Source organism: Thetidibacter halocola, from assembly GCF_018224955.1.
In the GTDB taxonomy this organism is placed as follows: domain Bacteria; phylum Pseudomonadota; class Alphaproteobacteria; order Rhodobacterales; family Rhodobacteraceae; genus Thetidibacter; species Thetidibacter halocola.
This window is the reverse complement of record NZ_JAGTUU010000008.1, coordinates 55235-109629: the sequence shown is the minus strand read 5'-3', so window position 1 is coordinate 109629 and position 54395 is coordinate 55235. Positions and strand designations below refer to the sequence as shown.

Below are 54395 nucleotides of genomic sequence, written 5' to 3'. Positions count from 1 at the left end.
CCGTCCTCGGGTCTGTTGCCCGCGTCGATGGATGACATTCCGCTGGATTTCGACACGCTGCAACCGCATGGCTCCTTCATCGGGTCGGCGGCGGTGGTCGTGTTGTCGGACCAGGACAGTGCACGAGATGCGGCGCTCAACATGCTGAAATTCTTTGAGGATGAAAGCTGTGGTCAATGCACGCCCTGCCGCGCGGGTTGCGAGAAGGCGGTCAAGCTGATGCAGGCGGACAGCTGGGATCAGCCCTTGCTGGAAGACCTGTGTACGGTCATGGCCGATGCATCGATCTGCGGGCTGGGCCAGGCGGCGCCGAACCCGATCCGGCTGGTGATGAAGCACTTTTCCGACGAGATTGGTGGTTGAGCCATAATTGTCCTGATCGGACAACAAATACGGCCGTTATCGCACATTTTCTGGCATTGGATGCAGGTTTGTCGAAGGTTTAGACTCTGCGGATTCCGGTGAGTGATGCCGGGTTGCGGGGGGCACGCCTGCCTTGTTTGACTTTCCGAAGTCTGTGGAAAAACCTGTGGACAGGTCATCTATTGGATAGCGGCGCCCGATCTGGGGTAGCGGATCGGGCGATCCTGTCGATTTTGGACAACCATGCCTGCGGGCGACCCCTCGCTCACACGCGGTCTTTTCTTCACGCGCGGCAGGGTTTAGGTGAAGGAAACCCTCAGGACGGGATGGCGCCATGTCCTTTTTCGGCAAACTCAAGAACCGACTGTTCAAATCCTCCTCGAAACTCGAAGAGGGTCTCGACGCCATCGTGCAGGACGGCGGCACCGAAGAGCCGCCCGAACGGCCCGAGATTGCGCCACCAATCGATCCGGTTCCGACGCCGCCCGTCGAAACGCCATCGGCCCCTATCGAGACACCCGAACCACCGGTCGAGATCCCGCCTGCCCCGGAACCCGAGGCACCGCCGCCGGTCCAGCCGCCAACCCCCGCCACGCCAGAGGCGCCACCGCCCGCCGATCCGCGCACGACGCCGACCCGCGAGGTGCCGCCGCCCCCGCGCGAGGCGCCGCGCCCCGCCCCGATGGAGATGCCCGAACCCGCGGCCCCTGCGGAAATCCCCGACACACCCTACGAGGGCAAGGTGGGCTTTCTTGGCCGGATGCTGGGCCGAAAGCAGGCGCAGCCCGAGATCCGCCGCACGCTGGACGACGACATGCTGGAGCAGTTGGAAGAGCTGCTGATCGCGTCCGACATGGGCGTCGATACCGCGTTGCGCGTGACCGCCAACATCGCCGAGGGGCGGTTCGGCAAGAAGCTGTCGGTGCGCGAGATCAAGGAACTGCTGGCGCAGGAAATCGCCCGGATCATGGAGCCTGTCGCGCGTCCTCTGCCGCTCTATCCGACGAAACCGCAGGTCGTGCTGGTGGTCGGCGTAAACGGTTCTGGCAAGACGACGACGATCGGCAAGCTGGCCAGCCAGTTTCGTGCCGCCGGCAAGAAGGTGGTGATCGCGGCCGGCGACACGTTCCGCGCCGCCGCCGTCGAGCAACTCCAGGTCTGGGGTGAGCGGGCGGGCGTTCCGGTGATGACCGCCGCGCAGGGCTCGGACCCCGCCAGCCTCGCCTTCGACGCGATGACCCGCGCGCAGGCCGAGGGCGCCGACCTGCTGATGATCGATACGGCCGGGCGGTTGCAGAACCGCGCCGACCTGATGGAGGAACTGGCCAAGATCGTCCGAGTGATCCGCAAGAAGGATCCGAACGCGCCGCACAACACGCTCCTGGTTCTGGACGCCACCACGGGGCAGAACGCGCTGAACCAGGTGGAAATCTTCCGCAAGCTGGCGGACGTCTCGGGTTTGGTGATGACCAAGCTCGACGGCACGGCCAAGGGTGGCGTGCTGGTCGCGCTGGCCGACAAGTTCGGCCTGCCGATCCATGCCATCGGCGTGGGTGAACAGATCGACGACCTGGCCCCCTTCGATCCCGAGGAATTCGCGGCAGCCCTGACCGGGCTCGACGCCGGATGATCCGACCCAACCGCCCGGCATGAGCGCCTGGCTGATCTCGCTCGAAGGGACGGAGGCGGGGGCGCGGCTGGCCCTTGCGCTGGCGTTGCTGGCGGCCTTCCTGCACGCGGCTTTCGGTGCATTGCAGAAGGGGCGGCACGATCCCTGGCTCAGCCGAGGCGCGATCGACCTGTGTTACGGGTTGATGGCCGCGCCTTTCGCGCTCTTCGTAGTGCCCTGGCCGGAACCGCACATGTGGCCCATCCTCGTGGGCGCCTTCTTCATCCACACGGCCTACAAGATGCTCCAGGCGCTGGCCTATACGCAGGGGGCCTACACCGTCGTCTACCCGGTGGTGCGCGGCACCGGGCCGCTCTTCGCGATCCTCGGCGCGATGGTGATATTCGGAGAGACCTTCACGAGCTGGCAATGGCTGGGCGTGGGTGTGCTGCTGTCGGGCATATTCGGCCTTGCGATCTACAACCTGATGTTCCTTGAGGTCGCGCGGGACACGTTGCCGCGCGCGCTGACGTTCGCGGTGGCCACGGGGTTCTTCGTGGCGATCTACACCACATGGGACGCTTATGGCATCCGCGCGACGGCCGATCCCTTTACCTTCCTCGCCTGGCTGTTCTTCATCGACGGCTGGGTGATGCCCGCCTACGCGGCTCTGCGGTTGAGGGTTATGGTGCACCGGCCAGAACCCGGCCCGCTGATCCTGCGCGGGGTGGTGGGGGCCTTCGTGGCCTTCTTCAGCTTCGGCTCGATCATGCTGGCGACACGGCTGGACAGCGTGGGCGAGGCCGCCGTCCTGCGCGAGACCTCGACCGTCTTTGCCGCGCTGATCGGCTGGCTGGTGCTGCGCGAAACCGTCGGGCCGCGGCGCATCGCCTTGATGGCACTGATCGCGCTGGGTGCGGTGATCGTTGAGTTCGGCGGCTAGAGCGCCTATGTCGCCGGAAAAGGAGACGTCCATGACCGAACCGTCCGTCGAGACCCGCAAGGTGAACCCGACTCTGAAATCGCTGCTCGAACTGGGGCCGGTGATCGGCTTTCTGGTCGCCTATTTCTGGTTCAAGGACGACGTGTTCACGGTCGGCGGGCAGGAATACGGCGCCTTCATCGCGGTGACGGGCATCTTCGTGCCGGTCTTTCTGCTGTCGATGGGCATCCTGTGGTGGATGACCGGCGTCATCAGCCGGATGCAGGTCTTTACCGGTGTCCTGCTGGTGGTCATGGGCGGCCTGACCGTCTGGTTCAACGATGACCGTTTCGTCAAGCTGAAGCCGACGCTGATCTATGGCGCCTTCGGGGCGATCCTTGGCTTCGGTCTGCTGTTCGGCCGGTCCTACCTTCGCTACGTGATGGAAGAACTGATGCCGCTACAGCCGGAGGGCTGGATGCTGCTGACGCAACGCGCCACGATGTTCTTCTTCGGGATGGCGCTGGCGAATGTGGCGATCTGGCAACTGTTGTCGGAACAGATCTTCGTGCTTTGGGACACGGTGGGCCAGATTGGCGCGACCTTTGCCTTCTTCATGGGACAGGTCGGGTTGTTCAGCCGCTACGGCATCGACAAGGACGACGAGACCCCCGCCGAGTAAGAAAGTCTATCCCGCGCGGTCGATCCGCGTGCTGAGATGGATCAGGCTTTCGGATGACCGCACCCCGCGCACCGCGCCGATCCGGTCGAGCGTTTCGTCCAGCTGTTCGGTCGTGTCGGCCGACAGCGTCACGATCAGATCGACCCGGCCGGACGTGGTGTGCACGCTTTCCACCATCGGCATCGCCTTGAGCCGCGCCAGCACCTCGGGGCCCGAGCGCGGCTCGATCGAGATCAGCACCGTCGCGCGCAGGGCCGGGCGCAGGCCTGGGCCGCGTTTCAGCGTGTAGCCCGCGATATGGCCACGCGCCTCCAGCCGTTCCAGCCGCGCCTGCACGGTGCTGCGCGCGATGCCCAGCCTGCGGGCAAGGTCCGCCACGGGCAGTCGGGCGTTTTCCGCAAGGCAGGCGATCAGGGCGCGGTCGGTGTCGTCGATCTGCATGATGGCTCCGGCGATTTGCCGGAAGTTTAGCAACAGATCGTCCGCTCTGGCACGTGTTTTCGGTGGCCTGTGCCGGCATGCTGGAAAAAACACGAGGTGACGAGCATGGCTTTCGATCTGGCGCAGCCGCGCGACGCAGCCGACTGGCTGATCCGTAACCCGGCCCACGGACCGGTCTTCCTGTTCTGCCCGCAGACGCTGGCGGCGACGGCACGGACCTTCCTGACCGGGTTTCCGGGGCTTGTGAGCTACGCGGTCAAGGCCAACCCCGACGCGCGCATCTTGCAAGGGCTGCATGATGCGGGCCTGCGCGCCTTCGATGTGGCTTCGCCCGACGAGATGGCGCGGGTGCGCGCCGTGGCGCCGGGTGCCGTGCTGCATTACCACAACCCGATCCGGTCGCGGGCCGAGATCGATCAGGCGCGGCACTTCGGCGTCGCCAGCTGGTCGGTCGACCGGATGAGCGAACTGGACAAGCTGGGCGCGCTGGACGGAGCCGAGGTCGCGGTGCGGCTGAAACTGCCCGTGGCGGGCGCGGCGTATGATTTCGGGTCGAAATTCGGCGCGCCGCCAGAACTGGCCGAGGCGCTGCTGCGCGCGGTCGCGGACCGCGGCGGACGCCCCTCGATGACCTTCCATCCAGGCACGCAGTGCCCGTCGCCCGCGGCCTGGCAGCGCTACATCGCTGCCTGCGCCGAGATCGCCGGCGCGGCGGGGCTGCGCCTGCATCGTCTGAACGTGGGCGGCGGGTTTCCGGCCCATCGCGGCGGTGCTGCTCCCGACATGCAAGCGATCTTCGACGCCATCGCAGATGCCGCACGCGACGCCTTTGACGGCACACCACCGCCGCTGGTCTGCGAACCGGGTCGCGCCATGGTGGCCGAATGCATGGCGCTGTCCGTGACGGTCAAGGCGGTGGACGATGGCGCGGTCTTTCTGGATGACGGCATCTATGGCGGGCTTTCGGAATGGCGCGACATCGCACCGGGCGACCGGGTGCGGGTGGTGACGGCCGACGGCCTGACACGCCAGGGCGACGCCGAGCCGCGCATCGTCTTCGGCCCGACCTGCGACAGTCTCGACCGGCTGCCACATCCCTTGCCGCTTCCCGCCACGATCGCCGAGGGCGACCGCCTCATCTTTGCCGGAATGGGTGCCTATTCTGCCTGCCTGGTCACCGGGTTCAACGGTTACGGGACACGGCGCATCGAGCTGCTGCAAGGCGCCTGATCCGCAAGGCGTCCACTGGACTCCGGGGCCATGCGGTCTAATGTCCGCGCGTGAGGCAGCGCGAGAGGGAACGCCATGGACAAGTTCGGAAAAAGCCAGCCGGTGACGCGGGTCGAGGACGTGCGTTTCCTGACCGGTCAGGGGCGTTACATCGACGACATCGCCCCCGAAGGCGCGCTGCATGCCTTTGTCTTCCGTTCGCCGGTGGCCCATGCCGCGATCACAGGGCTGGACGTGGCCGAGGCGCGCGCCGCCGAGGGCGTGCACCTTGTCCTGACCGCCGACGACATCGCTGCCCAGGGCGTGACCGAGGGTATGTCCTTTACCACCATGAAGAACCGCGACGGCACGCAGGGCGCATCACCCCGCCGTCCCTTCCTGGCCGAAGGCCGCGTGCGTTTTGTCGGTGAACCGATTGCCCTTGTCGTGGCCGAGACGCTGACGCAGGCGCGCGACGCGGCAGAGCTGATCGGCTTCGACTATGACGAATTGCCGGTCAAGCTGGACCTCGCGCCGGGCGGAGAGCCGCTGTTCGACAGCGTGCCCGACAACCGCGCCTTCGATTTCGGCATCGGCGACGAGGAAGCGACAGCCACTGCGTTGCAAGCCTCGCACCGCGTCGTGCGGCTGGAGGTGGGCGACAACCGGATCATCGTCAACTCGATGGAGCCGCGCGGCTGTTTCGCGGAATGGGACGGTGGCAAGGTCCATCTTGCCTTCAACGGGCAGGGCGTCTGGGGGATGAAGGACCAGCTGATCCGCGTCTTCGGTCTGACCGCCGAACAGGTCCGCGTGACCAATCCCGACGTGGGCGGCGGTTTCGGCATGAAGGGCATGCCATACCCCGAGTATTTCTCGACCGTGCTGGCCTCTCGGATGCTGGGTCGCCCGGTGCGCTGGATGTCCGACCGGACCGAGGCAATGCTGACCGACAATGCCGGTCGCGACCTGGTGACGATGGCCGAACTGGGCTTCGACAAGGACAATCGCATCACCGCCTACCGGGTGCACAACCTGTCGAACCTGGGCGCGTATTGCTCGAACTTCGCGCAGGCGATCCAGTCGAACCTGTTCGCGCGTGTGCTGACCGGCACCTACGACATCAAGACGGCCTGGCTGCGCTGCGAGGGGATTTTCACCAACACCACGCAGGTCGACGCCTATCGCGGCGCCGGCCGCCCCGAGGCGATCTACGTGCTGGAACGCGTCATGGACCGCGCCGCGCGCGAGCTGGGCATCGACCCGCAAGAGCTGCGGCGCATCAACTTCGTCAAGTCCTTCCCCTACAAGACCGTGACGGGCGAGACCTATGACGTGGGCGATTTCCCCCGCGTGCTGTCCCGCGCCGCCCGCACCGCCGACCTGGACGGGTTCGCGGCGCGCAAAGCGGCTTCACAAGCACGTGGCAGGCTGCGCGGCATGGGATTGTGTTACTATATCGAAAGCATTCTGGGCGATCCTTCCGAAGGCGTGAAGGTCGAGTTCACAGAGGATGGCGGTGCGGTGATCTATGTCGGCACACAGTCGAACGGGCAGGGGCACGAAACCGTGTTCGCGCAGTTCCTGTCCGACCAGACCGGCATTCCCGCCGACCGGATCGCCGTGATCCAGGGCGACAGCGACCTGATCGCCAAGGGTGGCGGCACCGGCGGTTCGCGCTCTGTCACGACGCAGACCAATGTCACGCTGAAGGCGGTGGCAGAGATGGTGACTGGCTTCTCCGAATTCCTCGCCGACCAGATGGGTGTCGAGCCCGGGGATGTGCGGTTCGACGACGAACGTTTTCGCGCCGAGGGGTCGAACCTGACGCCGACCATGCTGGATGTCGCGCAGATGGCGCGCGAGGCCGGGCGCGCCGACCTGCTGCTGTGGGAGGCGCGCGACGCCCTGCCGGGCCGTTCTTATCCCAATGGCTGCCACGTGGCCGAGGTCGAGGTCGACCCGGAAACCGGCCATGTGGTCTGCGACCGCTACAACGTGGTCGACGATTTCGGCAATCTCATCAACCCCATGCTGGCCGAAGGGCAGGTGCATGGCGGGGTCGCGCAGGGGATCGGCCAGGCGCTGGTGGAACATGTCGTCTATGACGACCAGGGCCAGTTGCTGACCGCGACCTTCATGGATTACGCCATGCCGCGCGCCGGGGACATGCCGCTGATCGGCTTCGAGACCGAGCCGGTGCCCTCCACGGCGAACCCGATGGGGATGAAGGGCTGTGGCGAGGCCGGGACGGTCGGCGCGCTGGCGGCGATCAGCAACGCAATGCAGGACGCGCTGTGGGAGCGCGGTGTAAAACAGGTGGACATGCCCTTTACGCCACAAAGGGTATGGGAAATGGTGAAGGATGTCCCAATCGCGGCTGAATGACACGCTTCTTGGCTGGGTCCGGCGGCGGTTCGCCTCGGGCCATTCGGCGCTGTCGCAGCGCCGGGGGCCGCGGGATCATGTCATCATCCTCGACGGGACCATGTCCTCGCTTGCACCGGGATGGGAAACCAATGCGGGCCTCGCCTGGCGCCTCCTGAAGGAGGCGGGCGAGGCCTCGGTGTATTACGAGGCCGGAATCCAGTGGCAGGACTGGTCCTCGACCACGGACGTGATGGTAGGGCGCGGCATCAACCGGCAGATCCGCCGCGCCTATGGCTATCTCGCCTCGCGTTACCGGCCCGGGGACCGGATCTTCCTGATGGGCTATTCGCGCGGCGCCTACGCGGTGCGCTCGCTGGCGGGGATCATCGACCGTGTCGGCCTGCTGCGCCCCGACGCCGCGACCGAACGCAACATCCTGCAGGTCTATCGCCTGTACCAGTATGATCCGGACGGCGCGGCGGCGCGGGCCTTTGCGCAGGCTTTCTGCCACGAGGCGGCGCCGGTCGAGATGATCGGGGTCTGGGACACGGTCAAGGCGCTGGGCCTGCGCCTGCCGCTGCTCTGGCGGCTGACCGAGCAGCGCCACGCCTTTCACAACCATCACCTGGGCCACACGATCCGCGCGGGCTATCATGCTCTGGCCCATGACGAGACGCGTCTGGCCTATGCGCCGGTGCTCTGGACCTGCCCGGATGGCTGGTGCGGCCGGATCGAGCAGGTCTGGTTCCGCGGCACGCATGGCGATGTCGGTGGCCAGCTGGGCGAGTTCGCGGCCGCCCGGCCGCTGGCCAACATCCCGCTGGTCTGGTTGCTGGACCGGGCCGAAAACCATGGGCTTATCCTGCCGTCCGGCTGGCGCGCGCGCTTTCCCTGCGATCCCGAGGCGCCCTCGATCGGCAGCTGGCAGGGGGCGGGCAAGCTGTTCCTGCTGCGGGCGCCACGCATGCGCGGGCTGGACCCTTCGGAACGCCTGCACGAGACGCTGGCGGCGCAGCTGCCGCCGCAGGCCGTGGCGCAAGCCACATGATCGGCGCTGCCGTCAAGCCCTTTTGTTCACAACTTCTTTACAGGCCTACAAACTGTGGCATTCGTGCCCATCTATTGAACAGGATCGCAAGGCCGGAACCCTTGTGAGACCTTCACTGTCCCTCGTTCCGTGACTGGCGTCCGGGGCCCCGCGCCTCGGACGCTTTTTCTTTGCCGCGAAACGGGTAGAGTGTCGTCATGCGCTATTCCGACCAACACCTGAAGGACATCCTGACCCGCACGCGCCAGATCGCGGTGGTGGGCGTGTCGATGAACCCCGTGCGGCCCAGCTACTATGTTGCGCGCTATCTCAGCCTCAAGGGCTTCACCGTCTACCCGGTGAACCCGGGCCATGCCGGCGAACGCCTGTTCGGCCAGGAGGTGCGGGCGCATCTGGACGATTGTCCTGACACGGTGGACATGGTCGACATCTTTCGCCGCTCCGAGCACGTGACGCCGATCGTCGAGGCGGCGCTTGCGGCCTTTCCGAAGCTGCGCACCGTGTGGATGCAGATCGGCGTCGAGAATGCCGAGGCCGCGGCGCTGGCCGAGGCGTGCGGCGTCGACGTGGTGATGGATCGCTGCCCCAAGATCGAATACCAGCGCCTGTTCGGAGAGCTGCGCATGGGTGGGTTCAACACCGGCATCATCTCGTCCAAGCTCTAGGGCCGCCGAGCGCCGCTCGCGCCTTGCGGCGCATCGCCCCGCCCGCCGTCCCACGCGGGCGCTGCCCGCGCATCGGTGCTTTCCAAAGCCCGCGAAAACATGTATGGCCCGGACCTATCTGAGACGTGACGCTGTGACTCCGGCGCATGGGATGATGAAGGGGTCGGCGGCAATGGGGCCGCCATGCAATCGGAGGACCCGGCAGGGGCCGGGAGTGCCTCCAAGAGGATACCAGATGTTCAAAGAAGTTAAGAAGTCGATGCAGTGGGGCGAAGAGACGCTCACACTGGAAACGGGCAAGATTGCCCGTCAGGCCGACGGCACCGTGATCGCCACGCTGGGCGAGACGAGCGTGATGGCCAACGTCACCTTCGCCAAGGAGGCGAAGGAAGGGCAGGATTTCTTCCCGCTCACCGTCCACTACCAGGAAAAGTATTATGCCGCGGGCAAGGTGCCTGGCGGCTTCTTCAAGCGTGAGGCGCGTCCGACCGAGAAAGAGACGCTGACCGCCCGCCTGATCGACCGCCCGATCCGCCCGCTGTTCGTGCCGGGCTTCAAGAACGAAGTGCTGGTGATGTGCACCGTGCTGTCGCACGATCTGGTCAATGACCCGGACATCGTCGCGATGATCGCCGCCTCGGCCGCGCTGACCATCTCGGGCGCGCCCTTCCGCGGCCCGATCGCGGGTTGCCGCGTCGGCTTCGAGGATGGCGAATACGTCCTGAACCCGACCGTCGACGACATGAACCAGCTGCGCAACAATCCCGACCAGCGTCTGGATCTCGTCGTGGCCGGCACCAAGGATGCCGTCATGATGGTGGAGTCCGAGGCATACGAACTGACCGAGGAAGAGATGCTGGGCGCCGTGCTGTTCGCGCATGAGCAGATGCAGCCGGTCGTCGACCTGATCATCGGCCTGGCCGAAGAGGCCGCCAAGGAACCCTTCGACTTCTCCCCGCCGGATTACTCGGCGCTGTATGACGCCGTGAAGGCCGCGGGCGAAGACCAGATGAAGGCCGCCTACGCGATCCTCGACAAGCAGCAGCGCGTTGCCGCTGTCGCCGCCGCCAAGACCGCGATCAAGGCCAGCCTGAGCGAAGAACAGCTGGCCGACGCCAACCTGGGCTCGGCGCTGAAGAAGCTGGAATCGACTATTCTGCGCTCGTCGGTGGTCAAGGAAGGCAAGCGGATCGACGGCCGCGCGCTGGACGCCGTCCGCCCGATCGTCTGCGAAACCGGCCTGCTGCCGCGGACGCATGGCTCGGCCCTGTTCACCCGGGGCGAGACGCAGGCGCTGGTCGTGACCACGCTGGGCACCGGCGATGACGAACAGATCATCGACGCGCTGCATGGAAACTTCCGCTCCAACTTCCTGCTGCACTACAACTTCCCCCCTTACTCGGTGGGCGAGGTTGGCCGCGTCAGCGGACCTGGCCGTCGCGAGATCGGCCATGGCAAGCTGGCCTGGCGCGCGCTGCAGGCAGTCCTGCCGGCACCGACCGACTTCCCCTACACGCTGCGCCTCGTTTCCGAGATCACCGAGTCGAACGGCTCGTCCTCGATGGCGTCGGTCTGCGGCGGATCGCTGTCGATGATGGATGCGGGTGTGCCGCTCAAGGCCCCCGTGGCCGGCGTGGCGATGGGCCTGGTGCTGGAAGAGGACGGATCCTATGCCGTTCTGAGCGACATCCTGGGCGACGAGGATCACCTCGGCGACATGGACTTCAAGGTGGCCGGCACCGACAAGGGCATCACCAGCCTGCAGATGGACATCAAGGTTGCGGGCATCACGCCCGAGATCATGCGCAAGGCCCTGGCCCAGGCCAAGGACGGCCGTCTGCACATCCTGGGCGAGATGTCCAAGGCGCTGTCGACCGCGGGCGAGTTCAGCGTCCACGCGCCGCGCATCGAGACGATGCAGATCCCGACCGACAAGATCCGCGAAGTGATCGGCTCGGGCGGCAAGGTGATCCGCGAGATCGTCGAGGTCTCGGGCGCCAAGGTCGACATCAACGACGATGGCGTGATCAAGATCGCCAGCCCGAACGGCGAAGCCATCCAGAAGGCCTATGACATGATCTATTCGATCGTGGCAGAGCCGGAAGAGGGCAAGGTCTACAAGGGCAAGGTCGTGAAGATCGTCGATTTCGGCGCCTTCGTGAACTTCTTCGGCAAGCGCGACGGCCTGGTGCATGTCAGCCAGATCGAGAACCGCCGCCTGAACCATCCTTCGGACGTTCTGAAGGAAGGCCAGGAGGTCTATGTCAAGCTGCTGGGCTTCGACGATCGTGGCAAGGTGCGCCTGGCGATGAAGATGGTCGATCAGGAAACCGGCGAGGAACTGGCCAAGGAAAGCCGCGAGGAAGAAGTGGCGGATTGATCTGCCCGTCTTCCGGAATGCGAAAGGGCGCCCCGCGGGGCGCCCTTTTTTTCTGATCGGCCCGGTATGGTCAGGCGATCTCGGTCTCGACCTCGATGTTGCCCTTGGTCGCGTTCGAGTAGGGGCAGATGAAATGGCCGCGCTCGGCGATCTTTTCCGCCGTCGCACGATCGACGCCGGGCATTGTCACGACCAGCCTGACCTTCAACCCAAAGCCACCGTCGCTGCGCGGACCGATGCCCACATGCGCCTCGACCTTGGCGTCATCGGGAACCGTGCCCAGCTTTTCCGAGTTGGCCGCGAAACGCATCGCGCCCAGGTAGCAGGCGGCATAGCCGGTCGCGAAAAGCTCTTCGGGGTTGTGGCCCTTGCCCGAGCCACCCAGTTCCTTGGGGCTGGTCATTGTCACCGTCAGTTTGCCATCTGCCAGTCCAGCGGTGCCGTTGCGGCCGCCGCCGGTAGCGAAGGCCTCGGTCCAGTATTTCGTGTCGACGCTCATGGAGAATCCTTTCGTTCGCACGTGAATGTATCGTGTGCGATCAATTAACGTCTTTGGGATCACGGGTCAATCGCTTGCGAGATGATCGTGCGCGATGTATCACGAGGCATGACCCCACTTCATCCTTCGGACATGCTCTGTTTCGCGCTTTACGACGCTGCGCATGCGATGCAGCAGGCCTACAAGCCGCTGCTCGACCCGTTGGGGCTGACCTATCCGCAATACCTGCTGATGAGCGCGCTCTGGGTCCGGGACGACCAGACGTTGACCGAACTGGGTCGACAGCTGCACCTGGAAAGCAACACGCTGACACCGCTGGTGAAACGCCTGGAAGCCAAGGGGCTGATCGCGCGCGAGCGCGACCGCGCGGACGAACGCCAGCTGCGCGTCCGACTGACCAGGGAGGGGCAGGCGCTGCATGCCGAGGCCGTGCGCGTGCCGCGCTGCATCCGGGCTGAAACGGGTCTGTCCGACGCTGCGTTGACAGAGTTGCGGGCGACGTTGCAGGCCTTGCAGGCGCGGCTGCGTGCAGCGGGGATGGACGAGGCGGTGGGATGACCGCACCGGACGGCACAGTGTCCATGATGGTGCTCGAGAACCTGATTTCCGACCGTGGATCGCGCTATGCCGTCTCGGGCGGGCCCTGCCGGGACGTCGATGCGGCTGCAGCCTTTCTCAAGGACCTCAAGCGGCGCAAGAAATTCGCCAAGGCCACGCATAACAGCTGGGCCTGCCTGACGGCGGATGGGCCGCTCAAGAACGACGATGGCGAGGCTGGCGCGGGCATGGTCATCCTGCGCATGCTGGAGCGTGAGGGCGTGACCGACCACATCATCGTCGTCACCCGCTGGTTCGGGGGCAAGCATCTGGGCGGCGACCGGTTCCGCCACGTGGCGGATGCGGTCCGGGCCTATCTTGCGGCAATGGATGGGGCCCGCCCCTGACGGGGCAGGCCCTGCCCGTCAAAGCAGGAAGTCGTCGGCATCCAGCGACCATTTCCAAACGCCGATCAGCGAGACCTGCGTGTCGCCAAGGTCGAGCCTGGTGCTGAACCAGCCCCACTCCAGGTGATCCGCGACGGCGTCGAAATTCTCGAAGCCATAGGCCGTCAGGTCGATCTTGTCGGTGCCGCTGCGGAAGCCGATGATCGCGTCATGGCCCGCGTCCTCTGGACCAAAGGCGAACACATCCTCGCCCCACCCGCCGAACAGTCGGTCATTGCCTGCCCCGCCGATGATGGTGTCATTACCGCTGCCGCCAAAGATGAAGTCGTCGCCGTCGCCACCCTCGATCACGTCGTGGCCGCGGTCGCCATGCAGCAGGTCGTTGTCCGCGCCGCCATCGATGGAATCGCTGCCGCTGCCGCCCTTAACGATGTCGCGGCCGTTCTCGCCCAGAAGCGTATCCGCGCCACGGCCGCCGTAAACGAAATCGCCGCCGTCGCCGCCGAGGATCAGGTCGTTGCCCGCGCCGCCGCCAAGCACGTCGCTGCCACCCTTGCCGTCGATCAGGTCATTGTCGGCGCCGGTCCACACCTTGTCCCGTCCATCGTCGCCGATGACGAAGTCCACGTCGTTCGATCCGTCGGATTGCAGCAGGTCCGCTGGCAACAGGACACCGTCGATGACATGCACCACGCCATTCGCCGCCTGGATATCGGTGGCGACAAGGCCCGGATCGCGCAGATCCGGCTCCGCATCCACCAGCGACAGCCCGTCAAGCGTGAGGGTCCCCCCCTGAAGCGTGGTGACCGCACCAGCCGCGATCACCTGGCTCGCTTGCAGGCTCTGCCCGGCGACATGATAGGTCAGGACCTCGGTCAGCAGCGGGATCGGATCGCCGCCGCCGGACAGAAGCCGCAAGGCATCGACGAGGTAGGCGAAGGCATCTGCCTCGGTGCTGCCGTCGAAACCCAAAGCCGTCGCAAGGTCCATGAAGGCCGCATCGGTCGGGGCGAAGACGGTGAAGTCGGCGTTCGGGTCATCCAGCACGCCGGCCAGGCCAGCGGTGACGACCGCTTCGCGCAGGATGTCGAAATCGCCGCCATTGTCGTCAAAGCCTGGACCGCTCGCCACGGCGATTGCCGTGATGGTGGGGGCATCGTTGCCCGGCAGGTCGATCGGCAGCAGGACGCGGTCGATCACGTGGATCACGCCGTTGTCGGCGGGAATGTCCGTTGCCACAAGAGACGGGTCGATCAGGTCCGGCTCGGCATCGCCCAGCGTCGGCAATTCGGTCGCGTCGATCACGCCGCCCTGAAGCGTCGTGACGCTGCCCGCACTGGCGATATCGACGGTGAACTGCGCACCGGCAGAGACATGATAGGTGACGACCGTTTCCAGCAGGTCGGCACCGAGGCCCAGAAGAAACGCGCCGACTGCGTCGATATCGTCGGGATCGCCCGCGAAACCCAGGTCGACGGCAAGGCTGACAAAAGCGCCATTGGTCGGCGCAAACACCGTCAGATCGCTGGACGCGTCACCCAGGATGCCGAGGTAATCGGTGCCATTCTCGTTGTCGATGAAGCCGATGGCGGCAACGAGGATGCTGAACCGCGGATCGCCCGCGGCAATGGATGCAATGGTTGTCATGAGAGCCTCCCTGATTTCTTCAGGCGCGTAAGCTGCGCGAAATCACACTGTTTCATATGGTGGGGATACGCCTGTGCGGGCGAACCGGATCACAAAACCACCGGTCTTTCGGCGCCAAGGGGCCGCGCGCCGTTGATCTCGCAAGAAAAAAACGCCGGGCGCAAGGCCCGGCGCAGTCCAACAGGGAGGTGCCCATGATGACCCGCACAGGCGACGGGAAGGAATGGTTCACGATTAAAGGTGTCAGGCCGATGCGACTTTGATCTGCATCAAGTCCCGGATGCGACCAAGGTCGGAGGTCACGAGACCAGCCGGTAACCGCCGGATTCCGTCACCAGCAGCCGCGCGTTCGAGGGATCGGGCTCGATCTTCTGGCGCAGACGGTAGATATGGGTTTCCAGCGTGTGCGTCGTGACGCCCGCATTGTAGCCCCAGACTTCGTGCAGCAGTACGTCGCGCGGCACCACGCCCTCGGGCGACCGATAGAGGAACTTGAGGATGTTTGTTTCCTTCTCGGTCAGCCGGATCTTCTTGTCGTCCTCGGTCACCAGCATCTTCATCGCGGGCCGGAACGTGTAGGGACCGACGGCAAAGACCGCATCCTCGGACTGTTCATGCTGCCGCAGCTGGGCGCGGATCCGGGCCAGCAGGACCGGGAACTTGAACGGCTTGGTCACGTAGTCGTTCGCGCCCGCATCGAGACCAAGGATCGTGTCGGCATCCGAATCGTGCCCGGTCAGCATGATGATCGGTGACTTGACGCCCTGCTTGCGCATCAGCTTGCACAGCTCTCGCCCGTCGGTGTCGGGCAGGCCCACGTCAAGGATGATCAGGTCGTAGATCTGTTCCTTGGCCCGGGCCATGGCGCCACTTCCGTTCTCGGCCTCGAACACCTCGAAATCCTCGGTCATGATCAGCTGTTCGGCCAGCGCCTCGCGCAGGTCGTCGTCGTCATCGACCAGCAGTATGTTCTTCAGCTGCGCCATGGGCGTTGCTCCTTCGTGCCGTTTCAGGGCAGATGGAGTCCTGTCGCATTCGTGACAAGTTTTGTGGCATTCCGTTCACGGGCTCGTGTCCCGAGGGCGGCTTTGTTACAGGTTTTGACAGGATACTATCCCGCAACCCGGTTTTAGGAGCCAAGGTGCCTGACTCGATCGCCCCCGATCTGACAGAGTTGGTCGCCCGCGCGCGCGGCGACCTGCGCATGGGCGTGCCCGTGGTGCTGACCGCTGCGCAGGGCACGGCGGTCTGCGCCGCCGCCGAGACCGTGAACGCCGCGCGGCTGGCGGCGCTGCGGGCGCTGGGCCCGGCGGACCTGGCGCTGACGGGACGGCGGGCCGAGACGTTGAAGGCGCGTGCCTATGACGGCGACATCGCGCGCGTCCTCCTGCCATCCGATGCGGATGCCAACTGGATCCGCGCGCTGGCCGATCCGGCGGATGATCTGGGGCATCCGATGAAGGGCCCGCTGAAGACGCGGCGCGAGGGCGACGCCGCGCTGCACCGGCTGGCCGTCGACCTGTGCAAGGCCGCGCGCCTGCTGCCGGCCGCGTTGGTGGTGCCCCTGTCCGGACCTGTGCCCGAGGGGCTGACCGTGCTGCCCGCCGAGGGCGTCGCGCCGCTGCTGGCCGCTGCCCCTGTCCTGCATCGGGTCGTGTCGGCGAAGGTTCCGCTGCGCGCTGCACGCGATGCCCGGCTGCATGTCTTTCGCCCCGAAGACGGCTCGGACGAGCATTACGCCATCGAGATCGGCCGCCCCGACCGCGCCGCGCCGGTCCTCAGTCGCCTGCATTCGGCCTGTTTCACCGGCGACCTGCTGGGCAGCCTGAAATGCGATTGCGGCCCGCAGCTGAACGCCGCGCTGGCGCAGATGGGGCAGGAAGGGTCGGGCGTGCTGCTGTATCTCAATCAGGAGGGGCGGGGGATCGGCCTTGCCAACAAGATGCGCGCCTATGCATTGCAGGACCAGGGTTTCGACACGGTCGAGGCGAACCACCGGCTGGGCTTCGAAGATGACGAGCGCGATTTTCGACTGGGCGCGGCGATGCTGCGCGAGATGGGTTTCGGCGCGGTGCGGCTGCTGACCAACAACCCGGCCAAGATCGCGATGATGGAGCGTTGTGGCGTGATCGTTACCGAGCGGGTGCCGCTGAAGGTGGGCGAGACGCCGCAGAACGCGCGCTATCTTGCCGTGAAGGCAGAGAAATCGGGTCACCTGCTGTAGGTCGGCTTGCGGCCTGTTTCCGCGTGCCGCGGAAAGGCGCCCGCCCGCCGACCCGCTTGCGCCGCCCTGCGGTTGCGGTAGCCTTTGACGAAACGGAGGATCAGCATGCGGTATTCCATTCTCGATCTGGCGCCGGTGCCCGAGGGGTTCGAGGCAGCGGACGCGCTGCGCAACACGGGCGATCTGGCGCGCCAAGCCGAGGGCTGGGGTTATCACCGCTATTGGCTGGCCGAGCACCACAACATGCCGGGCATCGCCTCTGCCGCGACGGCGGTTCTGGTCGGGCATGTGGCAGGGCTGACACAGCGGATCCGCGTGGGGTCGGGCGGGATCATGCTGCCCAACCATGCGCCGCTGGCGGTGGCCGAGGCCTTTGGCACGCTGGCGACGCTCTATCCCGGGCGGATCGACCTGGGCCTGGGGCGGGCGCCGGGGGGCGATGCGGCGGTGATGCAGGCGCTGGGCGTGCAGCATGCCCGCGCCGAGCGGTTCCACGAAGAGGTCGCCGAGTTGCGCGACTTGTTGGGGCCCGTTGACGAGGGCCGGGCGGTTCGAGCGTTACCGGGCGAGGGAACGGCGGTGCCGCTGTGGATCCTCGGCTCGTCGCTTCACGGCGCGCAGGTGGCGGCGATGCTGGGCCTGCCCTACGCCTTTGCCTCGCATTTCGCGCCAGCCGCGCTGGAACAGGCGCTGGAGGTCTATCGGCGGTATTTCCGCCCGTCGGAGGCACTGGCCGCGCCGCACGCGATGATCGCCATCAATGTCTGTGCCGCCGCGACCGAGGCCGAGGCACGCCGGCTGCGCACCAGTCACCAGCTGGGCTTCTACCGGCTGCGCACGGGGTGCCCGGGCAAGCTGCCCGCGCCGGTCGGCGATCTTGCCGCGCATGTGCCCGCCGAGGCGATGCCGATGTTGGACGCCGCGATGCGCGTGAGCGCGGTGGGCGATGCGGCGCAGGTCGAGGCACAACTGCGCGACCTGATCGCGCGTTACCGGCCGGACGAGGTGATCCTGACCGGGCAGATCCACGACCATGCGGCGCGGCTGGAGAGTTTCAGGATCGCGGCGGAGGCGATGCGGCGGATCGGTCGCGCCGAGGCAGCCTGATGCCGCAGCCCTTCACCTACCGCCATGCCAGCCGAGAGTATCGCGCGTTTCTGGACGATCTCAAGGGGCGGACAGGGCTGGACAGTGACAACATGGCCTATACCGCGCTGGACGGCGTCTTTCGCGTCTTTCGCCGCCGGGTGACGGCGGCTCAGGGGCTTGCCTTTGCCACGGAACTGCCGGCTGTGCCCCGGGCGATCTTCGTCGCCGGATGGCAGCCGGGTGAGCCGCCGGAGCCCTGGGCCGACCGCGCGGCACTGGTGGACGAGGCGCGCGCGTTGCGGCCCGATCACAACCTGACGCCCGACACCTGCATCGAGGATGTTGCCTGGGCGCTGCGCCGGTCGATCCGGCCACCCGACTGGGCGCGTGCGCTGCATGCGCTGCCGCCCGAGGCGCAGGCCTTCTGGACGGTGGAGATGACGGCGGATGAACGGGAGGCGGGGATTCGATGACGTGCTGGGACATGGTGTTGACGCCGATGGGGCTGCGCTTTGCCGGGCGGATCTGGCCCTGCACGATCGGGCGGGGCAGTGTGCGGATCGACAAGCGTGAGGGCGATGGCGCGACGCCGGCGGGCGAACACCGGATCGTCGGCATGCTCTATCGCCCCGACCGAATAGCGCGCCCCGCCGACTGGGCCCTGCCGATCCGGCCAGGCGACCTGTGGTCGGATGATCCGGGCTGCGAGGACTACAACCTGATGGTTCGGGCGCCCTATACCGGCAGTCACGAGCGGCTGCGGCGCGGGGATCGCCTGTATGACATCGTGATCCTGACGGACTGGAACTGGCCGTTTGCCGAGAGAGGGCGGGGATCGGCGATTTTCCTGCATCGCTGGCGGCGGCCGGGATATGCGACGGAGGGCTGCGTGGCGTTCCGACCGGACCATTTATCGCGGATCGCCGCGCTGATCCGCTATGAGACTCGACTGATCGTGCCGGAGGGGCTTGTGGGGAGGTAGGACCGGGGGCTTTGCCCCGCCCCGGAGCAGGTCCGGGGCTCCTGCGGAGTATTTGGGACAAGAAGAAGCCTCAGGCCCGTTGCAAGCGCGCGAAGCTCATCGAGATATGGGCGCGGCGGATCAGGGCGGCGGCCTGGGTGTCACCCGCGCGCAGCGCATCGCCCGCCTGGGCGATCTCGTCGCGAAAGGCGGTGCATTCGGCGGCAAGATCCATCCGGGGGATCGATTTCAGCCAGATGCGCGCGGTGCTGTAGTAGAGCCGTTCGGCGGTGTCCGTGAGCGCGGCGTTGCCGCAGAGCGAGAGGCCGAAGGCGTGATACTCCATGTTGAGCCGGGCGAAGGCGCGGGGGCAGGGGTCTTGGGTCAGCGCGTCGGCGTCGACGAGGAAGCGGTCGAGCCGGTCGAGATGCGCCTGCGTGACCGGCAATGGCGAGAGTGTGCCTAGAAGCTGCGTCAGTTCCAGGCGCAGCGCGTAGGTGTCAGTGAGTTCGGCCATGCCGACATCGGTGACCAGCGTGCCGACGCCGTGGCGGCTTTCGACCAGGCCTTCGTCCTCGAGTCGGGCGAGGACGCGACGCAGCGGCGTGCGCGAAGTGCCGAATTCGGAGGCCAGCGCCTCTTCGGAGAGGCGGTGACCGGGCGGGTAGTCCAGCAGGCAGATGCGTTCGCGCAGCGCGGTGTAGAGCCGGTGGAAACGGTCGGCGGCGATGCTCATGCCGCGAGGCTCCGGCCAAGGCCCGCCAGCATGTCGAGGCAGGCGGAGAGCTGATCGCGGGCGATGTATTCATCAGGCTTGTGCGCCTGCGCGATGGAGCCTGGGCCGCAGACCACGACGCTCATTCCCATCTGCTGGAACAGTCCCGCCTCGGTGCCGAAGGGGACAAGCTCGCAGGCGTTCTGGCCGGTCAGCGCTTTGACGAGGTCGCGGGCGGCGTTCTCGGGCAGGGGCTCAAGCCCTGCGACCTCGCCGATCACGTCGGTCTCGATACTCGCCTGGGGCGAGACGGCGCGCATCGCGGGCAGAAGTTCGTCTTCGACAAGGCGGCGCAGTGCCTCTTTCACGAAATTCGCGTCGCCGTCCTGCACCGGACGTATTTCCCAGTCGACCTCGGCGCGGCCGGGAATGACATTATGGGCAACCCCGCCTGACAGGCGGCCGACATTCACCGTGGTCCAGGGCGGATCGAAGCAGCCGCCCAGCGGCGCACGGGTTTTCAGCGCCTCGGCCAGGGCCATCAGGCGCGCGACGTATTGCACGGCGTATTGCACGGCGTTCACGCCCCGGTCGGGGGCCGAGCCGTGCCCCTCGAGCCCGGTGAAGCGGGTGGTGTATTCGCAGCAACCCTTGTGGCCTTCGACGATGCGCATCATCGTCGGTTCCCCCACCAGTGCCATCGCGGGTCGGATGCCGCGGGACTGGAGCTGCGGCACCAGTTGGCGCGCGCCGAGGCAGCCAACCTCTTCGTCATGGGTGAAGCAGAAATGCAGCGGGCGGCGCAGCGGCGTCGTGGCCCAGCCTTCGGCCATGGCGAGTGTCGCGGCGATGAAGCCCTTCATGTCGCAGGTGCCGCGGCCGTATAGCAGGTCGCCCTGTGCGGCCAGCCGGAAGGGGTCGGTGGACCAGGCCTGGTCAGTGACCGGCACGACGTCGGAATGGCCCGAGAGCACGAGGCCGCCATCGCTCTCGGGGCCGAGCGTGGCCCAGAGATTGGCCTTGGTGCCGCAGTCTGCGCGAAAAACCTCGACCCGGGCGCCCTGATCCTCGAGAAGGCCGGCCATGTGCTCGATCATGGCGAGGTTCGGGTCGGCAGAAACGGTGGGATAGGCGATCAGGTCGGACAGGATCGCCTCGGTGCGGGCGAGGGGGGTCATGGCGGGCCTTCTGTTCGGTCGGGGCGCCGGTGGCGGATGTGGGAGCCTCCGGCGGGAGTTTTCCTGGCAAGATGAAGCAGCGGGCGCGCGCATCCTCGCAAGGTGCGGCGCCCGCGGCGCAGGTCAGGGTTTCACGATCATGGCGCGGGGCCGATTGCAGAAGCATTCTGCCGCGCCATCCTCGGTGATGAGGATCGATTCCGTGATTTCCAGCCCCCAGTCGGACATCCATAGCCCCGGCATGAAGTGGAAGGTCATGCCCGGTTGCAGCACGGTCTCGTCCTCGGCGCGCAGGCTGATGGTGCGCTCGCCCCAGTCGGGCGGATAGCTGAGCCCGATCGGGTAGCCGCAGCGCGCGCCGCGTTCGATCCCGGCACGCTCCAGCGGGGCGGCGAGCGCGTTGGCGATGTCGCAGGCGCGGTTGCCGGCGCGGGCGGCCTCGAGCCCGGCCTCGAGCCCCTCGACCAGCGCGGCCTCGGCGGCGCGGAAGATCTCGGGTGGCTCACCCAGGAAGATCGTGCGGCAGAAGGGGATGTGGTAACGGCGGTAGCACCCGGCGATCTCGAAGAATGTCGCATCGCCCTTGCGGAACGGGCGGCCGTCCCAGGTCAGGTGCGGCGCGGCGGCGTCGGAGCCCGAGGGCAGCAGCGGCACGATGGCGGCGTAGTCGCCCCAATGCCCATCGGCGCCGATGATCGCGTCATGTTGAATCTGCGCCACGATCTCGTTCTTCGGCACGCCGGGTTCGACCCGCTCCGCCAGCATGTCGACGATCTTTTCCGAGATCTTCGCCGCGCGGCGCATGAAGGTGATTTCCTCGGCCGACTTGATGCCGCGCTGCCAGTTCACCAGCGCGGTCGCGTCGATCATCCTGGCCTGCGGCAGCGATTCCTGCAGGGTCATGAACGCCTTGGCGGAGAAATAGTAATTGTCCATCTCGACACCGAGTCGCGGTGCCTCGAATCCCATGCCGACGAGGCGCAGGGCGAGATCTTGCATCGGGTGACGTTCGGTCGATTGCACGTAGTTGTCGGCATAGCCGATCACCCGGTCGTCGCCCATCCAGACGGTGCGCACCGCGCCGTTGGTGTCCTGGTTGCGGCCCCACCACGCCGGGTCGCGGTCGTGGAAGACCAGCACGCCCTGGTGGACGTAGAAGGACCAGCCGTCATAACCGGTGAGCCAGGCCATGTTCGACGGGTCGGTGACCAGCAGGACCTCGATGCCGGCGCGGTCCATGGTGGCGCGGGTCAGCGCAAGGCGGCGTTCGTATTCGGCTGCGGTAAAGGGCAGGTCCTTGGCGAAGCGGTGGTCGGTCACGGGCGGCTCCATGGGATCAGATGGATGATGCGTGGCAGATTTGTGCACAACGAGATCATCCGAAAACGACGCGATCCAACGCAAACTGACATCGGCGGCATTTTTTCGAGGGTTGCAGGGGCTGTTGTGCACATGTTAGCCAGATGCCCGCTCGGTGCCGTGTTCGTGCTCGTGGGCGGACCAAGCGTGGGGCCCGGATCGGGGCAGGGCGGTGCGGAATCGCCGGTCAACCGGCCGCCAGGCCCATGACCGGGGCGCGCGCGGTAGGAGATTCGCCTGCCTGCGGTCGTTCCGAAGGCGGATTCGACTGCAAGAGCGTCGTTTTGATGCATAGATTTCCCGGAATCCTGCGCTTGGGTGGCGCGGCGGCTTGAGGGGATTGAATCCCAAGGCTCAAACCGCTTTAGTTAATGACGACACAAGCGGGATCAACCCGTGTGCAAGATCAGGGAGCCGATTTTGGACGGACAAGCGACCAGCGACGCCTTCGTCGCCTTCGAGCGTGTTCAGAAATCCTACGATGGCGAGACCCTCGTCGTGAAGGATCTGAACCTGTCAATGCCGAAAGGCGAGTTTCTGACGATGCTCGGGCCCTCGGGTTCGGGCAAGACCACATGCCTGATGATGCTGGCCGGTTTCGAGACCGCGACCTATGGCGAGATCAAGCTGGATGGCGTCAGCATCAACAACATTCCACCACACAAGCGCGGCATCGGGATGGTGTTCCAGAACTACGCCCTGTTCCCGCACATGACGGTGGCCGAGAACCTGTCCTTTCCGCTGGAAGTGCGCAAGATGGGCAAGTCCGACCGCGAGGTGAAGGTCAAGCGCGCGCTGGACATGGTGCAGATGGGCGCCTTTGGCGGCCGCCGGCCTTCACAGCTGTCGGGCGGTCAGCAGCAGCGGATCGCCCTGGCCCGTGCGCTTGTCTTCGAGCCCGAGCTGGTCCTGATGGACGAGCCGCTTGGCGCGCTGGACAAGCAGCTCCGCGAGCACATGCAGTTCGAGATCACCAACCTGGCACACAGCCTGGGCATCACCGTGGTCTACGTGACCCACGACCAGACCGAGGCGCTGACCATGTCGGATCGCGTCGCCGTATTCAACGACGGTCGCATCCAGCAGCTCGACCCGCCGGACGTGCTGTATGAGCAGCCCAAGAACAGCTTTGTCGCGCAGTTCATCGGCGAGAACAACACGCTCGAAGGTGTCATCACCGAGATCCGCGACGACGCCTGCGTGGTGCGCCTGGACGACGGCCAGGAAATCGACGCGGTGCCGATCAACGTGCACAAGGTTGGCGAGAGGACGCGCGTGTCGATCCGGCCCGAGCGGGTCGAGTTCAACAAGGAACGGCTGACGGAAGGCGCGCACACCATCAAGGCGGAGGTGCTGGAGTTCATCTACATGGGCGACATCTTCCGCACACGGCTGCGCGTCGCCGGAAACGACAGTTTCGTCATCAAGACCCGCAACGCGCCGGATCAGGTGCGGCTGGAGCCGGGCAGCCAGATCGAGATCGGCTGGCATCCGCGCGACTGCCGCGCGCTGGACGCGGACTAGGGCCTGTCAATTTGCCGTGGGTCGCGCAGGGCGCGACCCACGGCCAAGTCGAGGGGCCAGCGGTTCGAACCCGTAGCCCGGCCCCGATCCGAAAACGGGTGTTCTCAAGGGAGCAAGATATGAAACTTACCAAGACCCTCATGACCACGTCGGCACTGACCGTCGCCGCCGCCGCAGCTTTTGCAGCGAGCCACGGCAATATGGCAGGCAGCATGACCCTGGTCAGCTGGGGCGGTGCCTACCAGAACTCGCAGACCAAGGCCTATGCAGAGCCCTACATGGCCAACAATCCCGGCGTCTCGATGACCTGGGACGAAAGCTCGGCCGAAGCGGTGGCCAAGCTGCGCGCCATGAACGAAGCCGGCAACATCACCTGGGACCTGGTCGACGTGGAGGCCGCCGACGCCATCCGCCTGTGCGACGAAGGCCTGGCGATGGAAATCGACCATGACGAGGTTCTGGCGGCAGCGCCGGACGGTTCCTCGGCCAGCGACGATTTCGGCGACTCGATCATTTCCGACTGCTTCATCCCGCAGATCGTGTTCTCGACCACCGTGGGCTACCGCACCGACCTGGTTGGTGCCACCCCGCCGACCGACATCTGCGCGCTGTTCGACCTGGAAACCTATCCGGGCAAGCGTTCGCTGAACAAGCGTCCGATCGCCAACGTCGAATGGGCCCTGCTCTGCGACGGTGTGCCGAAGGACGAGATCTACGAAGTGCTGGCGACCCCCGAGGGTCAGGACCGCGCCCTGGCCAAGCTGGGCACGATCAAGGACCAGGTGGTGTGGTGGTCGGCCGGCGCCGAAACCCCGCAGCTGCTGGCTGATGGCGAAGTCGTGATGGGTTCGACCTACAACGGCCGCCTGTTCTCGGCGATCGCCGAGCAGAACCAGCCGATCGGCATGCTCTGGGATGCGCAGATGCTGGACTATGACGGCTGGATCATTCCCGAGGGCCTGCCCGAGGATCGCCTCGCCCGTGTCATGGACTTCCTGAAGTTCGCGACCGACACCCAGCGCCTGGCAGACCAGGCCGCCTACATCTCCTACGGTCCGGCCCGTGCCTCTTCGGCACCGCTGGTCGGCACGCATGCCGAGCTGGGGATCGAGATGGCGCCGCACATGCCGACCGACCCGGCCAACTCGCAGAACGTCTTCGTGACCCAATATGACTTCTGGGCCGACTATCGCGACGACCTCGACGCGAAGTTCCAGTCCTGGTTGGCGCAGTAATCGCCATCTTAAGGACGCGCGCCCCGGGCCTGACCCGGAGCCGCCAACCAGAACCGGCGCGCCCACGGGCGCGCCGGCGCGGGGCCGGACCCCGCACCGGGACAGGAGACTCAGCGCCATGCCCAAGGGCTACATCATCGGCCACATCACCGTGAACGACCCCGAGGCCTACCGGGAATACATCGAACGCGACACGCCGATCCTGAAAGCGCTGGGCGGACGGTTCGTCGTCCGCGGTGGCACCTCGGAGATCGTCGAAGGCCAGGCCGAGAGCAGGCACGTGGTGATCGAGTTCCCCGATTTCGAGTCTGCCAAGCGGGCCTATCACGACCCCGAATACCAGGAGGTCGCAGAAATCCGGCGGCGCACCGCCACCTCAACCATCATACTTGTGGAGGGCGTAGAATGAGCACGCTGAAGGGTTCCGGGCCGCAGACATTCGATGGGCCGACGCCGGACGATGCGCTTCACGAAGCCGCGGCGCTGCAGGGGCGGGATACCGAGCCGCGCCACGGAAAGGGCAAGGCCGCGCCGATGCTGGCCGCCGACGGAACACCGCTCAAGAAATCGCTGCGACGGGCGCTGCGGGCACAGAAGATGCGCGCGCTGCTGCTGATCGCGCCGCTGCTGATCTTCATCCTCGTCGCCTTCATCGCGCCGATCGTCGACATGCTGTTCCGCTCTGTCGAAAACGAGATCGTCGCTGATACCATGCCGCGCACCGTCGTCGCCCTGCGCGATTACGACGCCGACTCGGGCGAGGTTCCCGGCGACGCGGTGTTCGAGGCCGCCTATTACGACGTTTTCATCGCCGCGGAGCGAAAGCTGCACACCCGTCTCGGCACCCGCCTGAACTACGAGCAGACCGGCGTCTCGTCGCTGTTCCGCAAGTCGGGCCGCGGGCTGGACGACATCGGCGAGGTCTACCAGGACCAGTTCAAGGATCTCGACGGCGACTGGGACAAGGCGCGCCCCTGGGCCGAGCTGATGGGCGACCCTGAATGGATCGCCGACCAGGAGGCCTGGGACAAGGACAAGGACGGCTCGATGCCGCGCTTCAGGCTGGCCGAGGGCATCTCGGACCTGTTGCCGCGCACCGCCGAACATTACCGCATCTTCGCCCGCTTCGCGCAGGTCGAAGAGGGCGACAGCCCGCTCAAGGAAGAGCCCTGGACCGCCGTGCACACCGCGCTCTACCAGGACCTGGCAGAGGTTGACGTGTCTTCCTACACCGGGCCGGGCGCCGAGCGGCTGAAGGCCGCCGACGCGCTGGTCGCCAGCCCGGGTTTCAAGACCGTGAACTTCAAGGAGGCCTTTGCCGAGATCGACAGGGGCTGGACCGAACCGGCGATCTGGCAGACCATTCGGCTCTATTCGCCCAAGTATACCAGCGGCTATTTCCTGAACGCCGTCGACATGGAAAAGACCGTCGACGGGATCGGCATGCGCGACGAGAACGAGCGCATTTATGGCCTGCTGTTCAAGCGGACCATGTTCATGTCGCTGGTCATCACGGGCAGTTGCATCCTGCTGGGCTATCCGATCGCCTACCTGCTGTCGAACCTGCCGGTGCGCACCGCGAACCTGCTGATGATCCTGGTGTTGCTGCCCTTCTGGACTTCGCTTCTGGTGCGCACCAGTGCGTGGAAGATCATGCTCCAGCAACAGGGGGTCATCAACGACACGCTGGTCTGGCTTGGGCTGGTGGCCGATGACGCGCGGCTGGTGATGATCAACAACCAGCTGGGCACGATCATCGCCATGACGCACATCCTGCTGCCCTTCATGATCCTGCCGATGTATTCGGTGATGTCGACGATCCCGCCCTACTACGTGCGGGCGGCGAAGAGCCTGGGCGCGACCAACTGGACGACCTTCTGGCGGGTCTATTTCCCGCAATCGGTGCCGGGGATCGGCGCCGGGTCGATCCTCGTGTTCATCCTGGCGATCGGCTATTACATCACGCCCGCCATCGTCGGCGGCACCACCGGCACGTTCATCTCGAACCGGATCGCCTATCACATCTCGTCCTCGCTGAACTGGGGGCTGGCGGCCGCGCTGGGCACGATCCTGCTGGCGGCGGTGCTGATCCTCTACTGGGCCTACGACCGCATCGTGGGCATCGACAACGTCAAGCTGGGGGGCTGAGCCATGGCCATCGAATCGCAAGCCATCAAGCGGCCCGCGCCCTTTGCCGCCGGCGTCGTCGGCGCCGCGGGCGGGTTTCTCGGGATTTTCGTGGGCGCCTCGAACGGCTCTGTCCTGCTGGGTATTCTCGTCGGTTTCGTCCTCGCGGCTGCGGCCGCCTTCGTGGCGATGCAGGTGCTGGACGAAGGGATGGAGCGCCCGTTCAAATGGGGCCTGCTCGGCCTGATCACCGTCGGGGGAGTCCTGTTGGGTGGCTTGCCCGGGCTGATCCTGGGCGCGATCTTCGGCTGGCTTTTCGGCTGGTTCATCTACTGGGTCGGCATGGGCCGTTACCGCGTGCCGCTGCCGCCCTATCTGACCGCCGGGCAGGTGCTGTGGCATTACAGTTTCCGCATGCTCTGCGGGGTGATCTTCGTCTTTCTCATCACGCCGATCCTGGTGGTGATGCCGCTGTCCTTCAACGCGCAGGACTTCTTCACCTTCACGCCCGAGATGCTGGCCTTTGACCCGGCCGGCTACAGCCTCAAGCACTACAAGGATTTCTTCACCTCCACCGAATGGCAGGGGGCGCTGCGCAACTCGCTGATCATCGCGCCGCTGGCGACCATCCTGTCGGTCAGCTTCGGCACATTGGCGGCGATCGGCCTGTCGTCGGAGCACGTGCCCTTTCGCCGGGCGATCATGGCGATCCTGATCTCTCCGATGATCGTGCCGCTGATCATCTCGGCGGCGGGGATGTATTTCTTTTACTCGCGCATCGGGCTGCAAGGCACGCTGCTGGGCGTCGTGCTGGCCCATGCGGCGCTGGGCATTCCCTTTGTCATCATCACGGTGACGGCGACGCTCGTGGGCTTCGACCGCTCGCTGACGCGGGCGGCGGCGAACATGGGCGCCGATCCGGTCACCACCTTCTTCCGGGTGCAGATGCCGCTGATCCTGCCGGGCGTGATCTCGGGCGGGCTGTTCGCTTTCATCACGTCCTTCGACGAGGTGGTGGTGGTGATCTTCGTGGGCTCGGCCAACCAGCAGACGCTGCCTTGGCAGATGTTCACCGGCCTGCGCGAACAGATCAGCCCGACCATCCTGGCGGTGGCGACGATCCTGGTCGGCATCTCGATCTGCCTGCTGACCGTGGTCGAGATGCTGCGCCGCCGGTCCGAGAGGCTGCGGGGCATGTCGCCCGGCTGACACGCCATGCCGATCCGCTTTCGGGGGCCGCCGCGTGAAAATCGCGGCGGCCTTCATGCTTTGATAAGGGGTTCGATGGCATGTCTGTCCCAGCGCCATTCTGCACCAGGGAAGTGTCATGTCCGAACTCAACCCGCATTTCGCGAAAGAGGCCAGCCATTCGACGATCAGCTCGGGCGAGGCGGCGTTCCAGCCCTCAGAGATGTTCTATTCCCGCACCGACAAGCGTGGCGTGATCATCGAGGCGAACAGCGTCTTCCGCCGCGTCTCGGGCTTCCTCTGGGAAGAGATCAAGGGCGCCCCGCACAAGATCATCCGCCACCCCGACATGCCCAAGGGCGTGTTCCAGCTGTACTGGGACCGGCTGAAGGCCGACAAGCCGGTGGTCGCCTACGTCAAGAACCGGACAAAGGAGGGGCGCTATTACTGGGTTCTGGCGCTGACCTGGCCGATGGCGGACGGCTTCATGTCGGTGCGGATCAAGCCCACGACCGACCTGTTCCGCAAGGTGCAGGGCATCTATGCCGCGTTGCTGGCCGACGAAAAGCAGGGCCTGACCCCGGCGCAAAGCGCCGAGCGGCTGAAGGCGATGCTGAAGCAGGCCGGGTTCCGCAGCTATGACAGCTTCATGACCGAGGCCCTGTCGCGCGAGTCGGCTGCCCGGACGGAGCAACGCGGACTGCCGGTGCACCAGGTGCAGCGTCGCTTTTCCGAGATGTTCGAGACCGTCTGTCGGCTTGGCGAGGAAACCGACCAGATGACCGAGATCATCCACGCCATCCGCACCGTGCCGATGAACATGCGAATCCTCGCCTCGCGGCTGGAGAATGCCGGCGGTCCGATCAGCGCGATCTCGGTGAATTACGGCTCGATGCTGGACGAGATGGCGACCTGGGTGCGCGAATTCGTCGAGGGCGAGGACAGCACCTATGCGCGGATCCACGACGCGATCCAGCATGGCCAGTTCCTGGTCTGCGCCGCGGCAATCCAGCGCGAGATGTCCGACCGGTTCGAAGAGGACCTGGCCGGCGCCGCCGACACCGAACAGCTCGAAAGCGATCGCCGCATGTTGCGCTCCGAGGCTCAGAAGTTCGAGACCGACATGCGGGCGGCCCTCAAGACCGTCGAGACGGAGGTCAACCGCCTCAGCCGCAGCGTGCTGGACATGAAACGGTATGTCACCGGGCTCAGCTCGACCCGGATGATGTGCAAGATCGAAAGCGCGGCGCTCTACGGGTCGGGCGATACCTCGCTTTCAGGCATCGTCGACCAGCTTGACGCAGGTCAGAACGAGATCGAGGAAAGGTTGGCGCGGATCGTCCAGCTGAATTCAGTCATCCAGGGCCATACGGGCATGATCCGCACCATGGCGTGATCCCCTGCCGCCGCCCGGATTAAGCGGCGCGCAGGGCGGGATCCTGTCCCGCCCTGGCCAAGATCAGCTGCGGACCAGCTTCTCGTAGCTTTCGGCCACGTCGCGGGTCAGTGCGCCGACGTCGAAGCTCCAGTCGCCGATCTGGCCCACCGGGGTCACTTCGGCTGCGGTGCCGGTCAGCCAGCACTGTTCGAAGCCTTCCAGTTCTTCTGGCATGATGTGCCGTTCGTGGACCTTGATCTGCTTGTCCGTGAGCATGCCGATCACCGTCTGGCGGGTCAGGCCGTTCAGGAAGCAGTCGGGCTTGGGCGTGTGCACCTCGCCATCCTTCACGAAGAAGATGTTGGCGCCGGTCGCTTCGGCCACGTAGCCACGGTAATCCATGAACAGCGCGTCCGAACAGCCCTTGGCCTCGGCCGCGTGCTTGGACGTGGTGCAGATCATGTAAAGGCCTGCGGCCTTGGCATGCACCGGGATCGTCTCGGGCGAGGGGCGCTTCCACTTGGAGATGTCCAGCTTGGCGCCCTTGAACTTGGCATCACCATAGTAGTTGCCCCAGGACCAGGCGGCGATGGCCACCCGCACCGGGTTGCGGCGTGAGGCGACGCCCATGTCGGGGCCCGCACCGCGCCAGGCGACGGCGCGCACGTAGGCGTCGCTCAGCCCGTTGGCCTCGAGCACAGCCTGCTTGGCGGTCTCGATCTCGTCGACCGTGTAGGGAATCTGGAAATCCAGTTCGCCGGCCGAGAAATGCAGCCGTTCGGAATGCTTGCGCGACAGGAAGATCTTGCCGTTATAGGCGCGCTCGCCCTCGAAGACAGAGCTGGCATAATGCAGCGCGTGGCTCAGCACGTGCACATTCGCCGTCCGCCAGTCCACCAGCTGTCCGTCCAGCCAGATCTTTCCGTCGCGGTCGTCGTATCCACCCTCGGCCATCTCTCTCTCCTGCGTCAGCCGTTTCCGAATATTGCGCAGGATGCGTCCGCATCGGACATAATCTTGCGCCAAAACTGACATTCGCTAGCAGTTGCATCTTGGAATGTCAACAAGGCTGACATAAAATCGCCGCCAGACAGCACCGGAGGCCGCATGTCCGACAGGCAAGGCACACAGGGCGAAACCCTGCTTTATCTCACCGATGAACAGCTTCGGCAGGGGGCCGAGGCGATGTTCTTTGCCTACCGGGCCTTTACCGCCGATCCCGACCGCATCCTGGGCGGGCAGGGCTATGGGCGGGCGCATCACCGTGCGCTGCATTTCATCCACGGCGCGCCGGGCACCACGGTCAACAACCTGCTCTCGATCCTCGGCGTCACCAAGCAGTCGCTGAACCGTGTCCTGCGCAGCCTGGTCGAGGATGGGCTGGTCGAGTCGCGGGTCGGCCGGATCGACAAGCGCGAACGCCACCTTTTCCTGACCGAGGCTGGCGAGGCGCTGGAGCGCGAGCTGACCGCAGCCCAGCACGCCCGCTTGCGCGCCGCTTTCCGGCAGGCCGGGCCCGAGGCCGTGGCGGGCTTCCGCAAGGTACTGGAATCCATGATGGACCCGGACCTGCGCAGGCAGTATCAAAAGCTCAAGGAGGGCCGCGGTTGAGCGATCCGGACGCCCATTTGCTGATCGTCGACGATGACGAACGCATCAGGACTCTGTTGCAGAAGTTCCTGATCCGGCATGGCTTTCTGGTCAGCGCCGCGCGCGATGCCGCGCATGCCCGCCGCCTGCTGGCGGGGCTCGATTTCGACCTGATCGTGCTGGACGTGATGATGCCGGGAGAGGATGGCGTCAGCCTGACCCGTGGCATCCGCGAGACCCGCGGCACGCCCATCCTGCTGCTTACCGCGCGGGCCGAGACCGAGGATCGCATCAAGGGGCTCGAGGCCGGGGCGGACGACTACCTGGCCAAGCCCTTCGAACCCAAGGAACTGCTGCTGCGCATCAACGCCATCCTGCGCCGCATGCCCGATCCCTCGCCGCAAGAGGTCGCGCCCAAGCTGCTGACGCTGGGCGGCTTCCGCTATGACATCGAACGCGGCGAGTTGTGGCAGGGCGAGGCGCCGGTGCGCCTGACCGCAACGGAAAACCAGCTGATGCGCATCTTCGCCGCCCGAGCCGGAGAGCCGCTCAGCCGGGCCGAGCTGGTCGAGGAACTGGGACGCGACAAGGGCCAGGCGCAGGAACGCGCGGTCGACGTGCAGATCACCCGCTTGCGCCGCAAGCTGGAAAGCGACCCCAAGAGCCCGCGTTATTTGCAGACCGTGCGCGGCGCGGGTTACATGCTGGCGCCGGACTGATCCGGCCCGATCCCGACATCAGACAGCGGAGGACGCGATGGCCACGGCCCTCATCACCCATGCGGATTGCCTCGACCATGTCACGCCCGAGGGGCATCCCGAACGCGTGGCGCGGCTGGAGCATGTCCTGCATGCGCTGGCGCCGCTTGACCTGGTCCGCGTGACCGCGCCCGAGGCCAGCGACGATGACCTGCGGCTGGTTCACCCGCAGCGCTACATCGATCGCATTCGCGCCGCTGAACCGTCCGAAGGACAGCACCAGCTGGATGCCGACACCTGGATGTCGCCGGGCTCTGTTCGGGCCGCGTTGCTGGCGGCGGGCGCGGCGGTGCGCGCTGTGGACATGGTGCTGTCGGACGAGGTCGCCAACGCCTTCTGCGCGACGCGTCCGCCGGGGCATCATGCCGAACGCGAGACGCCGATGGGCTTCTGCTTGTTCGGCAGTGCCGCGCTGGCGGCGAAACACGCGCTGGACCGTCATGGCCTTTCCCGCGTCGCGGTCGTCGATTTCGACGTGCATCACGGCAACGGCACGCAGGACCTGCTCTGGGACGAGCCACGCACGCTCTTCGTCACCAGCCAGCAGATGCCGCTTTGGCCGGGGACGGGCGATCCGTCCGAACGTGGTGCGCATGACAACGTGATGAACCTGGCCCTGCCGCCGGGCAGCGCGGGGCCGGAAATGCGCAGCCTCTACATGGCCAGGGTCTTTCCCCGCTTGCGCGCGTTCAAACCCGAGTTGCTGGTGATCTCCGCCGGCTTCGACGCGCACCAGGACGACCCGCTGGCACAGCTGCGCTGGACCGAGGGCGATTTCCGCTGGCTCACCCGCGAACTCTGCGCCATCGCGGCGGAAAGCGGCGCGCCGGTCGTCTCGACTCTTGAAGGCGGCTATGATTTGCAGGCCCTGGCGGCGTCCGCCCGGGCGCATGTCGAGATGTTGATGGAGGCAGGGGCATGAGCGACGAGACACCCGTCAAGGACATGAGCTTTGAGCAGGCGATGGCCGAGTTGGAACAGGTCGTGGCACGGCTGGAGCGCGGCGACGTGGCGCTGGACGAGTCGATCGCGCTTTATGAACGCGGGGCGAAACTCAAGGCGCGCTGCGAGCAGAAGCTGAACGAAGCCGAGGAGAAGGTCGCCAAGATCACCCTCGATGCCGACGGCAACCCCACGGGGACGGCGCCGCTCGATGCCGGCTGACCTGAAATCCGCGCTGGCCGAGGCCGCAGCGCGGGCAGAGGCCACCATCCGCGCCGCTTTGACGGACCAGGCCGGCCCGGTGGCCGAGGCGATGCTCTATGCCGTCACGGGGGGCAAGACGTTGCGCGGCTTCCTCGTGCTGGAGGGCGCGCGGCTGCATGGCGCATCCGACGACGCGGATCCGGCGGCGGCGGCGGTGGAATGCGTCCATGCCTATAGCCTCGTGCATGACGACATGCCGTGCATGGACGACGACGACCTGCGCCGGGGGCGCCCCACGGTGCACAAGGCATGGGACGAGGGCACCGCGTTGCTGGTAGGCGATGCGTTGCAGGCGCTGGCCTTCGGCCTCGTGGGGCAGGGCGACCTGCCCGCGGACAGGCGTCTGGCGCTGTCGGTGTCGCTGGCGCGGGCGGCGGGGATTGCCGGGATGGTCGGCGGTCAGGCCGCCGACATCGCAGCCGAAAGCGCCGCGGCGCCGCTGACGCTGGACCAGATCATCGCGCTGCAGAAGGGCAAGACCGGCGCGCTGATCGAATGGTCGGCACAGGCGGGGGCGGTGATGGCCGGGGCCGACCCCGCGCCGCTGCGGCGTTACGGCGAATGCCTGGGCCTGGCGTTCCAGATCGCCGATGACATTCTCGATGTCGAGGGCGACGCGGCGCAGATGGGCAAGGCCGTGCACAAGGATGCCGGGCGGGGCAAGGCGACCTTCGTCAGCCTGCTGGGCCTCGACGGGGCGAAAGGACGCGCCCGCGACCTCGTGACCGAGGCTTGCGACAGCCTATCTGTTTACGGTGACAGCGCCGAGTGCTTGCGGGATGCCGCCCGCTTCGTTATCTCGCGCCGGAACTAGGAAAAGGCGCATGTCATGCCCCAACCGCCCAAGCCCGAGACGCCGCTGCTGGATCGCGTGCGAATTCCCTCCGACCTGAAGGGTCTGTCGGATTCCGAACTGCACCGGTTGGCCCACGAATTGCGGGCCGAGACGATCGCGGCCGTCAGCCAGACCGGAGGACACCTCGGCGCGGGGCTGGGCGTGGTGGAACTGACCGTGGCGCTGCATTCGGTTTTCGACGCGCCGAAGGACAAGATCATCTGGGATGTCAGCCACCAGAGCTATCCGCACAAGATCCTGACCGGGCGCCGCGACCGCATCCGCACCCTGCGGCAAGAGGGCGGGCTGTCGGGGTTCACGAAGCGGTCCGAGTCGCCCTATGATCCGTTTGGCGCGGCCCATTCCAGCACCTCGATCAGCGCGGCGTTGGGCTTTGCCGTGGCGCGCGACCTGGGCGGACCCTGCGACACCGGGCATGGTGACGCCATCGCCGTGATCGGTGACGGCAGCATCAGCGCGGGCATGGCCTATGAGGCGATGAACAACGCGGGCCACCTGAAAAAGCGCCTGATCGTCATCCTGAACGACAACGAGATGTCCATCGCGCCGCCCACAGGCGCGATGTCGGCCTATCTCACGCGCCTTTACGCCGAGGCGCCGTTCCAGGATTTCAAGGCTGCTGCCAAGGGCGCGATCAGCATGCTGCCCGAGCCCTTCCGAGAGGGCGCCAAGCGCGCCAAGGAGATGCTCAAGGGCATGGCGGTGGGTGGCACCCTGTTCGAGGAACTGGGCTTTTCCTATCTCGGACCGATCGACGGGCATGACCTGGGCCAGCTTCTGCCGGTGTTGCGCACGGTCAAGGCGCGCGCAACCGGGCCGATCCTGATCCACGTCCTGACCAAGAAGGGCAAGGGCTATGCCCCGGCCGAACAGTCCCCCGACCGTGGCCATGCGCGGGCGCGGTTCGACGTGGTGACGGGCGAGCAGCACAAGGCGCCGTCCAACGCGCCTTCCTATACCAAGGTCTTTGCCAATGCGCTGATCGCGCAGGCGGCGGACGATCCGCGTATCGTGGCGGTGACGGCGGCGATGCCGGACGGCACGGGGCTTGACCTGTTCGCGGAACGCTATCCCAGCCGTTGCTTTGATGTGGGAATCGCGGAACAGCACGGCGTGACCTTCTGTGCCGGTCTGGCGGCTGGTGGGATGCGCCCGTTCTGCGCGATGTATTCCACCTTCCTGCAACGCGGCTACGACCAGGTCGTGCATGACGTGGCGATCCAGCGCCTGCCGGTGCGCTTTGCCATCGACCGCGCGGGGCTGGTGGGTGCCGACGGTGCGACCCATGCCGGATCGTTCGACGTGGCCTATCTTGCCAACCTGCCGGGCTTCGTCGTGATGGCGGCGGCAGACGAGGCGGAACTGGTGCACATGGTTGCCACCGCCGCCGCGCATGACGAGGGGCCCATCGCCTTTCGCTATCCGCGCGGCGAGGGTGTGGGCGTGGACATGCCGGAAAAGGGCATCCCGCTGGAGATCGGCAAAGGCCGCATGATCCGCGAGGGCGGGCGCGTGGCGATCCTGTCCTTTGGAACGCGCCTGTCCGAGGTGCTCAAGGCCTGCGAGGCGCTCGAGGCGCGCGGCATCAGCCCGACCGTCGCCGATGCGCGATTTGCAAAGCCGCTCGACCGCGACCTGATCCTGCGGCTGGCCCGCGGGCATGAGGCGCTAATCACCATCGAGGAGGGGGCCATCGGCGGCTTCGGTTCTCACGTGGCGCAGTTGCTGGCCGAGGAGGGCGTGTTCGACCGGGGGCTGAAATACCGTTCGATGGTCCTGCCCGACACCTTCATCGATCAGGCCAGCCCGACGGCGATGTATGCCGTGGCGGCGATGAACGCCGAGCATATCGAGGCCAAGGTTTTGTCGGTGCTTGGGGTGGAGAGCTTGGGCAAGCGGGCGTGAGGCCCGCTCAGACCAGTTCGTGCCACAACGCCAGCAGGCCCAGCGCCAGAAGACCGGTGAACGCGTAACCCAACACGACGAACAGCCCGTCCTTCAGCATCAGGCCGACCGCCAGCAACGACACGGCAAAGGCGCCGATCGATGTCACCATCGGCAGCGGCTCCAGCACCGGCCAGGGCAGGGCGAGGCACAGGATCAGCAGCAGCGGGATCCGGTCCAGCGGCGGCTGGGTCAGCAGGCGCAGTCGGTTGCGTGTGTGGCGGTCGACCCAGGCCACGGGCCCCGCCAGCCAGTCCAGCGCCTTGTCCAGACGCGACGCCCGAACCCGGCGGCGCGTCACGAAACCCGGCAGCCAGAGCTGCCGGCGCCCCAGCACTGCCTGCACCGTGACGGCCACGATCAGCAGCATGCCGACGGTCGGAGAACCCGGAATGGCCGACAGCGGCGAGACGAGGATCAGCGCAGGCACCAGCACCGCCGCCATGAAGGACCGCCTGCCGACCCGGTCCAGCATGTCGCCCACACTCAGCCAGTCTTCGCCGGGTTTCGGGCGCAGGCCTTCCAGCAGTGCACCCAGTTTCCGCGGCTCGCCCCCGGCGTCCATCTTGTCAGCCCTGCTCTGCTGCCAGCAATGCCTGCAATCCCGCGCGGTAGTCCGGGAAGATCAGGGATACGCCCAACTCGTCCTTGATCCGGTCGTTTGCGACCCGTTTCGACTCGGCGTAGAAGCTGCGCGCCATGGGCGACATCTCGGCCTCCTCGAAGGGAATGGCGGGCGGCAGCGGCAGGCCCAGCAACTCGGCCGCATGCCCGATCACGTCCTGCGGCGGCGCCGGATCGTCGTCGCAGACATTGTAGACCGCGCCGGGATTGGGACGGTGGATCGAGGCCTCGATCACCTGGGCGATATCGTCGACATGGATGCGGGAAAACACCTGGCCTTGCTTGATGATCCGCTGGGCGGTGCCGCTGCGGACCTTCTCGAACGGGCCGCGTCCGGGGCCGTAGATGCCGGCCAGGCGAAAGACATGCAGCGGCAGGCCGGGGATCGCGCCCCAGGCGGCCTCGGCCGCGACGCGGGCCTTGCCGCGCCGCGTGGACGGGTCGAGCGGCGTTGCCTCACCCACCCAGCCGCCGTCATGGTCGCCATAGACGGCGGTGGTCGAGAGATACCCGGCCCAGTGCAGGTCCGGCGCGCGTGCGGCGATGGCGTCACCCACGAGGCGCAGCGCCGGGTCGCCTTCGGCATCCGGTGCGACAGAGGTCAGGAGGTGCGTTGCCTGCTCCAAAGCGGCGACGATCGCGTCGCGCTCCCAGGCGACGGGCTCGGCGCCCTCGGCGGCGATGGCGCGGGCGGTGTCGGCGCTGCGCGTCGTGCCAAGGATTCGCCAGCCCCTCGGGTGAAGGCGACGGGCAAGGGCGCGGGCCGAATAGCCGTGGCCGAGGGAAAGAAGCGTTCCGGACATGGGTTTTAGGTGCGCTTGGCTGCGGTGGAATGCAAGTGTTACAAAAATCTCTTTTCTGAACATGTTTCGTAATGTATTCTTGGCGGCGAGGAGGAACCGCGCATGTATTCCCAGGGACTCATCGGCGCCGACGCGCGCACGGAAGAGACGCAGGCGTTTCTCGACGCCTTCCAGAAGCGCATCGACGCCGAGGAAAAGATCGAGCCGAATGACGCGATGCCCGAGGGCTATCGCCGGACGCTGATCCGCCAGATCGGCCAGCACGCGCATTCCGAGATCGTCGGCATGCTGCCCGAGGGCAACTGGATCTCCCGCGCGCCCAGCCTGCGGCGCAAGGCGGCGCTGCTTGCCAAGGTGCAGGACGAGGGCGGGCATGGTCTGTATCTGTATGCCGCTGCCGAGACGCTGGGCGTGAGCCGCGAGGAGATGACCGAGGAGCTGCTCTCGGGCAAGGCCAAGTATTCCTCGATCTTCAACTACCCGACGCTGTCCTGGGCCGATATCGGCATCATCGGCTGGCTGGTCGATGGTGCGGCGATCATGAACCAGATCCCGCTGTGCCGCTGTTCCTATGGGCCGTATGCACGGGCGATGATCCGGGTCTGCAAGGAAGAGAGCTTTCACCAGCGGCAAGGTTATGAGCTGGTGATGACGCTCGCGCGCGGGACGCCCGAGCAGCGCCAGATGGTGCAGGATGCGCTGAACCGCTGGTGGTGGCCCTGCCTGATGATGTTCGGGCCGCATGACGCCGACAGCCAGCATTCCGACCAGAACATGAAGTGGAAGATCAAGCGGTTTTCCAACGATGCGTTGCGCCAGAAGTTCATCGACGCGACCGTGCCGCAGGCGGAATATCTCGGGCTCACGCTGCCGGACCCGGACCTGAGGTGGAACGAGGAGAAGGGCGGCTACGATCATGGCCCGATCGACTGGGACGAGTTCTGGCGCGTGGTCAAGGGTGGCGGGCGCATGAACCGCGACCGGATCGAAGCGCGTCGACGCGCCTGGGACGAGGGCGCCTGGGTGCGCGAGGCGGCGCTGGCCCATGCCGAGAAGCGACGGGCCCGGAAGATGGCTGCCGAGTGACGGCGTTCGGCGCTGTTCCGGCTGCGCCGGAATGCGCCCCGCCCGCCGTCCCATGCGGGCGCTCTGACCCGCCGCGCACAGCGTGGCAGATCGGGAAACAGGGGGCTCTGCCCCCGCCCCTGCGGGGCTCCCCCGGGATATTTCTGGCCAGAAGAAGGAGACGGCCATGACGCAGACGACACCCCTTTGGGAAGTGTTCATCCGGCCCCGCAACGGGCTTTCGCATAAGCATGTGGGCAGCATTCATGCCGCCGACGAGGTTCTGGCGCTGCAGGCGGCGCGGGACGTCTATACCCGGCGGGGCGAGGGCAATTCGATCTGGGTGGTGCGCTCGGCCGATATCTTTGCCTCTGACCCTGATCAGGCGGGCGAGAATTTCGAGCCGACCGCCGACAAGGTCTATCGCCATCCGACCTTCTACGACATTCCCGACGACGTGGGGCACATGTGATGGCGCTGTTCGACGCAGTGCTGGAACTGGCGGACGATCACCTGGTGCTGGGGCATCGGCTGTCGGAATGGTGCGGCCATGCGCCGATGCTTGAGGAAGACCTCGCCATGCCCAACATGGCGCTTGACCTGATCGGCACGGCGCGCACGCTGTACGACCACGCCGGCAGGCTGGAGGGGGCGGGGCGCGACGAGGATGCCTTGGCCTATACGCGCGGCGAGCGGGAGTATCGCAATCTGCTGCTGGTCGAGCGGCCGAATGGCGATTTCGCGCACACGATGCTGCGGCAGCTGTATTTCGCGGCCTTCATGGAACCGTACTGGCAGGCGGCGCTGTCGTCGTCGGATTCGGTCATCGCGGGGGTGGCAGGCAAGGCTGTCAAGGAAATGGCCTATCACATCCGCCATGCGGGCGAGTGGGTGATCCGACTGGGCGACGGGACCGAGGAAAGCGCGCGGCGGATGCAGGCGGCGGTCGACGCCCTGCATCCCTACGCGGAAGAACTGTTCGAGGCGGGGGCCGAGACGGGTGTCCTGCCGTCGCGCGAGGCTGTGCGGCCGGCCTGGGAGGCAAGCATCGCGCGGATCTTCGACGAGGCGGGGCTGCGCGCCCCGTCCGTGGCCTATCCGCAAACCGGTGGCCGGCAGGGTCTGCATGGCGAGGCGCTGGGCCCGATGCTGGCCGAGATGCAGGCGCTGCACCGCGCGCATCCGGGCGCCACATGGTAGCGGCAGCACGCGCCTGGGAAGCGGCCTCGGCGGTGCCCGACCCCGAGGTGCCCTGCGTGACGGTGGCCGACCTGGGCATCCTGCGCTCGGTCGAGATAGAGGGCGGCGTGGCCGTGGCGCGGGTGACGCCGACCTACTCGGGCTGTCCCGCGACACTGGCGATCGAACTGGCGATCGAGGCGGCCTTGCGCGATGCGGGGTTCGAGGCCCGGATCGAGCGGGTGCTGTCGCCCGCCTGGACCACCGACTGGATCACGCCCGAGGGCCGGGACAAGCTGCGCGCCTATGGCATCGCACCTCCCGAGGGGCCGGCGGGCAAGGCCGCGCTGTTCAGCGTGCCCGAGGTGACCTGCCCGCGCTGCGGCAGCCGCGATACCACCCGCATCAGCGAATTCGGCTCGACCGCCTGCAAGGCGCAATACCAATGCCGGGCCTGCGCCGAGCCCTTCGACTATTTCAAGTGCCTGTGAAGGAAGACCGATGTTCCACGACTTGACCGTTTCCGCCGTAAGGCCCGAGGGCGAGGGCGCCGTCGCCATCAGTTTCGACCTGCCCGAAGCTTTGCGCGAAACCTATGCCTTTCGCCCCGGCCAGTATCTGACGCTGCGCGCGACCGTGGACGGGCAGGACCTGCGGCGGTCCTATTCCATTGCCTCGGAACCGGGCCAGCCGCTGACCGTGGGGGTCAAGCGGGTCGAGGGCGGGGCGTTCTCGACCTTTGCGCAGGGGCTGCGACCGGGCGACCGGATCGCCGTCATGCCGCCCGAGGGGCGCTTCACCTGCGAGGGGGCCGAGCGGATCGTGCTGATCGCCGCCGGGTCGGGGATCACGCCGATGGTGGCGATGGCCTCGGACGCGCTGGCGCGGGGCGCCGAGGTGGTGCTGGTCTATGGCAACCGCGCGACGCCCTCGATCATGTTCCGCGAGGCGCTGGACGCGCTCAAGGACCGCTACATGGACCGTTTCACGCTGATCCATGTTCTCAGCCGCGAACCGCAGGACGTGGCGCTGCTGAACGGGCGCATCGACGGGGACAAGGTGCTGGCGCTGGCGCGGGCCGGAGCGGTGGACCTGGCGGGCGCCGATGGCGTCTGGCTGTGTGGCCCCGGTGGCATGATCGACGACGTGGCGGCCGCGTTGGAGGGCGTGGTGCCGCCCGAGCGTATCCATTTCGAGCGCTTCTACACTGAGGACACTGGGCCGCGCCCCGAGGCGTCGGCGGCGGCGCAGGCGGCGGCCGCTTCAGGTGTTGCGGTCGAAGTCGTGCTGGACGGCGCGCGGCGCAGCTTCCGGGTCGAGGCGGGGGATGACAACGTGGTCGACGCCGCCGCCCGGCAGGGGCTGGAACTGCCGTTTTCCTGCAAGGGCGGCATGTGCTGCACCTGCCGGTGCAAGGTTGTCGAGGGCACGGCCGAGATGGCTGTGAACTATTCGCTCGAGTCCTGGGAGATCGATGCGGGCTTTACCCTCGCGTGCCAGGCCCGCCCGACGACCGACCGGCTCGTGCTGGATTTCGACGCGGCATGACGGGCAAGAAGCCGGGACTTGACGCGGCCTATGGGCTGGAGGGGGCCGACGCCAACCGCCGGCTCTATGCCGATTGGGCGGAAACCTATGACCGGAGCTTTGCGCAGGACATGGCCTATTGCCTGCCGCAGGCGGTTGCGCAGACCTTTCACGCCGAGGGCGGCGTCGGGCCGGTGCTGGATCTGGGCGCGGGAACCGGGCTGTGCGGTCAGGCGCTGGCTGCGCTGGGCGTGGGGCCGGTCGATGGCACCGACCTTTCGGCCGAGATGCTGGCGGTTGCGCGGGACAAGGGAGTCTACTGCGCGCTGTTCGAGGGCGACCTGCTGGCGCGGTTGCCGGTGGCGGATGGCGCCTATACGGGTGCCGTCAGTTCCGGCACCTTCACCCATGGCCATGTCGGCCCCGAGGCGCTGGACGAGGTGCTGCGCATCCTTGCGCCTGGCGGGCTGGCGGTGCTGTCGGTGAACGCCGAGCACTGGGAGGCGAGGGGATTCGCCCGGCGGTTCGACGCGCTTTCGGAGCGGATCGAGGGGCTGAAAATGGCCGAGATGCCAATCTACGGTGAGGGCGCAACCGGCCCGCACGCGCAGGACCGGGCGCTGATCGTCGTCTTTCGCCGCCACTGAGCGGTTTGGCGCCGGTTCCGGCCCGCCATCGGCGGCGCGGCGCGCATGGCCTGAGGGCGCGATTTTGCCGACTCGCCAGATCGGCCAGGTCTCGATTATCTGCCCGCGTCACAACCGGAGCCCGATGGATGCTGACCCGACGTCTTCTGTGCCTGGCGCTGATCGGCCTGCCGCTGACCGCCTGTGCCGCCCCGCGCGAGGCCAATCCGCGCACCGATGCCTTCAACCCGCCACTCTATCCCAACGAGACGCCGGAACTGCGGCGGCAGATCAACAAGTGGTCGGACCACTACGAGCTGCCCCGCAGCCTGGTGCATCGTCTGGCCATCCGCGAAAGCACGCATAACCCTGCGGCGCGCAACGGGCCCTATTGGGGCCTGTTCCAGATCTTGCCGCAGACCGCCCGCAGCATGGGGTTCCAGGGCCGGAACGAGGATCTGCTCGATGCCGAGACCAACCTGAAATACGCGCTCAAGTATCTGCGGGGCGCCTACATCGTCGCGGATGGCGACCATGACGACGCCATCCGCTGGTATGCCCGAGGCTATTACTACGAGGCCAAGCGCAAGGGCCTGCTGGTCAAGACCGGGCTGCGCGCGGGCTGAGGCCGCAGGCCGTCAGCTCGCGTAATCGTCGCCTTCGCCGTCAAGGATCGCCTTGAGTTCCTCCATGTGGCGTGCGGCCTGCGGGACGGGGTATTCCTCGACCTCGCGGGCGACCTTCTCGGCGATCTCGTCGGACAGGACATGCAGTTCACGTCCGGTCTGGAGCGCGGTGATGTAGGTCTTGCAGGCGCGTTCGAAGTAATAGAGCCGGTCGAAGGTTTCGGCCACGGTGTCGCCGATCACCATGACGCCGTGATTGCCCATCACCAGCACCTTCTTCTTCGGGTCCGCCAGAAGCGTGGCGCAGCGCGCGCCCTCGTCCTCGAAGGCGAGCCCGCCGTAATTGTCGTCGATCGCCACGCGGTCGAAGAAGGTGGCGCAGGTCTGGTCGATCGGCGGCAGGCGCTTGTCTTTCAGGCAGGCCAGAACCGTGGCGTGGACCGAATGGACATGCATCGCGCAGCGCGCATGGGCGCAGTGTCGATGCAGCCCGCCATGCAGGCCCCAGGTCGTCGGATCGGGCGCGCCGGGGCGGTTCAGCGTCTCGGGATCGTTGGCGTCCACCTCGATCAGGTCCGAGGCGCGGATGCGCGAGAAATGCATCAGGTTCGGGTTGCATAGGAACTTGCTGCCGTCCTCGTTGGTGGACAGACTGAAATGGTTGGCGACGCCCTCGTGCATGTTCAGCCGGGCGGTCCAGCGGAACGCGGCGGCCAGGTCGACGCGTTCGGCCCAATGGGTCAGGTTGGCGGTGTTGTGCGGTGCGTTCATGGCTGTGTCTCCCTTTGGGCGGCATTGGGCCAGAGCCCGCGGCGCCTGTCAAACGCCGCCTTGCACCCGCCGGGACAAGCTGCCACCTTCCGGCCAGCAGCGAACAGGATCAAGCCATGCAGGACGCGCCCCGACCCTTGCCCGTCATGACGCCCGACGCCCCGCCTCCGGAACTGTTCGAAGATTCGGATGCCGCCGTGGACCGGCTTTGTGCGCTGTATGACAGCGCCGCAACCTTTCTGCGCGACCGCTTCCTGTCGGCAATGGCCCATGGCCATCCCGGCCACAAGGTGCGTGCCTTCTACCCCGAGATCCGCCTGACCACGGCGACCTATGCCAAGGTCGACAGCCGCCTGAGCTTTGGCCATGTCGCGGCGCCCGGCACCTATGCGACTACGGTGACGCGGCCGGGCATGTTCCGGCACTACCTGACGCAGCAGATCAGCCTTCTGCTGGAGAACCACGGCGTCACTGTGCAGATCGGCGTGTCGGACACGCCGATGCCGGTGCATTTCGCCGTCTCGAACTTTCCCGACACCACCGTGCCGCAGGAAGGCGCGGCCAGTTTCACGCTGCGCGACGTGTTCGACGTACCGGACCTTGCCTCGACCAACGACGACATCGTGAACGGCGTGGCGGGGCCGGCGCATGATGGCGCGCTGCCGCTGGCGCCCTTCACCGCGCAGCGGGTGGATTACAGCCTGGCGCGGCTGGCGCATTACACCGCTACCGACCCCGAGCATTTCCAGAACCACGTGCTGTTCACCAACTACCAGTTCTATGTGTCCGAGTTCGAGGCCTTCGCCCGCGCCCAGCTGGCCGATCCCGACAGTGGCTACACCAGTTTCGTCAGCACCGGGAATGTCGAGATCACCGACCCCAACGCGCCGATCCCGCACAGCCCCAAGATGCCACAGATGCCGACCTATCATCTGAAGCGCAAGCACGGCTCAGGGATCACGCTGGTCAATATCGGGGTGGGGCCGTCGAACGCCAAGACGGCGACCGACCACATTGCCGTGCTGCGGCCGCATGCCTGGGTGATGGTGGGTCATTGCGCCGGGCTGCGGAACTCGCAAAGTCTGGGCGACTTTGTGCTGGCCCATGCCTATCTGCGCGAGGACAAGGTGCTGGACGACGACCTGCCGGTCTGGGTGCCGATCCCGGCGCTGGCCGAGATCCAGACCTCTCTGGAAAAGGCCGTGGCGATCGAGACGCAACTCGAAGGCTACGACCTCAAGCGCATCATGCGCACGGGCACGGTGGCCAGCGTCGACAACCGCAACTGGGAGCTGCGTGAGCATACCGGCCCGGTGCAGCGCCTCAGCCAGTCGCGGGCCATCGCGCTGGACATGGAATCGGCCACGATCGCGGCCAACGGGTTCCGGTTCCGGGTGCCCTATGGCACGCTGCTCTGCGTCTCGGACAAGCCGCTGCATGGCGAGTTGAAGCTGCCCGGCATGGCCTCGGATTTCTACAAGACGCAGGTCTCGCGGCACCTGATGATCGGGATTCGCGCCATGGAAATCCTGCGCGAGATGCCGCTTTCGCGCATCCACAGCCGGAAATTGCGGTCCTTCGAGGAAACCGCGTTCCTCTGACGCGGCGGAAACCGGCACAAATCGCCTTGTTTCATGGGGTTTCCGCACACTAAGAGTTGTGTTTGCCCGCAATATCCGGTTTTATTCGGCGGCAGAGGCCCCAAGGGATGGGCAGTCAACAAGAACAGGAGGGACGCATGTCCAAACCGATGACCAAGACGCAGCTTGTGGCCGCCCTGGCCGAGAAGATGGATGCGGACAAGAAGATCGCAGGCGCCGCACTCGACGCGCTGACCGACATCATCACCGCCGAAGTGGCTGGTGGCGGCGCCGTGACGCTGCCGGGTGTCGGCAAGATCTATTGCCGCGAGCGCCCCGAGCGCATGGTGCGCAACCCGGCCACCGGCGAGCAGTTCAAGAAGGAAGCCGACAAGCAGGTCAAGATGACCATTGCCAAGGCGCTGAAGGACAGCGTGAACGGCTGAGGCTTTCGGTTTTCCGATTGCAGGGGGTCGCGCAGGGCGCGGCCCTTTTTCTTTGCGGAAGGCTCAGCCCTTTGGCGGCTTGTCGAGCCCGTGCTGCCTGAAGAAGGTCAGCCTTGCGTCCGGTCCCTGCGCGGTATCCAGCAGGATGGCGCTGCACAGGGCGCGCGCCTCGGCCGCGTCGGGGTCGGTGCGCAGCCCGGTGCGGATCATCGCGCCGGCTGCCGCAGTCAGCGCCTGGCGGGTCTCGAATCCGGCCTCGAAAAGCTGGTCGACCATGGCGGCCACGCCCTCCCGGTCGGGTTCCAGGTCGGGATGATCGGCCAGCATCCGTTCCGTCACCGCGGCCTTGATGCGGATCGCCTCGCGGGCACGGAATTCGGCGAATTGCCGGTTGTTAATGCGCAGCATCGTCCACCTTCAGGTGCAGCGGGTCCAGCGGCGCCGGCATCCAGACGCCCCATTCGTCCAGCAGTGCTGTGGCTTCCTGATGCAGGGCGCGCTGCGCGGCGGGCGGCATGGTCCGCGCTAGGTCGCGCAGGAGGCTGTCGGTGCGGGCCAGCGACAGGACGATGTCGGTCGTGTCGATCGGGGGAAAGCCCTCGTCGCTTTCGGGGTTCCAGCCGTGCCGGGCGCAGAGCTGCAAATCCCATGCGCTGAGTTTCGTCGGCGCGGTCACGGGCACGCCGCGTTCGGCCAGTCTTTTTGCCAGGGCCGGGGCCGCGCCGCTGGTGCCGCTGGCCTCGATCGTGCGCGGGAAGCTGTCTGGGAAGGAACCCAGCGCGATGGACCAGCCCGACAGATGCGGCGCGTCGGCGTGATCGGCGACAAAGCGGCAGCCCATGTCGCACAGCGACTGCAATTCCGCCTCGGTCCAGCCCGGCACGTTGTAGCGGAACAGCCATTCGCGGATGTCGGGCAGGTTGTCGGGATGGGCGGCCGCGGTTTCGCGCAGCTGCACGATCATCCGCCGCAGGTCGTCGCGGGCGGTGTCCATGTCGCGTTCCAGCCGCAGGCCCAGCTGTGGCCAGACCGCGTCGGTCAGGTCCATCGTCAGGTAGGCGACCAGTTCGCCCCAGTGAGAGGCCGGAAAGTCAAAGGCTTCGTCGAAGGTCATGGGATCGCCAAGTTTGCCGGAATGGTGCCCCAGAGGGGCGGAAAGAGCGAGGGCAGCATGCGGATGCCGCGATAGAGCAGATATCCCGCGCCCACGGCGGCAGCACCGCCCGCGGCATAGGTCGCCACCTCGCGCGTCGAGGGGCCGGGATTGGGATCGACCCATTCGCTGGGTTGCGGCGCGGGTCGGGTGGCCCATTGCCAGGCGCCGGGGGGCGGCGGGCCGCAATTGTTCTGCTGCCATTCCTCGAGCCTGCGACGCAAGCCGCGCTGCTGGTTGCGGATCGCCTGGTCATGCGTGTCCCACGAGGGCGTACCGGGGCCGTTCTGCCCATTGATCTGCTCACCGAAGCGATGGCGCAGGCCATGGGTGCCGCCGCCGCCTTCGGCGTGCTTGTCGCGGTTGATCAACTCGTCGATCACGCGGCGCAGCATTTCGCAGATATCGGTGGGTGGCGGACACCCTGAAACGCAGGCCATGGCTCAAATCCGGACAACCCAAATCGGGCCTTGCGGCCCGGTTTTGCACGGTAGACGGGCGTCCGGTGCGGCGCAAGTCTCAGCCGCACTCCTCGAGGCGCCGGATCTGCTGCCCCTCGGCGTCAAAATTCGACGGGTCCAGCCAGGCGCGGAACCGGTCGCGCAGCGCGGGCCATTCGCTGTCCAGGATCGAGTACCATGCCGTGTCGCGGTTGCGCCCCTTGGTTACCTGCGCCTGCCGGAACGTGCCCTCGTAGGTAAAGCCCAGCCGCGCCGCGGCCTTGCGCGAGGGCGCGTTCAGCGAATCGCATTTCCATTCGTAGCGCCGGTATCCCAGGTCGTCGAAGACATGGGACATCATCAGGTATTGCACCTCGGTTGCGGCGGGCGTTCCCTGTATCGCGGGCGAGAAATGGATAAAGCCGATCTCGATCACGCCATGCACCGGCGTGATCCTGAGATACGAGCAGAAGCCCACCGGGACACCCTCGCGCAGCACCGTGTAGAACAGCGGATCGCGCGAGGCGGCGTGCGCCTCTGTCCAGGCACGGGCGTCGGCAAGATCGGCAAAGCCGCGATCCTCGCCCAGGTAGGTCCAGCCCGCCGGGTCGGTGAAGCAGGCGAAAAAGCCGTCCGCGTGTTCCGGCGCCATCGGCACCAGCCGCACATGTCGCCCGTCGAGGGGAACATGCGGCGGAGGTGGGCGCGGCAGATCCAGCGCGACGGGCAACCCGACAGGCTGCCCGAACGCGTTGGTCTCGATGTCCATCAGCCGAAGACGCGGGTCAGCGCGCCATCCACGGCAGACAGGATGTGGTCGATATCGTCCTTCGTGGCGATCAGCGCCGGCGAGAAACAAAGGGTGTTGTTGTAGCCGGGGACAGAGCGGTTGGTCGCACCGATGATGACGCCCTGGCCCATACAGTCGGCGACCACGGCCTGGACGCGCTTTTCGGCCATCGGCTCGCGCGTGTCGCGGTCGGCCACCAGCTCGGCACCCAGGAACAGGCCCTTGCCGCGCACGTCGCCGATCACCGTGTGCTTGTCCTGCATCTCGGCCAGCTTGCCCAGCATGTAGTCGCCCATGGCATTGGTGTTTTCCAGCAGGCCCTCATCCTCGATGATGCGCATGTTTTCCATCGCGGCGGCGGGACCGGCGGTGCAGCCGCCAAAGGTCGAGATGTCACGGAAATAGTTCATCGGGTCGTCGGCATTGTCCTTGAACATGTCAAAGACTGCCTCGGTCGTGGTCAGGCAGGCAATGGCTGCATAGCCCGAGGCGACGCCCTTGGCCATTGTCACCATGTCCGGCTGCACGCCGTAATGCTGATAGCCGAACCAGGTGCCGGTGCGGCCAAGACCGCAGACGACCTCGTCGATATGCAGGAGGATGTCATACTTGCGGCAGATCTCCTGCACACGGGGCCAGTAACCCTCGGGCGGGGTGATGACGCCGCCGCCGGCGGTCACCGGTTCGAGGCAGAGCGCGCCTACCGTGTCGGGACCCTCGCGAAGGATCACCTGCTCGATCTGGTCGGCGGCCCATTCACCGTAATGCTGCTTCGGCGCGCTCTGGTCGGCGGCGCGGTATTCCAGGCAATGCGGCACGCGCACGAAGCCGGGCGCGAAAGGCCCGTATTGCGCGTTGCGCTCGTCCTGGCCGCCGGCGCTGAGGCAGCCGATGGTGGTGCCGTGGTAATCGCGGTCCCGGAACAGGATCTTGTTCTTCTTGCCGCCATAGCGCTTGTGCGCGATCTGGCGGACCATCTTGAACGCCTTCTCGTTCGCCTCGGAGCCAGAGTTGCAGTAGTAGACGCGGCTCATGCCCGGCATCTTGGAGATGAGTTTCTCGGCGAAGAGCGCGCCGGGGACAGAGCCTGCGGCGCCGGCGAAATAGTTCAGCTTGATGAGCTGGTCATAGACCGCCTTGGCGATCTCCTCGCGGCCATAGCCCACGTTCACCGTCCAGACGCCGCCCGATACCGCGTCGAGGTGTTCCTTGCCCGCCTGGTTCCAGACGCGCATCCCCTTGCCTTCGATAATGACGTTGGGATCCTTCGACTCGAACTGCTTGTGCTGGATCAGGTGGTGCCAGACATGGGCCTTGTCGGCCTCGACAATGTGGGAAAGATCGTTCGGGGAAAGATTGCCGTCCATGGCTGCGACTCCTGATGATCCGTATCTTGCGGGGATGCTAGCACATGAGCCGCCGCAATGGGCAACCGATAGGGCCAGCTTGTCTGCGTCTGTAAGTCCAGATTTCGCCCCCGCACGCGCGGCGTTTCGGGGCATTTCGGAAATGCGCCAAGTATCAGCAGCTTGGTCCGCATCGCAAGGCCCAAATCGGCAGTTTCGAAAAGCTGAAACCACGCCGGTACCCGGAAAAAACATTGATCGATTGCCGGTTTTCCGGTCGGATCGGGCCAGGGCGCCCCGCAGAGGCGCCGATGCAGACGCCGCGCGGCGGACCCGTGCGGATCAACATGGGAGACGACAGATGACGATCAGGAAGACGTTGATGGGGGCGGTGGCTGGCGCGGCGCTGCTGGCGGGCGCGCAAGCGGCGATGGCGGCCGGGCATGGCCAGATCACCGTGGGCTATTTCCTCGAATGGCCGATGCCCTTCCAGTATGCCAAGGCCGAGGGCATGTATGACGAGGCGATGGGCGTCACCGTCAACTGGGTCAGCTTCGATACCGGCACCGCGATGAGCGCGGCGATGGCCTCGGGTGACGTTCAGCTGTCCGTCAGCCAGGGCGTGCCGCCCTTCGTGGTCGCGACCTCGGCGGGCCAGGACCTCCAGATCCTCGACGTGGCGGTCAGCTATTCCGACAACGACAACTGCGTCGTCCGCGAGGCACTGGAGATCGACAAGGATTCGGCCGCCGAACTGGCGGGCAAGAAGGTGGCCGTGCCGCTGGGCACGGCGGCGCATTACGGGTTCCTCAAGCAGATGACCCATTTCGGCGTCGACATCGCCTCGATGGAAGTCGTCGACATGGCGCCGCCGGATGGCGCGGCGGCGATCGCACAGGGCGCGGTCGACATGGCCTGCGGCTGGGGCGGCTCGCTGCGGCGGATGAAGGAACACGGCAACGTGCTGCTGACCGGCGCCGAGAAGGAAGACCTCGGCATCCTCGTCTTCGACGTGACCTCGGGCCCGGCCGGCTGGGTCGCCGAGAACAGTGACGTTGTGGCCAAGTTCCTCAAGGTGACGGCCGATGCCAACGCCATGTGGGCCGATGAGGCCAACCACGCCATGATGCTGCCGGTGATCGCCAAGGATGCCGGCATGGACGAAGAGGCAACCGCCGCGACCATGGCGACCTTCGTCTTCCCGACCGTCGAGGACCAGCTGGGCGCCAAGTGGCTGGGCGGCGGCGCGCAGGACTTCATGAAGGGCGTGGCCGATGTGTTCGTCGCGGCCGGGTCCATCGACAAGGCGCTGGACAGCTACGCCGAGAACGTCAACACCGGTCCGCTTTCGGCGGCGAACGGAATGTGACGGCGCGCGCCCCGGAGCCATCCGGGGCGCACACCCATGGAGGACGGATCATGAGCTTCGACCGCGAGTTGATTTCTAACGGCAATCCGATGGAGTCCGTGGTCGGCTTTTCGCGTGCCGTGAGGGTTGGGCCCTTCATTTCGGTAGGCGGAACCGCCCCTGTCGGTCCGGACGGCAAGACTGTTGGCGTCGGAGATGTGGCTGCGCAGACCCGCCAATGTATCGAGGTTATCAAGGCGGCGCTCGAACAGGCCGGTTCAGGTTTGCATGATGTCGTCAGAACTCGCGTTATCCTTACCAATATCGACGACTGGAAAGCCGCAATCGATGTGCGGAAGGAGTATTTCCGCGATGTTCGTCCTGTGGACACGATTATGGCGGTCGACCGTTTCGTGAACCCCGAGTGGCTGGTGGAACTGGAGGCCGACGCCATCATCGCGGGCTGGACTGCCGCATGAACCGACGCGACGGCATGTCCGGACTGACCATCGAAAACTTGTCCATGCGCTTCGACCTGCCGAACGGCACGGCGGTGCAGGCACTCAAGGACATCAGCCTCAAGATCAAGCAGGGCGAGTTGATGAGCGTGCTGGGCCCGTCGGGCTGCGGCAAGACCACGCTGCTGAACATCGTCGCGGGGTTCCTTGCCCCCACCGAAGGCCGGATCACGCTGAACGGCCATCTGGTGAAGGGGCCGGACGCCGAGCGCGGCATGGTCTTTCAGCAAGGTGCCCTGTTCGAGTGGATGAACGTGCGCGAGAACGTCAGTTTCGGCCCCCGCATGGCGGGCCGGCGCGAAAAGGACTGGGGCGGCACGGTCGATCACCTGCTCGACGTCGTGGGGCTGCGGGACTTCAAGGAAAAGGCCGTCTACGAGCTTTCGGGCGGGATGCAGCAGCGCGTGGCCCTGGCCCGCTGCCTTGCCAATGATCCCGACGTGATCCTGATGGACGAACCGCTGGGCGCGCTGGATGCGCTGACGCGGGAAAAGATGCAAAGCCTGGTGCTCAAGCTCTGGAAGGAGACGGGCAAGACGATCATCCTCATCACCCACTCGGTCGAAGAGGCGTTGCTGCTGGGCGAACGCCTGCTGGTCATGGCGCCGCGCCCGGGCCGCATTCACCGCGAATACCGGCTGCCCTTCGCCGATCTCGGCGTGGGCCAGGACCTGCGGCAGGTCAAGCGGCACCCAGAATTCGCTCAGCGCCGAGAGGAAATCCTGGGCATGATCTGGGACATGGAAGAGGAAATCATGGGCCGGACGGAGGAAAGCGCATGATCGTCCTGCTGATCTACGCGGCAATCTTCGTCGCCTCCTACGTCATCGTGAAGCTGGTGGTGCACCGCCAGGCGCGGGATTACACCTCGCTCAAGACCGTGACCTTCGGCGACGAAAGCGCGGTCACACCGAACCGCATCGCCAGCGTCGTGTCGATCCTCAGCATCTTCCTGCTCTGGGCCGCCTTCACCGGTTCGACGCTGGTGCCGCGCTTTTTGCATGCGCCGGGGCCGTTCATCGGCGACGCGACCTTTACCTACACCGCCGAGGCCGAGGGCCAGCGCGACGACGCCACCGTGACGGTCCGCGTCTTTCGCGTGGGCGAGGACGTGGCGGTGCCCGAGGTCGATCCCGGCGACGGCTGGGCCAAGAACGACAGCGACACGGTTGGCGCGTGGCGATCCGGCCTGATCCGGGTCGACCGCAACGACGAGTTGGGTCGCGATTCGGGCCATGCGGTGGTGGCCGTGAACGGCCAGCCCATCGAACCGGGCGGGTCGGTGCAGACCGATTTCGGCCGCGTCGGCATGAGCCCCAAGGGCACGCTGAACTTCGAGCCGGCCAAGGGCTGGCAGATGGAGCCGATCTGGCTGCCCCCGCCAGAGGCGGTGCTGACCCGCCTGGTCGAGATCTCTCGCGAGGGCTATCGCGACAGCACCCTGTGGGAGCACCTGGGCTATTCGCTGTTCCGGGTTCTGGTGGGCTTCGTCACGGGCGCGCTGGTGGGCATTCCGCTGGGTTACGCAATGGGCCTGTCCAACTGGTTCCGTGGCTGGTTCGACCCGATCGTGGAATTCATGCGCCCGGTGCCGCCGCTGGCGCTGATCCCGCTGGTCATCATCTGGGCGGGGATCGGGGAAACGGGCAAGATCATCCTGCTGTTCCTTGCCGCGCTCTGGATCATGGCCATCGCCGCGCGCTCCGGCGTGTCGGGCGTGCGGATCTCCAAGGTGCACGCGGCCTATTCGCTGGGCGCAAGCAAGGGACAGATCATGCGCCATGTCATCGTGCCGAATTCGCTGCCCGAGATATTTACCGGGGCACGGGTGGCGATGGGGGTCTGCTGGGGCACGGTGGTCGCGGCCGAACTGGTGGCGGCCGAAAAGGGCGCCGGCATGATGATCATGGTGGCGTCGAAATTCCAGCTGACCGACATCGTGATCATGGGGATCATCCTGATCGGCGTGATCGGCTTCGGCATCGACATCCTGATGCGCAAGGCCGAAAAGGCACTGGTGCCGTGGAAGGGGCGGGGCTGAGACGCCCCGCAGGCCCCCGATCAGCCGTTGTTGGGCGGGGGCGCCTCGGCACTCATGCCGTCGAGCATCAGCAGCATCTCGGCCACCCGCGCGTCCAGCCAGGCGCGGCCCTGGTCTACCGCAGCCACGTAGGCGGACAGGGCGTCGGTCAGGCCGGGAAAGGTGACGGCCAGCCGCGGTGCCGAGACATAGACCCCCACCGCCAGAGCGGCCACCAGCACGACCAATGCAAAGCCGCGCGTGAACCCGCCCCGCTTTTCCGACTCTTCGACCTCGTCCAGGCTGCGCCGCGCGGCCATGTCCACCGCGCGGGGCTGCGAACTGGAGCGCAGGGTCTGGTTGATCTCCTCGACATCGGGCAGCAGGTCGCGGCGCGAGGCGGTGGCGGCGACCGTCGCCGGTTCCGCCGTCTCGCGGTCGGCCTCCTCGCCACGGATCGCGGCCTTGTGCGCCCGGGCCTCGCGCTCGCGTCGTTCACGGGCGTCGGGCTCGGGTTCGCCCAGGCCGAGATCGGGCTGGGTTTCCAGCCCCTCGGCCTCGGCGGAGCGGCGGCGGCTTTCGTATTCGCGTTCCTCGCGAAAGACGTCGGCGATCTCGGGGTCGATGGCGCGGCGAGGTTCTGGCGCGGCAGGGCGCTCGGGCTCCTCTTCCCAGGCATCGTCCGTCAGATCCTCGTCGGCGGGTTCGACCGGCTCTGCCGCCGCGTCCTCGTCGCCGGGCTGGCTCCGGGTCTGGAACCAGGTGTGCTGGCAGCTGGAACACTGCACGTCGCGGCCGTCCTCCGGGATGACCTCGACCGGGACCTCGTATTGCGCCCCGCAATTGGGGCAAATCAGCCGCATCCTGCTCACGTCTCTTTCCTTTGCCACGCCTGATTGTTATCGCAGGATAGGGGGCGCGAACGCGGTGGAAAACCCCATTTCGTTGAAGCGGGCACGATTGCGCGGCGGCTGTGGCCGCGGCGGAACGCGGGGCGCGCAGACGGGCAGGGACAGGGCGGAACCGTGATCGAACTGGACAACGTGGCCTATTCCTACAGCGGCGGAGCGCTGCTTGCGGGCATGTCGCTGCAACTGGCGCCGGGATCGTTCCATTTCCTGACCGGCCCGTCGGGGGCGGGAAAGACCACCTTTTTGAAACTCTGCTACGGTGCGCTGCGGCCCACGGGCGGCGCGCTGCGCCTGTTCGGATCCGACATCGCCGCGATGGACCGTGACGCGGTGGCGCTGATGCGCCGCCGGGTGGGGGTCGTGCACCAGGATTGCCAGTTCCTCGATCACCTGCCGGTGGCCGACAACATCGCCCTCCCTCTCACCGTTTCGGGCCAGGCCAGCCCCGACCAGGGCGCGAACCTGCGCGAATTGATGACCTGGGTCGGCCTGTCGGACCGCGCCGGGGCAC

At 66.4% G+C, this 54395-nt stretch carries 58 protein-coding genes (2 of these 58 running past the window's edge); 41 read left to right on the top strand and 17 right to left on the bottom strand.

The window, feature by feature from the left end:
* From KB874_RS18615 to KB874_RS18600, 4 genes are all read left to right on the top strand, one after another.
* Nucleotides 1-363, top strand: partial view of an NAD(P)H-dependent oxidoreductase subunit E gene (locus KB874_RS18615; RefSeq protein WP_212538068.1) — the 3' portion only. Its footprint begins 1329 nt before the window's first position; only the last 363 of its 1692 coding nucleotides appear in the window; its start codon lies off the left edge, out of view; the stop codon is at nt 361-363.
* 334 nt (nt 364-697) lie between these two features.
* Complete coding sequence (ftsY, locus tag KB874_RS18610; RefSeq protein WP_212538067.1) at nt 698-1993, top strand: signal recognition particle-docking protein FtsY; 1296 nt, start codon at nt 698-700, stop codon at nt 1991-1993.
* Between the two features lie 19 nt (nt 1994-2012).
* Nucleotides 2013-2915, top strand: a complete 903-nt coding sequence (locus KB874_RS18605; protein ID WP_212538066.1) for an EamA family transporter — start codon at nt 2013-2015, stop codon at nt 2913-2915.
* A 31-nt stretch (nt 2916-2946) separates the two neighbouring features.
* On the top strand, nt 2947-3576 hold the full coding sequence (locus tag KB874_RS18600; protein ID WP_212538065.1) for an inner membrane-spanning protein YciB: 630 nt from the start codon (nt 2947-2949) through the stop codon (nt 3574-3576).
* Between the two features lie 6 nt (nt 3577-3582).
* Here the strand turns inward: KB874_RS18600 and KB874_RS18595 are convergent, their stop codons facing one another.
* Nucleotides 3583-4017: an Lrp/AsnC family transcriptional regulator gene (locus tag KB874_RS18595; RefSeq protein WP_212538064.1), complete on the bottom strand. Its 435-nt coding sequence runs from the start codon at nt 4015-4017 to the stop codon at nt 3583-3585.
* A 105-nt stretch (nt 4018-4122) separates the two neighbouring features.
* On the opposite strand from KB874_RS18595, the gene KB874_RS18590 reads away from it, so the two are divergent.
* From KB874_RS18590 to pnp, 5 genes are all read left to right on the top strand, one after another.
* Nucleotides 4123-5247, top strand: coding sequence for a type III PLP-dependent enzyme domain-containing protein (locus tag KB874_RS18590; protein WP_212538063.1), 1125 nt, complete (start codon nt 4123-4125; stop codon nt 5245-5247).
* 75 nt (nt 5248-5322) lie between these two features.
* Nucleotides 5323-7614, top strand: a complete 2292-nt coding sequence (locus KB874_RS18585; RefSeq protein ID WP_212538062.1) for a xanthine dehydrogenase family protein molybdopterin-binding subunit — start codon at nt 5323-5325, stop codon at nt 7612-7614.
* Nucleotides 7592-8644, top strand: a complete 1053-nt coding sequence (locus tag KB874_RS18580; RefSeq protein ID WP_212538061.1) for a T6SS phospholipase effector Tle1-like catalytic domain-containing protein — start codon at nt 7592-7594, stop codon at nt 8642-8644. The genes KB874_RS18585 and KB874_RS18580 overlap by 23 nt, the downstream gene beginning before the upstream one ends.
* Nucleotides 8645-8841: 197 nt before the next feature.
* Nucleotides 8842-9309, top strand: a complete 468-nt coding sequence (locus tag KB874_RS18575; RefSeq protein WP_212538060.1) for a CoA-binding protein — start codon at nt 8842-8844, stop codon at nt 9307-9309.
* Nucleotides 9310-9544: 235 nt separating this feature from the next.
* Nucleotides 9545-11689: a polyribonucleotide nucleotidyltransferase gene (gene pnp, locus KB874_RS18570; RefSeq protein ID WP_212538059.1), complete on the top strand. Its 2145-nt coding sequence runs from the start codon at nt 9545-9547 to the stop codon at nt 11687-11689.
* A 70-nt stretch (nt 11690-11759) separates the two neighbouring features.
* Here the strand turns inward: pnp and KB874_RS18565 are convergent, their stop codons facing one another.
* Complete coding sequence (locus tag KB874_RS18565) at nt 11760-12188, bottom strand: organic hydroperoxide resistance protein (protein ID WP_212538058.1); 429 nt, start codon at nt 12186-12188, stop codon at nt 11760-11762.
* A 108-nt stretch (nt 12189-12296) separates the two neighbouring features.
* On the opposite strand from KB874_RS18565, the gene KB874_RS18560 reads away from it, so the two are divergent.
* Nucleotides 12297-12746 carry a MarR family winged helix-turn-helix transcriptional regulator gene (locus KB874_RS18560; protein ID WP_249200611.1) on the top strand — a complete coding sequence of 150 codons (450 nt, stop codon included), beginning with the start codon at nt 12297-12299 and terminating at the stop codon, nt 12744-12746.
* A 23-nt stretch (nt 12747-12769) separates the two neighbouring features.
* A complete protein-coding gene (locus KB874_RS18555; protein ID WP_212538229.1) occupies nt 12770-13132 on the top strand; it encodes a YigZ family protein in 363 nt (120 codons plus the stop codon).
* Nucleotides 13133-13150: 18 nt separating this feature from the next.
* On the opposite strand, the gene KB874_RS18550 is transcribed toward KB874_RS18555, so the two are convergent.
* Together KB874_RS18550 and KB874_RS18545 are read right to left on the bottom strand one after the other, a co-directional pair.
* Nucleotides 13151-14779, bottom strand: coding sequence for a fasciclin domain-containing protein (locus KB874_RS18550; protein ID WP_212538057.1), 1629 nt, complete (start codon nt 14777-14779; stop codon nt 13151-13153).
* Between the two features lie 299 nt (nt 14780-15078).
* Nucleotides 15079-15765: a response regulator transcription factor gene (locus tag KB874_RS18545; protein ID WP_212538056.1), complete on the bottom strand. Its 687-nt coding sequence runs from the start codon at nt 15763-15765 to the stop codon at nt 15079-15081.
* A gap of 218 nt (nt 15766-15983) precedes the next feature.
* Between KB874_RS18545 and ribA the strand changes: the two genes are divergently transcribed.
* The 4 genes from ribA (at nt 15984) to KB874_RS18525 (ending at nt 19074) form a co-directional block, all read left to right on the top strand.
* Nucleotides 15984-17003, top strand: a complete 1020-nt coding sequence (gene ribA / locus KB874_RS18540) for a GTP cyclohydrolase II (protein ID WP_212538228.1) — start codon at nt 15984-15986, stop codon at nt 17001-17003.
* Nucleotides 17004-17108: 105 nt separating this feature from the next.
* Entirely contained in the window at nt 17109-18110 is a 1002-nt protein-coding gene (locus tag KB874_RS18535; RefSeq protein WP_212538055.1) for an LLM class flavin-dependent oxidoreductase, read from the top strand.
* Nucleotides 18110-18565 (top strand): DUF2267 domain-containing protein, encoded by a 456-nt coding sequence (locus tag KB874_RS18530; RefSeq protein WP_212538054.1) that lies wholly within the window; start codon nt 18110-18112, stop codon nt 18563-18565. The genes KB874_RS18535 and KB874_RS18530 overlap by 1 nt, the downstream gene beginning before the upstream one ends.
* Entirely contained in the window at nt 18562-19074 is a 513-nt protein-coding gene (locus tag KB874_RS18525) for a L,D-transpeptidase family protein (protein WP_212538053.1), read from the top strand. Before KB874_RS18530 ends, KB874_RS18525 begins: the two co-directional genes overlap by 4 nt.
* Nucleotides 19075-19144: 70 nt before the next feature.
* On the opposite strand, the gene KB874_RS18520 is transcribed toward KB874_RS18525, so the two are convergent.
* The 3 genes from KB874_RS18520 to KB874_RS18510 all read right to left on the bottom strand — a co-directional run bounded on the left by KB874_RS18520 (nt 19145) and on the right by KB874_RS18510 (nt 22278).
* Complete coding sequence (locus KB874_RS18520; protein ID WP_212538052.1) at nt 19145-19789, bottom strand: GntR family transcriptional regulator; 645 nt, start codon at nt 19787-19789, stop codon at nt 19145-19147.
* Complete coding sequence (argE, locus tag KB874_RS18515) at nt 19786-20946, bottom strand: acetylornithine deacetylase (protein WP_212538051.1); 1161 nt, start codon at nt 20944-20946, stop codon at nt 19786-19788. Before argE ends, KB874_RS18520 begins: the two co-directional genes overlap by 4 nt.
* 123 nt (nt 20947-21069) lie before the next feature.
* On the bottom strand, nt 21070-22278 hold the full coding sequence (locus KB874_RS18510) for a M24 family metallopeptidase (RefSeq protein WP_212538050.1): 1209 nt from the start codon (nt 22276-22278) through the stop codon (nt 21070-21072).
* Nucleotides 22279-22725: 447 nt separating this feature from the next.
* Here KB874_RS18510 and KB874_RS18505 point away from each other — a divergent pair, with 447 nt between their 5' ends.
* From KB874_RS18505 to KB874_RS18480, 6 genes are all read left to right on the top strand, one after another.
* A complete protein-coding gene (locus KB874_RS18505) occupies nt 22726-23829 on the top strand; it encodes an ABC transporter ATP-binding protein (RefSeq protein ID WP_212538049.1) in 1104 nt (367 codons plus the stop codon).
* Nucleotides 23830-23948: 119 nt separating this feature from the next.
* Complete coding sequence (locus tag KB874_RS18500; protein ID WP_212538048.1) at nt 23949-25064, top strand: extracellular solute-binding protein; 1116 nt, start codon at nt 23949-23951, stop codon at nt 25062-25064.
* Nucleotides 25065-25182: 118 nt separating this feature from the next.
* The gene (locus tag KB874_RS18495; RefSeq protein WP_212538047.1) at nt 25183-25473 is read left to right on the top strand and encodes a DUF1330 domain-containing protein; all 291 of its coding nucleotides are present in this window, start codon (nt 25183-25185) and stop codon (nt 25471-25473) included.
* Entirely contained in the window at nt 25470-27212 is a 1743-nt protein-coding gene (locus KB874_RS18490) for an ABC transporter permease (RefSeq protein WP_212538046.1), read from the top strand. Before KB874_RS18495 ends, KB874_RS18490 begins: the two co-directional genes overlap by 4 nt.
* A 3-nt stretch (nt 27213-27215) precedes the next feature.
* Nucleotides 27216-28400 (top strand): ABC transporter permease, encoded by a 1185-nt coding sequence (locus KB874_RS18485; RefSeq protein ID WP_212538045.1) that lies wholly within the window; start codon nt 27216-27218, stop codon nt 28398-28400.
* A 118-nt stretch (nt 28401-28518) separates the two neighbouring features.
* Nucleotides 28519-29775 (top strand): PAS domain-containing protein, encoded by a 1257-nt coding sequence (locus KB874_RS18480; RefSeq protein ID WP_212538044.1) that lies wholly within the window; start codon nt 28519-28521, stop codon nt 29773-29775.
* A 63-nt stretch (nt 29776-29838) separates the two neighbouring features.
* Here the strand turns inward: KB874_RS18480 and KB874_RS18475 are convergent, their stop codons facing one another.
* Nucleotides 29839-30711 carry a branched-chain amino acid aminotransferase gene (locus KB874_RS18475; protein ID WP_212538043.1) on the bottom strand — a complete coding sequence of 291 codons (873 nt, stop codon included), beginning with the start codon at nt 30709-30711 and terminating at the stop codon, nt 29839-29841.
* Between the two features lie 153 nt (nt 30712-30864).
* On the opposite strand from KB874_RS18475, the gene KB874_RS18470 reads away from it, so the two are divergent.
* From KB874_RS18470 to dxs, 6 genes are read left to right on the top strand one after another with little or no spacing between them, the layout of a single operon-like run.
* Nucleotides 30865-31368 carry a MarR family winged helix-turn-helix transcriptional regulator gene (locus KB874_RS18470; RefSeq protein WP_212538042.1) on the top strand — a complete coding sequence of 168 codons (504 nt, stop codon included), beginning with the start codon at nt 30865-30867 and terminating at the stop codon, nt 31366-31368.
* On the top strand, nt 31365-32066 hold the full coding sequence (locus KB874_RS18465; protein WP_212538041.1) for a response regulator: 702 nt from the start codon (nt 31365-31367) through the stop codon (nt 32064-32066). Before KB874_RS18470 ends, KB874_RS18465 begins: the two co-directional genes overlap by 4 nt.
* A 37-nt stretch (nt 32067-32103) precedes the next feature.
* Nucleotides 32104-33027, top strand: coding sequence for a histone deacetylase family protein (locus tag KB874_RS18460; RefSeq protein WP_212538040.1), 924 nt, complete (start codon nt 32104-32106; stop codon nt 33025-33027).
* Nucleotides 33024-33269: an exodeoxyribonuclease VII small subunit gene (locus KB874_RS18455; protein WP_212538039.1), complete on the top strand. Its 246-nt coding sequence runs from the start codon at nt 33024-33026 to the stop codon at nt 33267-33269. The genes KB874_RS18460 and KB874_RS18455 overlap by 4 nt, the downstream gene beginning before the upstream one ends.
* Nucleotides 33259-34125, top strand: coding sequence for a polyprenyl synthetase family protein (locus KB874_RS18450; protein WP_212538038.1), 867 nt, complete (start codon nt 33259-33261; stop codon nt 34123-34125). The genes KB874_RS18455 and KB874_RS18450 overlap by 11 nt, the downstream gene beginning before the upstream one ends.
* Before the next feature lie 15 nt (nt 34126-34140).
* Complete coding sequence (gene dxs, locus KB874_RS18445; RefSeq protein ID WP_212538037.1) at nt 34141-36072, top strand: 1-deoxy-D-xylulose-5-phosphate synthase; 1932 nt, start codon at nt 34141-34143, stop codon at nt 36070-36072.
* Between the two features lie 7 nt (nt 36073-36079).
* Here the strand turns inward: dxs and KB874_RS18440 are convergent, their stop codons facing one another.
* Both KB874_RS18440 and KB874_RS18435 read right to left on the bottom strand, forming a co-directional pair.
* On the bottom strand, nt 36080-36676 hold the full coding sequence (locus KB874_RS18440) for an exopolysaccharide biosynthesis protein (protein ID WP_212538036.1): 597 nt from the start codon (nt 36674-36676) through the stop codon (nt 36080-36082).
* A 4-nt stretch (nt 36677-36680) separates the two neighbouring features.
* Complete coding sequence (locus KB874_RS18435; protein WP_212538035.1) at nt 36681-37538, bottom strand: SDR family oxidoreductase; 858 nt, start codon at nt 37536-37538, stop codon at nt 36681-36683.
* 102 nt (nt 37539-37640) lie between these two features.
* Here KB874_RS18435 and paaA point away from each other — a divergent pair, with 102 nt between their 5' ends.
* The 7 genes from paaA to KB874_RS18400 all read left to right on the top strand — a co-directional run bounded on the left by paaA (nt 37641) and on the right by KB874_RS18400 (nt 42561).
* On the top strand, nt 37641-38624 hold the full coding sequence (gene paaA / locus KB874_RS18430) for a 1,2-phenylacetyl-CoA epoxidase subunit PaaA (protein WP_212538034.1): 984 nt from the start codon (nt 37641-37643) through the stop codon (nt 38622-38624).
* A 166-nt stretch (nt 38625-38790) separates the two neighbouring features.
* Nucleotides 38791-39075, top strand: coding sequence for a 1,2-phenylacetyl-CoA epoxidase subunit PaaB (gene paaB / locus KB874_RS18425; RefSeq protein WP_212538033.1), 285 nt, complete (start codon nt 38791-38793; stop codon nt 39073-39075).
* Nucleotides 39075-39803: a 1,2-phenylacetyl-CoA epoxidase subunit PaaC gene (paaC, locus tag KB874_RS18420; RefSeq protein ID WP_212538032.1), complete on the top strand. Its 729-nt coding sequence runs from the start codon at nt 39075-39077 to the stop codon at nt 39801-39803. The genes paaB and paaC overlap by 1 nt, the downstream gene beginning before the upstream one ends.
* On the top strand, nt 39797-40273 hold the full coding sequence (gene paaD, locus KB874_RS18415; RefSeq protein WP_212538031.1) for a 1,2-phenylacetyl-CoA epoxidase subunit PaaD: 477 nt from the start codon (nt 39797-39799) through the stop codon (nt 40271-40273). Before paaC ends, paaD begins: the two co-directional genes overlap by 7 nt.
* A gap of 10 nt (nt 40274-40283) precedes the next feature.
* Nucleotides 40284-41330 carry a 2Fe-2S iron-sulfur cluster-binding protein gene (locus KB874_RS18410; RefSeq protein WP_212538030.1) on the top strand — a complete coding sequence of 349 codons (1047 nt, stop codon included), beginning with the start codon at nt 40284-40286 and terminating at the stop codon, nt 41328-41330.
* A complete protein-coding gene (locus tag KB874_RS18405; RefSeq protein WP_212538029.1) occupies nt 41327-41956 on the top strand; it encodes a class I SAM-dependent DNA methyltransferase in 630 nt (209 codons plus the stop codon). The genes KB874_RS18410 and KB874_RS18405 overlap by 4 nt, the downstream gene beginning before the upstream one ends.
* A 128-nt stretch (nt 41957-42084) precedes the next feature.
* Nucleotides 42085-42561: a transglycosylase SLT domain-containing protein gene (locus tag KB874_RS18400; protein ID WP_212538028.1), complete on the top strand. Its 477-nt coding sequence runs from the start codon at nt 42085-42087 to the stop codon at nt 42559-42561.
* Between the two features lie 12 nt (nt 42562-42573).
* Here KB874_RS18400 and KB874_RS18395 read toward each other — a convergent pair whose 3' ends face one another.
* A complete protein-coding gene (locus tag KB874_RS18395; protein WP_212538027.1) occupies nt 42574-43332 on the bottom strand; it encodes a class II aldolase and adducin N-terminal domain-containing protein in 759 nt (252 codons plus the stop codon).
* A gap of 116 nt (nt 43333-43448) precedes the next feature.
* Between KB874_RS18395 and KB874_RS18390 the strand changes: the two genes are divergently transcribed.
* On the top strand, nt 43449-44933 hold the full coding sequence (locus KB874_RS18390) for an AMP nucleosidase (RefSeq protein WP_212538026.1): 1485 nt from the start codon (nt 43449-43451) through the stop codon (nt 44931-44933).
* A gap of 137 nt (nt 44934-45070) precedes the next feature.
* Nucleotides 45071-45358: an HU family DNA-binding protein gene (locus KB874_RS18385; RefSeq protein ID WP_212538025.1), complete on the top strand. Its 288-nt coding sequence runs from the start codon at nt 45071-45073 to the stop codon at nt 45356-45358.
* A 63-nt stretch (nt 45359-45421) separates the two neighbouring features.
* Here the strand turns inward: KB874_RS18385 and KB874_RS18380 are convergent, their stop codons facing one another.
* From KB874_RS18380 to KB874_RS18360, 5 genes are all read right to left on the bottom strand, one after another.
* Nucleotides 45422-45766, bottom strand: a complete 345-nt coding sequence (locus KB874_RS18380) for a hypothetical protein (RefSeq protein ID WP_212538024.1) — start codon at nt 45764-45766, stop codon at nt 45422-45424.
* Nucleotides 45753-46472: a hypothetical protein gene (locus tag KB874_RS18375; RefSeq protein ID WP_212538023.1), complete on the bottom strand. Its 720-nt coding sequence runs from the start codon at nt 46470-46472 to the stop codon at nt 45753-45755. Before KB874_RS18375 ends, KB874_RS18380 begins: the two co-directional genes overlap by 14 nt.
* Nucleotides 46469-46951 (bottom strand): hypothetical protein, encoded by a 483-nt coding sequence (locus tag KB874_RS18370; protein WP_212538022.1) that lies wholly within the window; start codon nt 46949-46951, stop codon nt 46469-46471. Before KB874_RS18370 ends, KB874_RS18375 begins: the two co-directional genes overlap by 4 nt.
* A 79-nt stretch (nt 46952-47030) precedes the next feature.
* Entirely contained in the window at nt 47031-47720 is a 690-nt protein-coding gene (locus KB874_RS18365) for a GNAT family N-acetyltransferase (protein ID WP_212538021.1), read from the bottom strand.
* Nucleotides 47720-49108: an aminotransferase family protein gene (locus tag KB874_RS18360; RefSeq protein ID WP_212538020.1), complete on the bottom strand. Its 1389-nt coding sequence runs from the start codon at nt 49106-49108 to the stop codon at nt 47720-47722. The genes KB874_RS18365 and KB874_RS18360 overlap by 1 nt, the downstream gene beginning before the upstream one ends.
* Before the next feature lie 340 nt (nt 49109-49448).
* On the opposite strand from KB874_RS18360, the gene KB874_RS18355 reads away from it, so the two are divergent.
* From KB874_RS18355 to KB874_RS18340, 4 genes are read left to right on the top strand one after another with little or no spacing between them, the layout of a single operon-like run.
* The gene (locus KB874_RS18355; RefSeq protein WP_212538019.1) at nt 49449-50456 is read left to right on the top strand and encodes a taurine ABC transporter substrate-binding protein; all 1008 of its coding nucleotides are present in this window, start codon (nt 49449-49451) and stop codon (nt 50454-50456) included.
* 50 nt (nt 50457-50506) lie between these two features.
* A complete protein-coding gene (locus KB874_RS18350; protein ID WP_249200609.1) occupies nt 50507-50914 on the top strand; it encodes a RidA family protein in 408 nt (135 codons plus the stop codon).
* Nucleotides 50915-50928: 14 nt separating this feature from the next.
* A complete protein-coding gene (locus KB874_RS18345; RefSeq protein ID WP_212538226.1) occupies nt 50929-51735 on the top strand; it encodes an ATP-binding cassette domain-containing protein in 807 nt (268 codons plus the stop codon).
* Nucleotides 51732-52994, top strand: a complete 1263-nt coding sequence (locus tag KB874_RS18340; RefSeq protein ID WP_212538018.1) for an ABC transporter permease — start codon at nt 51732-51734, stop codon at nt 52992-52994. Before KB874_RS18345 ends, KB874_RS18340 begins: the two co-directional genes overlap by 4 nt.
* 20 nt (nt 52995-53014) lie before the next feature.
* Here the strand turns inward: KB874_RS18340 and KB874_RS18335 are convergent, their stop codons facing one another.
* Entirely contained in the window at nt 53015-53836 is an 822-nt protein-coding gene (locus KB874_RS18335; RefSeq protein WP_212538225.1) for a zinc-ribbon domain-containing protein, read from the bottom strand.
* Nucleotides 53837-53998: 162 nt separating this feature from the next.
* Here KB874_RS18335 and KB874_RS18330 point away from each other — a divergent pair, with 162 nt between their 5' ends.
* Nucleotides 53999-54395 carry the 5' portion of a cell division ATP-binding protein FtsE gene (locus KB874_RS18330; protein ID WP_212538017.1) on the top strand. It continues 281 nt past the right edge of the window, so 397 of the gene's 678 nt are visible here — the first part of the coding sequence; the start codon lies at nt 53999-54001; the stop codon falls past the right edge of the window.

Bases quoted from the DNA above. Each gene is read 5' to 3' on its own strand.
- KB874_RS18480 (WP_212538044.1), top strand. From the start codon at position 28,519: ATGTCCGAACTCAACCCGCATTTCGCGAAAGAGGCCAGCCATTCGACG.
- KB874_RS18345 (WP_212538226.1), top strand. From the start codon at position 50,929: ATGTCCGGACTGACCATCGAAAACTTGTCCATGCGCTTCGACCTGCCG.
- KB874_RS18385 (WP_212538025.1), top strand. From the start codon at position 45,071: ATGTCCAAACCGATGACCAAGACGCAGCTTGTGGCCGCCCTGGCCGAG.
- KB874_RS18510 (WP_212538050.1), bottom strand. From the start codon at position 22,278: ATGGAGCCGCCCGTGACCGACCACCGCTTCGCCAAGGACCTGCCCTTT.
- KB874_RS18575 (WP_212538060.1), top strand. From the start codon at position 8,842: ATGCGCTATTCCGACCAACACCTGAAGGACATCCTGACCCGCACGCGC.
- KB874_RS18490 (WP_212538046.1), top strand. From the start codon at position 25,470: ATGAGCACGCTGAAGGGTTCCGGGCCGCAGACATTCGATGGGCCGACG.
- KB874_RS18550 (WP_212538057.1), bottom strand. From the start codon at position 14,779: ATGACAACCATTGCATCCATTGCCGCGGGCGATCCGCGGTTCAGCATC.
- KB874_RS18360 (WP_212538020.1), bottom strand. From the start codon at position 49,108: ATGGACGGCAATCTTTCCCCGAACGATCTTTCCCACATTGTCGAGGCC.
- KB874_RS18475 (WP_212538043.1), bottom strand. From the start codon at position 30,711: ATGGCCGAGGGTGGATACGACGACCGCGACGGAAAGATCTGGCTGGAC.
- KB874_RS18410 (WP_212538030.1), top strand. From the start codon at position 40,284: ATGTTCCACGACTTGACCGTTTCCGCCGTAAGGCCCGAGGGCGAGGGC.
- KB874_RS18495 (WP_212538047.1), top strand. From the start codon at position 25,183: ATGCCCAAGGGCTACATCATCGGCCACATCACCGTGAACGACCCCGAG.
- KB874_RS18435 (WP_212538035.1), bottom strand. From the start codon at position 37,538: ATGTCCGGAACGCTTCTTTCCCTCGGCCACGGCTATTCGGCCCGCGCC.
- KB874_RS18545 (WP_212538056.1), bottom strand. From the start codon at position 15,765: ATGGCGCAGCTGAAGAACATACTGCTGGTCGATGACGACGACGACCTG.
- KB874_RS18600 (WP_212538065.1), top strand. From the start codon at position 2,947: ATGACCGAACCGTCCGTCGAGACCCGCAAGGTGAACCCGACTCTGAAA.
- paaB (WP_212538033.1), top strand. From the start codon at position 38,791: ATGACGCAGACGACACCCCTTTGGGAAGTGTTCATCCGGCCCCGCAAC.
- KB874_RS18585 (WP_212538062.1), top strand. From the start codon at position 5,323: ATGGACAAGTTCGGAAAAAGCCAGCCGGTGACGCGGGTCGAGGACGTG.
- pnp (WP_212538059.1), top strand. From the start codon at position 9,545: ATGTTCAAAGAAGTTAAGAAGTCGATGCAGTGGGGCGAAGAGACGCTC.
- KB874_RS18565 (WP_212538058.1), bottom strand. From the start codon at position 12,188: ATGAGCGTCGACACGAAATACTGGACCGAGGCCTTCGCTACCGGCGGC.
- paaD (WP_212538031.1), top strand. From the start codon at position 39,797: ATGGTAGCGGCAGCACGCGCCTGGGAAGCGGCCTCGGCGGTGCCCGAC.
- KB874_RS18520 (WP_212538052.1), bottom strand. From the start codon at position 19,789: ATGAGCATCGCCGCCGACCGTTTCCACCGGCTCTACACCGCGCTGCGC.
- KB874_RS18380 (WP_212538024.1), bottom strand. From the start codon at position 45,766: ATGCTGCGCATTAACAACCGGCAATTCGCCGAATTCCGTGCCCGCGAG.
- KB874_RS18605 (WP_212538066.1), top strand. From the start codon at position 2,013: ATGAGCGCCTGGCTGATCTCGCTCGAAGGGACGGAGGCGGGGGCGCGG.
- KB874_RS18455 (WP_212538039.1), top strand. From the start codon at position 33,024: ATGAGCGACGAGACACCCGTCAAGGACATGAGCTTTGAGCAGGCGATG.
- argE (WP_212538051.1), bottom strand. From the start codon at position 20,946: ATGACCCCCCTCGCCCGCACCGAGGCGATCCTGTCCGACCTGATCGCC.
- KB874_RS18595 (WP_212538064.1), bottom strand. From the start codon at position 4,017: ATGCAGATCGACGACACCGACCGCGCCCTGATCGCCTGCCTTGCGGAA.
- KB874_RS18350 (WP_249200609.1), top strand. From the start codon at position 50,507: ATGAGCTTCGACCGCGAGTTGATTTCTAACGGCAATCCGATGGAGTCC.
- KB874_RS18400 (WP_212538028.1), top strand. From the start codon at position 42,085: ATGCTGACCCGACGTCTTCTGTGCCTGGCGCTGATCGGCCTGCCGCTG.
- KB874_RS18485 (WP_212538045.1), top strand. From the start codon at position 27,216: ATGGCCATCGAATCGCAAGCCATCAAGCGGCCCGCGCCCTTTGCCGCC.
- KB874_RS18460 (WP_212538040.1), top strand. From the start codon at position 32,104: ATGGCCACGGCCCTCATCACCCATGCGGATTGCCTCGACCATGTCACG.
- KB874_RS18370 (WP_212538022.1), bottom strand. From the start codon at position 46,951: ATGGCCTGCGTTTCAGGGTGTCCGCCACCCACCGATATCTGCGAAATG.
- KB874_RS18395 (WP_212538027.1), bottom strand. From the start codon at position 43,332: ATGAACGCACCGCACAACACCGCCAACCTGACCCATTGGGCCGAACGC.
- KB874_RS18405 (WP_212538029.1), top strand. From the start codon at position 41,327: ATGACGGGCAAGAAGCCGGGACTTGACGCGGCCTATGGGCTGGAGGGG.
- KB874_RS18590 (WP_212538063.1), top strand. From the start codon at position 4,123: ATGGCTTTCGATCTGGCGCAGCCGCGCGACGCAGCCGACTGGCTGATC.
- KB874_RS18450 (WP_212538038.1), top strand. From the start codon at position 33,259: ATGCCGGCTGACCTGAAATCCGCGCTGGCCGAGGCCGCAGCGCGGGCA.
- KB874_RS18355 (WP_212538019.1), top strand. From the start codon at position 49,449: ATGACGATCAGGAAGACGTTGATGGGGGCGGTGGCTGGCGCGGCGCTG.
- KB874_RS18555 (WP_212538229.1), top strand. From the start codon at position 12,770: ATGATGGTGCTCGAGAACCTGATTTCCGACCGTGGATCGCGCTATGCC.
- KB874_RS18335 (WP_212538225.1), bottom strand. From the start codon at position 53,836: ATGCGGCTGATTTGCCCCAATTGCGGGGCGCAATACGAGGTCCCGGTC.
- KB874_RS18535 (WP_212538055.1), top strand. From the start codon at position 17,109: ATGCGGTATTCCATTCTCGATCTGGCGCCGGTGCCCGAGGGGTTCGAG.
- KB874_RS18580 (WP_212538061.1), top strand. From the start codon at position 7,592: ATGTCCCAATCGCGGCTGAATGACACGCTTCTTGGCTGGGTCCGGCGG.
- KB874_RS18530 (WP_212538054.1), top strand. From the start codon at position 18,110: ATGCCGCAGCCCTTCACCTACCGCCATGCCAGCCGAGAGTATCGCGCG.
- paaA (WP_212538034.1), top strand. From the start codon at position 37,641: ATGTATTCCCAGGGACTCATCGGCGCCGACGCGCGCACGGAAGAGACG.
- KB874_RS18365 (WP_212538021.1), bottom strand. From the start codon at position 47,720: ATGGACATCGAGACCAACGCGTTCGGGCAGCCTGTCGGGTTGCCCGTC.
- KB874_RS18560 (WP_249200611.1), top strand. From the start codon at position 12,297: ATGACCCCACTTCATCCTTCGGACATGCTCTGTTTCGCGCTTTACGAC.
- ftsY (WP_212538067.1), top strand. From the start codon at position 698: ATGTCCTTTTTCGGCAAACTCAAGAACCGACTGTTCAAATCCTCCTCG.
- KB874_RS18440 (WP_212538036.1), bottom strand. From the start codon at position 36,676: ATGGACGCCGGGGGCGAGCCGCGGAAACTGGGTGCACTGCTGGAAGGC.
- dxs (WP_212538037.1), top strand. From the start codon at position 34,141: ATGCCCCAACCGCCCAAGCCCGAGACGCCGCTGCTGGATCGCGTGCGA.
- paaC (WP_212538032.1), top strand. From the start codon at position 39,075: ATGGCGCTGTTCGACGCAGTGCTGGAACTGGCGGACGATCACCTGGTG.
- KB874_RS18375 (WP_212538023.1), bottom strand. From the start codon at position 46,472: ATGACCTTCGACGAAGCCTTTGACTTTCCGGCCTCTCACTGGGGCGAA.
- KB874_RS18525 (WP_212538053.1), top strand. From the start codon at position 18,562: ATGACGTGCTGGGACATGGTGTTGACGCCGATGGGGCTGCGCTTTGCC.
- KB874_RS18340 (WP_212538018.1), top strand. From the start codon at position 51,732: ATGATCGTCCTGCTGATCTACGCGGCAATCTTCGTCGCCTCCTACGTC.
- KB874_RS18500 (WP_212538048.1), top strand. From the start codon at position 23,949: ATGAAACTTACCAAGACCCTCATGACCACGTCGGCACTGACCGTCGCC.
- KB874_RS18470 (WP_212538042.1), top strand. From the start codon at position 30,865: ATGTCCGACAGGCAAGGCACACAGGGCGAAACCCTGCTTTATCTCACC.
- ribA (WP_212538228.1), top strand. From the start codon at position 15,984: ATGGGCGTGCCCGTGGTGCTGACCGCTGCGCAGGGCACGGCGGTCTGC.
- KB874_RS18390 (WP_212538026.1), top strand. From the start codon at position 43,449: ATGCAGGACGCGCCCCGACCCTTGCCCGTCATGACGCCCGACGCCCCG.